General features: G+C 68.5%; 51 protein-coding genes and 2 tRNA genes (2 of these 53 only partly in view). 40 read left to right on the plus strand and 13 right to left on the minus strand.

From position 1 onward, the window contains the following. The 6 genes from msbA to BLU22_RS08345 all read left to right on the plus strand — a co-directional run. Positions 1 to 755, plus strand: the final stretch of a protein-coding gene (gene msbA, locus BLU22_RS08320) for a lipid A export permease/ATP-binding protein MsbA (RefSeq protein ID WP_090213570.1). It extends 1,048 nt beyond the left edge of the window; the window shows 755 of its 1,803 coding nt (coding positions 1,049-1,803); its start codon lies off the left edge, out of view; it ends in the stop codon at positions 753 to 755. Next, a complete protein-coding gene (locus BLU22_RS08325; protein ID WP_090216336.1) occupies positions 755 to 1,651 on the plus strand; it encodes a GNAT family N-acetyltransferase in 897 nt (298 codons plus the stop codon). The genes msbA and BLU22_RS08325 overlap by 1 nt, the downstream gene beginning before the upstream one ends. 19 nt (positions 1,652 to 1,670) lie before the next feature. Next, complete coding sequence (locus tag BLU22_RS08330) at positions 1,671 to 3,110, plus strand: PIG-L deacetylase family protein (protein ID WP_090213571.1); 1,440 nt, start codon at positions 1,671 to 1,673, stop codon at positions 3,108 to 3,110. A 103-nt stretch (positions 3,111 to 3,213) separates the two neighbouring features. After that, positions 3,214 to 4,638, plus strand: coding sequence for a bifunctional D-glycero-beta-D-manno-heptose-7-phosphate kinase/D-glycero-beta-D-manno-heptose 1-phosphate adenylyltransferase HldE (gene hldE / locus BLU22_RS08335; protein ID WP_090213572.1), 1,425 nt, complete (start codon positions 3,214 to 3,216; stop codon positions 4,636 to 4,638). A 16-nt stretch (positions 4,639 to 4,654) separates the two neighbouring features. Next, positions 4,655 to 5,152, plus strand: coding sequence for a transcription/translation regulatory transformer protein RfaH (rfaH, locus tag BLU22_RS08340; RefSeq protein WP_090213573.1), 498 nt, complete (start codon positions 4,655 to 4,657; stop codon positions 5,150 to 5,152). A 192-nt stretch (positions 5,153 to 5,344) separates the two neighbouring features. Continuing rightward, positions 5,345 to 6,280, plus strand: a complete 936-nt coding sequence (locus tag BLU22_RS08345) for a ketoacyl-ACP synthase III (protein ID WP_090213575.1) — start codon at positions 5,345 to 5,347, stop codon at positions 6,278 to 6,280. Here the strand turns inward: BLU22_RS08345 and BLU22_RS08350 are convergent. Both BLU22_RS08350 and BLU22_RS08355 read right to left on the minus strand, forming a co-directional pair. Then, complete coding sequence (locus tag BLU22_RS08350; RefSeq protein WP_231975226.1) at positions 6,268 to 7,212, minus strand: metal ABC transporter ATPase; 945 nt, start codon at positions 7,210 to 7,212, stop codon at positions 6,268 to 6,270. The genes BLU22_RS08345 and BLU22_RS08350 overlap by 13 nt on opposite strands. Before the next feature lie 92 nt (positions 7,213 to 7,304). Continuing rightward, positions 7,305 to 7,523 (minus strand): hypothetical protein, encoded by a 219-nt coding sequence (locus BLU22_RS08355; protein ID WP_231975227.1) that lies wholly within the window; start codon positions 7,521 to 7,523, stop codon positions 7,305 to 7,307. A gap of 27 nt (positions 7,524 to 7,550) precedes the next feature. On the opposite strand from BLU22_RS08355, the gene BLU22_RS08360 reads away from it, so the two are divergent. From BLU22_RS08360 to tadA, 7 genes are all read left to right on the plus strand, one after another. Beyond that, positions 7,551 to 8,084, plus strand: a complete 534-nt coding sequence (locus BLU22_RS08360; protein WP_090213577.1) for a flavin reductase family protein — start codon at positions 7,551 to 7,553, stop codon at positions 8,082 to 8,084. Between the two features lie 68 nt (positions 8,085 to 8,152). After that, entirely contained in the window at positions 8,153 to 8,566 is a 414-nt protein-coding gene (gene arfB / locus BLU22_RS08365; protein ID WP_090213579.1) for an alternative ribosome rescue aminoacyl-tRNA hydrolase ArfB, read from the plus strand. Positions 8,567 to 8,741: 175 nt separating this feature from the next. Then, on the plus strand, positions 8,742 to 10,211 hold the full coding sequence (gene guaB, locus BLU22_RS08370) for an IMP dehydrogenase (RefSeq protein ID WP_090213581.1): 1,470 nt from the start codon (positions 8,742 to 8,744) through the stop codon (positions 10,209 to 10,211). 81 nt (positions 10,212 to 10,292) lie between these two features. Further along, a complete protein-coding gene (guaA, locus tag BLU22_RS08375; protein WP_090213582.1) occupies positions 10,293 to 11,873 on the plus strand; it encodes a glutamine-hydrolyzing GMP synthase in 1,581 nt (526 codons plus the stop codon). Positions 11,874 to 12,005: 132 nt separating this feature from the next. Next, a complete protein-coding gene (locus BLU22_RS08380) occupies positions 12,006 to 13,283 on the plus strand; it encodes a DUF445 domain-containing protein (protein WP_090213584.1) in 1,278 nt (425 codons plus the stop codon). 80 nt (positions 13,284 to 13,363) lie between these two features. Beyond that, the gene (locus BLU22_RS08385; RefSeq protein WP_090213585.1) at positions 13,364 to 14,740 is read left to right on the plus strand and encodes a multicopper oxidase family protein; all 1,377 of its coding nucleotides are present in this window, start codon (positions 13,364 to 13,366) and stop codon (positions 14,738 to 14,740) included. Positions 14,741 to 14,938: 198 nt separating this feature from the next. Then, entirely contained in the window at positions 14,939 to 15,463 is a 525-nt protein-coding gene (tadA, locus tag BLU22_RS08390) for a tRNA adenosine(34) deaminase TadA (protein ID WP_090213587.1), read from the plus strand. 5 nt (positions 15,464 to 15,468) lie between these two features. Here tadA and BLU22_RS15395 read toward each other — a convergent pair whose 3' ends face one another. Next, the gene (locus tag BLU22_RS15395) at positions 15,469 to 17,166 is read right to left on the minus strand and encodes a methyl-accepting chemotaxis protein (protein ID WP_090213589.1); all 1,698 of its coding nucleotides are present in this window, start codon (positions 17,164 to 17,166) and stop codon (positions 15,469 to 15,471) included. A gap of 427 nt (positions 17,167 to 17,593) precedes the next feature. After that, positions 17,594 to 19,051: a membrane-bound lytic murein transglycosylase MltF gene (gene mltF / locus BLU22_RS08400; RefSeq protein WP_090213590.1), complete on the minus strand. Its 1,458-nt coding sequence runs from the start codon at positions 19,049 to 19,051 to the stop codon at positions 17,594 to 17,596. Between the two features lie 171 nt (positions 19,052 to 19,222). Here mltF and purL point away from each other — a divergent pair, with 171 nt between their 5' ends. Next, positions 19,223 to 23,119: a phosphoribosylformylglycinamidine synthase gene (gene purL, locus BLU22_RS08405; RefSeq protein WP_090213591.1), complete on the plus strand. Its 3,897-nt coding sequence runs from the start codon at positions 19,223 to 19,225 to the stop codon at positions 23,117 to 23,119. Positions 23,120 to 23,372: 253 nt separating this feature from the next. Beyond that, a complete protein-coding gene (locus tag BLU22_RS08410) occupies positions 23,373 to 23,684 on the plus strand; it encodes an NGG1p interacting factor NIF3 (protein ID WP_090213593.1) in 312 nt (103 codons plus the stop codon). Positions 23,685 to 23,733: 49 nt separating this feature from the next. On the opposite strand, the gene BLU22_RS08415 is transcribed toward BLU22_RS08410, so the two are convergent. Next, complete coding sequence (locus tag BLU22_RS08415; RefSeq protein WP_090213595.1) at positions 23,734 to 24,237, minus strand: L,D-transpeptidase family protein; 504 nt, start codon at positions 24,235 to 24,237, stop codon at positions 23,734 to 23,736. A gap of 202 nt (positions 24,238 to 24,439) precedes the next feature. Between BLU22_RS08415 and BLU22_RS08420 the strand changes: the two genes are divergently transcribed. From BLU22_RS08420 to purT, 4 genes are read left to right on the plus strand one after another with little or no spacing between them, the layout of a single operon-like run. Further along, the gene (locus tag BLU22_RS08420; RefSeq protein WP_090213597.1) at positions 24,440 to 25,042 is read left to right on the plus strand and encodes a CoA pyrophosphatase; all 603 of its coding nucleotides are present in this window, start codon (positions 24,440 to 24,442) and stop codon (positions 25,040 to 25,042) included. A gap of 28 nt (positions 25,043 to 25,070) precedes the next feature. After that, on the plus strand, positions 25,071 to 25,595 hold the full coding sequence (locus BLU22_RS08425; protein ID WP_090213599.1) for a gamma carbonic anhydrase family protein: 525 nt from the start codon (positions 25,071 to 25,073) through the stop codon (positions 25,593 to 25,595). Then, the gene (locus BLU22_RS08430; RefSeq protein WP_090213601.1) at positions 25,595 to 25,822 is read left to right on the plus strand and encodes a DUF1289 domain-containing protein; all 228 of its coding nucleotides are present in this window, start codon (positions 25,595 to 25,597) and stop codon (positions 25,820 to 25,822) included. The genes BLU22_RS08425 and BLU22_RS08430 overlap by 1 nt, the downstream gene beginning before the upstream one ends. Beyond that, positions 25,819 to 27,000 (plus strand): formate-dependent phosphoribosylglycinamide formyltransferase, encoded by a 1,182-nt coding sequence (gene purT / locus BLU22_RS08435; RefSeq protein WP_090213602.1) that lies wholly within the window; start codon positions 25,819 to 25,821, stop codon positions 26,998 to 27,000. Before BLU22_RS08430 ends, purT begins: the two co-directional genes overlap by 4 nt. A 50-nt stretch (positions 27,001 to 27,050) precedes the next feature. Here purT and BLU22_RS08440 read toward each other — a convergent pair whose 3' ends face one another. Continuing rightward, positions 27,051 to 28,343, minus strand: a complete 1,293-nt coding sequence (locus BLU22_RS08440; protein ID WP_090213604.1) for an HlyC/CorC family transporter — start codon at positions 28,341 to 28,343, stop codon at positions 27,051 to 27,053. 13 nt (positions 28,344 to 28,356) lie between these two features. Further along, complete coding sequence (locus tag BLU22_RS08445) at positions 28,357 to 29,157, minus strand: cytochrome C assembly family protein (RefSeq protein ID WP_090213606.1); 801 nt, start codon at positions 29,155 to 29,157, stop codon at positions 28,357 to 28,359. Between the two features lie 143 nt (positions 29,158 to 29,300). On the opposite strand from BLU22_RS08445, the gene ffh reads away from it, so the two are divergent. The 5 genes from ffh (at position 29,301) to rplS (ending at position 32,876) form a co-directional block, all read left to right on the plus strand. Then, entirely contained in the window at positions 29,301 to 30,674 is a 1,374-nt protein-coding gene (ffh, locus tag BLU22_RS08450; RefSeq protein WP_090213607.1) for a signal recognition particle protein, read from the plus strand. Between the two features lie 265 nt (positions 30,675 to 30,939). Continuing rightward, a complete protein-coding gene (gene rpsP, locus BLU22_RS08455; protein WP_090213609.1) occupies positions 30,940 to 31,185 on the plus strand; it encodes a 30S ribosomal protein S16 in 246 nt (81 codons plus the stop codon). A gap of 10 nt (positions 31,186 to 31,195) precedes the next feature. Further along, on the plus strand, positions 31,196 to 31,732 hold the full coding sequence (rimM, locus tag BLU22_RS08460) for a ribosome maturation factor RimM (RefSeq protein ID WP_090213610.1): 537 nt from the start codon (positions 31,196 to 31,198) through the stop codon (positions 31,730 to 31,732). A gap of 3 nt (positions 31,733 to 31,735) precedes the next feature. Next, positions 31,736 to 32,479 (plus strand): tRNA (guanosine(37)-N1)-methyltransferase TrmD, encoded by a 744-nt coding sequence (trmD, locus tag BLU22_RS08465; protein ID WP_090213612.1) that lies wholly within the window; start codon positions 31,736 to 31,738, stop codon positions 32,477 to 32,479. Between the two features lie 40 nt (positions 32,480 to 32,519). Beyond that, on the plus strand, positions 32,520 to 32,876 hold the full coding sequence (gene rplS, locus BLU22_RS08470; protein ID WP_090213613.1) for a 50S ribosomal protein L19: 357 nt from the start codon (positions 32,520 to 32,522) through the stop codon (positions 32,874 to 32,876). Between the two features lie 288 nt (positions 32,877 to 33,164). Here rplS and BLU22_RS08475 read toward each other — a convergent pair. Next, positions 33,165 to 33,251, minus strand: a tRNA-Leu gene (locus BLU22_RS08475). A gap of 94 nt (positions 33,252 to 33,345) precedes the next feature. Continuing rightward, positions 33,346 to 33,432, minus strand: a tRNA-Leu gene (locus tag BLU22_RS08480). A 203-nt stretch (positions 33,433 to 33,635) separates the two neighbouring features. Here BLU22_RS08480 and rnr point away from each other — a divergent pair. From rnr to BLU22_RS08545, 13 genes are all read left to right on the plus strand, one after another. Then, positions 33,636 to 36,257 (plus strand): ribonuclease R, encoded by a 2,622-nt coding sequence (gene rnr, locus BLU22_RS08485; protein WP_090213615.1) that lies wholly within the window; start codon positions 33,636 to 33,638, stop codon positions 36,255 to 36,257. Beyond that, positions 36,254 to 37,006, plus strand: a complete 753-nt coding sequence (rlmB, locus tag BLU22_RS08490; RefSeq protein WP_090213617.1) for a 23S rRNA (guanosine(2251)-2'-O)-methyltransferase RlmB — start codon at positions 36,254 to 36,256, stop codon at positions 37,004 to 37,006. Before rnr ends, rlmB begins: the two co-directional genes overlap by 4 nt. 163 nt (positions 37,007 to 37,169) lie before the next feature. Then, on the plus strand, positions 37,170 to 37,580 hold the full coding sequence (gene rpsF / locus BLU22_RS08495) for a 30S ribosomal protein S6 (RefSeq protein ID WP_090213619.1): 411 nt from the start codon (positions 37,170 to 37,172) through the stop codon (positions 37,578 to 37,580). Positions 37,581 to 37,611: 31 nt separating this feature from the next. Continuing rightward, complete coding sequence (rpsR, locus tag BLU22_RS08500; RefSeq protein ID WP_090213622.1) at positions 37,612 to 37,842, plus strand: 30S ribosomal protein S18; 231 nt, start codon at positions 37,612 to 37,614, stop codon at positions 37,840 to 37,842. Between the two features lie 34 nt (positions 37,843 to 37,876). Beyond that, the gene (locus BLU22_RS08505; RefSeq protein ID WP_090213623.1) at positions 37,877 to 38,770 is read left to right on the plus strand and encodes a YybS family protein; all 894 of its coding nucleotides are present in this window, start codon (positions 37,877 to 37,879) and stop codon (positions 38,768 to 38,770) included. Between the two features lie 20 nt (positions 38,771 to 38,790). Further along, positions 38,791 to 39,237 carry a 50S ribosomal protein L9 gene (rplI, locus tag BLU22_RS08510; RefSeq protein ID WP_090213625.1) on the plus strand — a complete coding sequence of 149 codons (447 nt, stop codon included), beginning with the start codon at positions 38,791 to 38,793 and terminating at the stop codon, positions 39,235 to 39,237. A gap of 112 nt (positions 39,238 to 39,349) precedes the next feature. Beyond that, entirely contained in the window at positions 39,350 to 40,744 is a 1,395-nt protein-coding gene (dnaB, locus tag BLU22_RS08515; protein ID WP_090213626.1) for a replicative DNA helicase, read from the plus strand. 87 nt (positions 40,745 to 40,831) lie between these two features. Continuing rightward, positions 40,832 to 41,905: an alanine racemase gene (gene alr, locus BLU22_RS08520; protein WP_090213627.1), complete on the plus strand. Its 1,074-nt coding sequence runs from the start codon at positions 40,832 to 40,834 to the stop codon at positions 41,903 to 41,905. 103 nt (positions 41,906 to 42,008) lie between these two features. After that, a complete protein-coding gene (locus BLU22_RS08525) occupies positions 42,009 to 42,593 on the plus strand; it encodes a YqiA/YcfP family alpha/beta fold hydrolase (protein WP_090213629.1) in 585 nt (194 codons plus the stop codon). Positions 42,594 to 42,647: 54 nt separating this feature from the next. Further along, complete coding sequence (gene parE / locus BLU22_RS08530) at positions 42,648 to 44,543, plus strand: DNA topoisomerase IV subunit B (protein ID WP_090213630.1); 1,896 nt, start codon at positions 42,648 to 42,650, stop codon at positions 44,541 to 44,543. Next, positions 44,540 to 45,526 (plus strand): esterase-like activity of phytase family protein, encoded by a 987-nt coding sequence (locus BLU22_RS08535; protein WP_090213631.1) that lies wholly within the window; start codon positions 44,540 to 44,542, stop codon positions 45,524 to 45,526. The genes parE and BLU22_RS08535 overlap by 4 nt, the downstream gene beginning before the upstream one ends. A 66-nt stretch (positions 45,527 to 45,592) precedes the next feature. Then, positions 45,593 to 47,824 carry a DNA topoisomerase IV subunit A gene (parC, locus tag BLU22_RS08540; RefSeq protein WP_090213632.1) on the plus strand — a complete coding sequence of 744 codons (2,232 nt, stop codon included), beginning with the start codon at positions 45,593 to 45,595 and terminating at the stop codon, positions 47,822 to 47,824. Positions 47,825 to 47,968: 144 nt separating this feature from the next. Continuing rightward, the gene (locus tag BLU22_RS08545) at positions 47,969 to 50,221 is read left to right on the plus strand and encodes a YgiQ family radical SAM protein (protein WP_090213634.1); all 2,253 of its coding nucleotides are present in this window, start codon (positions 47,969 to 47,971) and stop codon (positions 50,219 to 50,221) included. A 205-nt stretch (positions 50,222 to 50,426) separates the two neighbouring features. Here BLU22_RS08545 and BLU22_RS08550 read toward each other — a convergent pair whose 3' ends face one another. Together BLU22_RS08550 and BLU22_RS08555 are read right to left on the minus strand one after the other, a co-directional pair. After that, on the minus strand, positions 50,427 to 50,807 hold the full coding sequence (locus BLU22_RS08550; RefSeq protein ID WP_090213635.1) for a hemerythrin domain-containing protein: 381 nt from the start codon (positions 50,805 to 50,807) through the stop codon (positions 50,427 to 50,429). Between the two features lie 142 nt (positions 50,808 to 50,949). Continuing rightward, on the minus strand, positions 50,950 to 51,594 hold the full coding sequence (locus BLU22_RS08555; RefSeq protein ID WP_090213636.1) for an NAD(P)H-binding protein: 645 nt from the start codon (positions 51,592 to 51,594) through the stop codon (positions 50,950 to 50,952). Between the two features lie 150 nt (positions 51,595 to 51,744). Here BLU22_RS08555 and BLU22_RS08560 point away from each other — a divergent pair, with 150 nt between their 5' ends. Both BLU22_RS08560 and BLU22_RS08565 read left to right on the plus strand, forming a co-directional pair. Beyond that, on the plus strand, positions 51,745 to 52,107 hold the full coding sequence (locus BLU22_RS08560; protein ID WP_090213638.1) for a CidA/LrgA family protein: 363 nt from the start codon (positions 51,745 to 51,747) through the stop codon (positions 52,105 to 52,107). Continuing rightward, a complete protein-coding gene (locus BLU22_RS08565; protein ID WP_090213640.1) occupies positions 52,104 to 52,820 on the plus strand; it encodes an LrgB family protein in 717 nt (238 codons plus the stop codon). The genes BLU22_RS08560 and BLU22_RS08565 overlap by 4 nt, the downstream gene beginning before the upstream one ends. Positions 52,821 to 52,837: 17 nt before the next feature. Here BLU22_RS08565 and BLU22_RS08570 read toward each other — a convergent pair whose 3' ends face one another. Beyond that, positions 52,838 to 54,124 carry a bifunctional DedA family/phosphatase PAP2 family protein gene (locus BLU22_RS08570; RefSeq protein WP_090213641.1) on the minus strand — a complete coding sequence of 429 codons (1,287 nt, stop codon included), beginning with the start codon at positions 54,122 to 54,124 and terminating at the stop codon, positions 52,838 to 52,840. Beyond that, a complete protein-coding gene (locus BLU22_RS08575; RefSeq protein WP_090213643.1) occupies positions 54,121 to 54,840 on the minus strand; it encodes a DNA-3-methyladenine glycosylase in 720 nt (239 codons plus the stop codon). Before BLU22_RS08575 ends, BLU22_RS08570 begins: the two co-directional genes overlap by 4 nt. Positions 54,841 to 54,987: 147 nt before the next feature. On the opposite strand from BLU22_RS08575, the gene BLU22_RS08580 reads away from it, so the two are divergent. Next, a protein-coding gene (locus BLU22_RS08580; protein ID WP_090213645.1) for a glutamate-5-semialdehyde dehydrogenase crosses the window boundary here: on the plus strand, positions 54,988 to 56,064 show its 5' portion. It continues 186 nt past the right edge of the window; 1,077 of the gene's 1,263 nt are visible here — the first part of the coding sequence; the start codon lies at positions 54,988 to 54,990; its stop codon lies off the right edge, out of view.

Consider the following 56,064-nt stretch of genomic DNA (forward strand, 5'->3'; position numbering starts at 1 on the left):
TCGACGGCCGTCTGGAGGTGAAGCATCTCAGCTTCGCCTACCCGGACACCGACAAGCCGGTGCTCCACGACATCAGCTTCAGCGTCGAGCCGGGACAGATGGTCGCGCTGGTCGGCCGCTCCGGCAGCGGCAAGTCGACCCTGGCCAACCTGATTCCGCGTTTCTATCACCACGACCAGGGGCAGATCCTCCTCGACGGGGTGGAAATCGAGGACTTCAAGTTGCACAACCTGCGCCGGCACATCGCCCTGGTCACCCAGCAGGTCACCCTGTTCAACGACAGCGTGGCCAGCAACATAGCCTACGGCGATCTGGCCGGCGCGCCGCGCGAGGCCATCGAGCGGGCGGTCGCCGATGCCTATGCCAAGGAGTTCATCGACAAGCTGCCGCAGGGCCTGGATACCGAGGTCGGCGAGAACGGCGTGCTGCTTTCCGGCGGCCAGCGCCAGCGCTTGGCGATTGCTCGTGCGCTGCTCAAGGACGCGCCGCTGCTGATTCTCGACGAGGCCACCTCGGCGCTGGATACCGAGTCCGAGCGGCACATCCAGGCCGCGCTGGATCGGGTCATGCAGGGCCGCACCACCCTGGTGATCGCCCACCGCCTGTCGACCATCGAGAAGGCCGACCTGATCCTGGTGATGGACCAGGGGCGCATCGTCGAACGCGGTACCCACGCCGAGCTGCTGGGGCGCAACGGCCACTATGCGCGCCTGCACGCCATGGGCCTGGACGAAGGCCAGGAGGCCACGCTGTGATCCTCGACCGTCTGCGCTGTTTCCGCGAGCGCGGCTGGTGCGAGATCACTGCCGCCGACTATGCCGCCGCCTGGCAGCGCTTCGGCGGCAGCGTCGCCACCCATCCCGAGGTGCTGGCGCGGCTGGCCGGGCTGGCGGAGATGCCGGTGCGTTATCTGGGCTGGGAGCGTGGCGGCGAGCTGCTCGCGGCGATTCCCACCTGGGGGCGGTACATCGCGCTCAGCAAGGACGCACTCAAGCGCGCCGGCAAGCGCGGGCTGTTCGACCTGGGCAACGCTGAGCTGATCCTGCCGGCGGCCGAGGGCGCGCAGGCGCCGTTGCGCCACCGGGCGCGCTACGTTTCGGTGCTGAATGCTTCGGGTTTCGCCAGCCTGCGCGAGCAGCCGGAAGGCCTGGCGCTGGCCCGCGAGCCGGAGGAGTACGGCAAGAAGTTCCGCTACAACCAGCGCCGCGAGCAGCGCCTGCTGGAAGAGGCCGGCGGGGTGATCCGGCCGATGCTCGAGCTGTCGCCGGCCGAGCAGGCGGCGATCTACACCGAGCTGTTCGAGCGACGCTGGGGCTTCGCGGTGCCGGGCAAGGGCCATCTCGCCGAAGTGTTCGCCCTGCTGCGCGAGTTCATGACCGGTTCGCTGATCTATCTCGACGGCACGCCGGTGGCCATCCAGATCCTCTACCGGGTCGAGGCGCCGCGCTGGGTGTCGCTGGAGTACATCAACGGCGGGGTCGATCCGCAGCAGCGCGCCTTCAGCCCTGGCAGCGTGCTGAGCTTCGTCAACACCCAGGCGGCCTGGGCCGAGGCCCGCGCGCTGGGCAAGCCGCTGCGCTACTCGTTCGGCCGCGCCGACCGTGAATACAAGGACCGCTGGTGCCACCGGGTGCCGGTCTATCAGGTGTGAAGACAGGGAAGAGAAACGCATGACCGCCCGCAAGCAGCAACTGCTCAAGCGCCACCGCCGGCACAAGCGCATCGCCCTGCTGGTCGCCCTGGTCGTACTGGCACTGGCCGGCGTGCTGCTGGCCTGGTGGCTGGTGCCGCTGCTCCTGCTGCTCGGCTGGATCGCCCACGAGGCCTGGTTTGCCGACCACCTGTTCTACGCACCCGGCGACGACTATCGCTACCACTTCCCGCCCGGCACGCCGCGTCTGGCGGCGACCTTGGAGAGCGATGGTCGTCTACGCCTCGACGAGCCGCTGCCGCCCGGCGAGACGCTGATCCTCGAACTGCGCATCGAGGCCACGCTGCTCGGCCGGCTGTGCGACCCGCAGGTGTGGATCGGCGCGGATCGCCAGGACTTCGAGCGTGGCGTGGCCGGGTTGCGCTACCTCAACCTGTCCGGTCAGCGCGAGGCGCTGGAGCGCGGCGAGCTGCGCCTGCGCGGGCGCTTCTGCCGGCTGGCGGCCAGCGGTGCCCTGCTGGTGCTGGAAAACCCCGACTATGCGCAGCAGCGCCTGATGGTCGTCGCCCCGCACGCCGACGACGCCGAACTGGCCGCCTTCGGCCTGTACAGCCGGGCTGCCGAGGCGAGCATCGTCACCCTGACCCAGGGCGAGATCGAAGCCGACGGTTACCGGCGCCTGGGGCTCGACGCGACCGCCGCCGCGCGCCTCAAGGGCCGTCTGCGCAGCTGGGACAGCCTGGCCGTGCCGCTGTGGGGCGGGGTAGGGCAGCAGCGCTGCGTGCAGCTCGGCTACTACTGCCTGCAACTGCCGGCGATGGCCGCCGAGCCGGCGCAGCCGTTCGGCTCGCGCGAATCCGGCGAGACGGATATCCGCAGCGCACGGCGGCACAATCCGCTGCCCCTGCCCGGCGATGCCGACGGCCAGCCGAACTGGCACAATCTGGTCGCCGATCTGGTCGCGCTGCTCGAACACTTCCGCCCCGAGGTGCTGGTCACCCCGCACCCCGAACTGGACCCGCACGCCGACCACGTCGCCGCCACCCGCGCGCTGCACGAAGCCGTCGCCCGCAGCGCCTGGAAGCCCAGTACCCTGCTGCTCTACGCCAACCACCTGCACGACAACGATCGCTGGCCGATGGGTCCGGCCGAGGGCGGCATCGCCCTGCCGCCGGCCATCGAGGCGCTGCCCGCCGACGGGCTGTGGAGCCCGACCCTGGACGCCGCCGTCCGTCTGGACAAGGCCATGGCGTTGGCCATGCAGCACGACCTGCAGGGTCGCCTGCCGGCGAAGAAGCGCCTGCGCCGCGCTATCCAGCGGGTACTGGCCGGACGCCGCTGGCCGGCGACCGGCGAGGACGAGTTCTTCCGCAAGGCGGTGCGTCGGCATGAACTGTTCTGGGTGCGGCCGCTGTCAGGTCACGCAGCGGTCGGAGCCAAGGCGCGCGCGGGGATATAGCCCGTCCGCCGCTGGCCGTCCCGGCTCGCATGGCGGGGACGCCGTTCCGGCAGACCCCCATGTTATGATCGCCGCCGTTTTTTCTCGCGCCCCGGAGCCCTCCATGCAGCTGTCCATGCCCCGTTTCGATCAGGCCCCCGTGCTGGTGGTCGGTGATGTCATGCTCGACCGCTACTGGCACGGGGCGACCAACCGCATCTCGCCGGAGGCGCCGGTGCCGGTGGTCAAGGTCGAGCAGATCGAGGACCGCCCGGGCGGCGCCGCCAACGTTGCGCTGAACATCGCCGCCCTCGGCGCGCCGGCCTGGCTGGTCGGCGTCACCGGCCGCGACGAGGCCGCCGACAGCCTCGCCGAGCGCCTGCAGGCCGCCGGCGTCGACGCCCGTTTCCAGCGCCTGGAAAATCAGCCGACCATCGTCAAGCTGCGGGTGATGAGCCGTCACCAGCAACTGCTGCGCCTGGACTTCGAGGAGCCCTTCGCCACCGACCAGGCGGCGCTGCTCGCCGAGGTGGAAGGCCTGCTGGAGCGGGTCAAGGTGCTGATCCTCTCCGACTACGGCAAGGGCGCACTGCTGAACCACGCGGCGCTGATCGCCGCCGCCCGCGCGCGCGGCGTCCCGGTGCTGGCCGATCCCAAGGGGCGCGACTTCTCCATCTACCGCGGCGCCAGCCTGATCACCCCCAACCTTGCCGAGTTCGAAGCGGTGGTCGGCCGCTGCGCCGACGAGGCCGAGCTGGTCGCCAAGGGCCTCGAGCTACTCGCCGAACTGGAGCTGGGTGCGCTGCTGGTGACCCGCGGCGAGCACGGCATGACCCTGCTGCGTCAGGGCCATCCGGCCCTGCACCTGCCGGCCCGCGCCCGCGAGGTGTTCGACGTGACCGGCGCCGGCGACACGGTGATCTCCACCCTGGCCGGTGCGCTGGCCGCCGGCGCGGAGCTGCCGCAGGCCGTGGCCTTGGCCAACCTGGCCGCCAGCATCGTGGTCGGCAAGCTCGGTACCGCCACCGTCAGCGCCCCCGAGCTGCGCCGCGCGGTGCAGCGCGAGCAGGGAGCCGGGCGCGGGGTGATGAGCCTCGACCAGTTGCTGCCGGCCCTCGACGACGCGCGGGCCCACGGCGAGCGCATCGTCTTCACCAACGGCTGCTTCGACATCCTCCACGCCGGCCACGTCGCCTACCTGGAGCAGGCCCGCGCCCTCGGCGACCGCTTGGTGGTGGCGATCAACGACGACGCTTCGGTAACCCGCCTCAAGGGCCCGGGCCGGCCGATCAACAGCGTCGACCGGCGCATGGCGGTGCTCGCCGGCCTCGGCGCGGTGGACTGGGTGGTCAGCTTCAGCGAGGATACCCCCGAAACGCTGCTCCGCAAGGTGCGGCCGGATGTACTGGTCAAGGGCGGCGACTACGGTCTGGACGGCGTGGTCGGCGCCGACATCGTGCAGGCCTATGGCGGCGAAGTGCGGGTGCTGAGCTTCGTCGACAGCTGCTCCACCACGGCCATCGTCGAGAAGATTCGCGATACGCACTGAGGCGTGAGGAGTGGCGATGGACAGCGAGGCTGAGAGCAACTGGTATCTGGTGCAGTGCAAGCCGCGCCAGGATGCCCGTGCGCAGGAGCATCTGGAGCGCCAGGGCGTGTGTTGCTATCGCCCGCAACACAAGCGCGAGCGCTTGCTGAAGGGACAGCGCCAGGTGGTCGAAGAGTCGTTGTTTCCCGGCTACCTGTTCATCCGTATGAGCAGCCAGGACAACTGGATGCCGCTGCGTTCTACGCGGGGTGTGGCGCGCATCGTGTCTTTCGGCGGAGTGCCGTTGCCGGTGGCCGATTCGTTGATCCGGCAGTTGCAGGCACGCGAGACGAGCGTCTCTGTGGCCAGTGCCCTGAGTCCGGGTGATGCGGTGCGGCTGGAGGGCGGCGCTCTGGATGGTCTGGAAGCGATCTTTGTGTGTATGGACGGGGTGGAGCGCGTTGTGCTGCTATTGCGGCTGCTGCAGCAGGAGCGACAGGTACGGGCTCCGCTGCATATGGTGCGTAAAAGCTGAGTGCCGCCGGGTGAAGGGCTGCATGCCCGCTAGCGGTCGCGTCTGCAGGGGCGACGCGTCATAATCAAGCGGGTCCATGCCACTCCATGGACGGCATGTCGGCAAATGTGACTGCCGCATTGCCGGGGCAGTCAATTGAGGCTGTAGGGTGTCCGCTGGCCGGGCACGGTGTTCGATTTCAGGGTCAGGCACATGAATATAGGAATAAAAAGTATCGCCAGCTACATTCCGTCAGGGAGGATCAACAATATTGCCCAGGCGGCATATTTTGACCGTGACGAGGCTTTCGTACACGCCAAGATCGGCACGGCCACCCTGTCGGTCAAGGGCGCCAACGAGGAGACCTCGGATCTGGCGGCCCAGGCTGTGCAGAATCTGCTGGATAAAACGCCCGAGCTGCGTCTCGAAGACATCGATGCACTGGTAGTGGTGACCCAGAACGGCGATGGCGAGGGTCTGCCGCATACCTCGGCGATCGTCCAGCACAAGATCGGCCTGCGCAGCGACGTGGCCTGTTTCGACGTTTCCCTCGGCTGCTCCGGTTTCGTCTACGGCCTCTACGTGATCAAGGGTTTCATGGAAACCATGGGCTACCGCAATGGCCTGCTGATCACCGCTGACCCCTACTCGAAGATCATGAACCGCCAGGACCGGGTGACCACCCTGCTGTTCGGCGATGCGGCCACCGCCACCTGGATCGGCGAGGATCCGGTCTGGGCCATGGGCCCGGCGCGCTTCGGCACTGACGGCGGCGGCGCCGAGCATCTGGTGGTCAAGGACGGGCATTTCCACATGAATGGCCGTCAGGTGTTCAACTTCGCCAGCCACAAGATCGTGCCGCACATGGAGTCGGTGCTGGCCGAGGCCGGGCTGAGCCTCGACAGCGTCGATGCCTACTGCCTGCACCAGGGCAGCGGGGTGATCGTCGACGCCCTGGCCAAGAAGCTGGGCGAGAACGGCGAACGGGTGATCAAGGACCTGTTCGGCATCGGCAACACCGTTTCCTCGACCATCCCGCTGCTGATGGAGCGCTATGCCTTCAACAGCGACTGGAAGAACCTGGTGATGAGCGGCTTCGGCGTCGGCCTGTCCTGGGGTTCGGCGGTGCTGACCCGTCAGCGTCCGTAATCTTCCGTGTGGGCCGACCCCGAGGGTCGGCCTGCTGCGTTCCGGGCGTAGCGTTTGCAGCCCGTCTTCCGCCGGGCGTCCGCCCATTCGGCAAGCCTCACCCGCTCCTCCGTCACCACCCAGCCCTCCTGCGCTGCGAAACCTTCCGACAGCCATAGCCCGTCGCTCGGGCAGGCATGCAGGCGGCCGTCCTGCAGGGTGAACAGCCCATCCTCGGCCGGCTCGACCGGCAGCAGGTACAGCTCCGGACTGGCGGTGTCCAGGCGGGCCACTAGGTGCTGCTCCTCCAGCGCCTCGTCGGCATGCAGCAGGCTGACTTCCCGGCAGTCGTCGGGCAGGCTCAGGCGCATGTCGTAGACCAGCTGCAGCGAGGCGGTGGGCAGGTGCACGTAGGCCTGCGGGCGTTCCAGCAGCGGCAGGTGGCCGGCCAGCACCGGGCGCGCGGCGCCGCTCAGCGGCGTCAGGTGGAAATGGGCCTCCTCGTGATAGTCGAGCGCCGTGGCATAGGGTTGTGTCAGCCAGTGCTGGCCATAGCGCCCGCCCAGCCAGCGGTCGCCGATCCGCACCAGGCATTCCTCGGCGACTTCCTGCAGCGCCGTGTGCAGCGGCAGGTGCAGTTCGTGGGCCGGCACATAGCCGGAAATCAGCTTGAGGACGCAGTCGCCGCGATCCGCGCGGCGCTGGCGCACCAGCAGCCAGTAGTCGCGGCCCTGCCAGTCGAGGGTCAGGCGCACCGAAACCCCCAGGTTGGCCAGCTCCAGGACGAAGCGCTGGTGGTCGTCGAGCGCCAGCGGCCGGCGCCGCTCGAGCACCTGGGCGAAGTTCAGCGGCGTGCCCACCGTCTGGTAGCTCAGGCCCCGTTCGTTCGCCTCGACATGCAGCGGCAGGGTCTTGAAGGTCTCCGGGCTCTTGCGGGCGAGAATGCGGTGCATGGCGGCTCCTCGGCGGAGTGGGCGGGAAGCCACACGCTAGGCGCGATCACCGGACGATGCAAGCCGGCGCGCCCGCTCTGGCGCCGCTGTGCTCAGGGTGCCTGGTCCCGTTCTGCGCGCACCAGATAAGCCTGCTTGTGTCCGCGCGCCTCAAAGATGCGCATGGCGGCTTCCGCGTCTGCGCGGCGGGCGAAGCGCCGCATTGTCACCTCGTTGCCGTTGTCGTCTATGCGGTAGAGCAGCCAGGCGAGCGGGGCGCCGGGCGGTGTCGTGCGGCCCGGCGACGGGGCCGCTATGGTTGAGTGGTGCATCGCTGCGTTCGCCTCCGGGAGCTGCCGATGAAGACCGAACTGCCACTGGCCGAAGTCTACGCTATCCTCGAACCCGGTCCGGTGCTGCTGTTGTCCACCGCGCAGGCGGGACGGGCCAATCTGATGGCGCTGTCCTGGCACTGCATGCTGGATTTCGAGCCGCCCCTGGTCGGCTGCGTGGTCAGCGCCGCCAACTGCTCCTTCGCCGCCCTCGATGCCACCGGCGAATGCGTGCTCAACGTGCCGGAAGCCGGCCTGGCCCGGGCGCTGGTCGGCTGCGGCAATACGCACGGCGATGCCGTCGACAAGTTCGCCGCCTTCGGCCTCAGCGCGGTGCCGTCCACTCGGGTGGCGGTGCCGCGGGTGGAGGAGTGCTATGCCAATCTCGAATGCCGGGTAGCGGACCGGCAACTGGTCGGCCGCTACGACTTCTTCGTGCTCGAGGTGCTGCGCGCCTGGCACGATCCAGCGGTGATCGCGCCGCGCACCCTGCATCACCGTGGCTACGGACGTTTCATGCTGGCCGGCGAGGAAATCCTGCTGGGCTCGGCGATGCGCTGAGCGCGCCGTCTGCAGCCCTGCGGCGCAGCGGGTATCCTGCGCCACCGCCTACATCCTGCGAGCCCGCCATGCTGGAAATCTCCAATGCCGTCCATCTGCCCGATCACGAGATCGAGCTGCACGCGATCCGCGCCCAGGGCGCCGGCGGACAGAACGTCAACAAGGTGTTCAGCGCGGTGCACCTGCGCTTCGACATCCCGGCCTCCAGCCTGCCGGCGTTCTACAAGGAGCGCCTGCTGGCGCTGCGCGACAGCCGGATCAGCTCCGAGGGGGTGATCGTGATCAAGGCCCAGCAGTACCGCACCCAGGAGCAGAACCGCGCCGATGCGCTGGCGCGCCTGGTCGAGATGATCCGCAGCGTGACCCGGGTGGAGAAGGCACGGCGGCCGACTAAGCCGACGCGGGGGTCGAAGCTGCGCCGCCTGGAGGGCAAGAGCCAGCGCGGGGCGATCAAGGCCGGGCGCGGCAAGGTGGATTACTGAGCGCCCGGCGCGCGGCCCGGCCCGGTGATGAGGCGGGGCGCCGCTCGGCTGACTGGCTGGCGCCGCTCGAACGCCGGACGATCCGCCGCCGTGGACGCGGATCGGCGCGTTGAGCGCGGCGGCCGTGGCGGGTATAATGCCGCGCTTCCATTTTTCCCGTCCGGGAGCCCCCGCCATGCTGCGTATCAGCCAAGAAGCTCTGACCTTCGACGACGTTCTCCTGATCCCCGGTTATTCCGAGGTTCTGCCCAAGGATGTTTCCCTCAAGACCCGCCTGACCCGTGGCATCGAGCTGAACATTCCGCTGGTTTCCGCAGCGATGGATACCGTGACCGAGGCCCGTCTGGCCATCGCCATGGCCCAGGAAGGCGGCATCGGCATCATCCACAAGAACATGACCATCGAGCAGCAGGCTGCCGAGGTGCGCAAGGTCAAGCGCCACGAGACCGCCATCGTCCGCGATCCGGAAACCGTCACCCCGGAAACCAAGATCAGCGAGCTGCTGCGCAAGGCCGCCGAGCTGGGCTTCTCCGGCTTCCCGGTGGTGTCCGGCAACCAGCTGGTGGGTATCGTCACCGGCCGCGACCTGCGCTTCACCCCCAACACCGGCGACAGCGTCGCGGCGATCATGACGCCCAAGGACAAGCTGGTCACCGTGCTGGAAGGCACCGGCCTGGAAGAGATCAAGGCCAAGCTCTACGAGCACCGCGTCGAGAAGATGCTGGTGGTCGACAAGGACTTCCACCTGCGCGGCCTGGTGACCTTCCGTGACATCGAGAAGGCCAAGACCTACCCGCTGGCGTCCAAGGACGACCTAGGTCGCCTGCGCGTCGGCGCCGCCGTCGGCACCGGCGCCGACACCGCCGAGCGCATCGCCGCGCTGGCCGCCGCCGGCGTCGACGTGGTGGTGGTCGACACCGCCCACGGCCACTCCAAGGGCGTGATCGACCGCGTGCGCTGGGTCAAGCAGAACTTCCCCGCCGTGCAGGTGATCGGCGGCAACATCGCCACCGCCGAGGCCGCCCTGGCGCTGGTCGAGGCCGGCGCCGACGCGGTCAAGGTCGGTATCGGCCCGGGCTCGATCTGCACCACCCGCATCGTCGCCGGTGTCGGCGTGCCGCAGATCAGCGCCATCGCCAACGTCTCCGCCGCCCTGGCCGCTTCCGGCGTGCCGATGATCGCCGACGGCGGCATCCGCTTCTCCGGCGACCTGGCCAAGGCCATCGCCGCCGGCGCCAACGCGGTGATGATGGGCTCGATGTTCGCCGGCACCGAAGAGGCGCCGGGCGAGGTCGAGCTGTTCCAGGGCCGTTCCTACAAGTCTTACCGCGGCATGGGTTCGCTGGGCGCCATGGCGCAGTCCCAGGGCTCCTCGGATCGCTACTTCCAGGACTCCTCGGCCGGTGCCGAGAAGCTGGTGCCCGAAGGCATCGAAGGTCGCGTGCCGTACAAGGGCGCCCTGGCCGCCATCGTCCACCAGCTGATGGGCGGCCTGCGCGCTTCCATGGGCTACACCGGCTGCGCCACGGTCGACGAGATGCGCAGCAAGCCGCAGTTCGTGCGCATCACCGGCGCCGGCATGGCCGAGTCGCACGTGCATGACGTGCAGATCACCAAGGAAGCTCCGAACTACCGCGTAGGTTGATTCCCGAGTTTCTGAACTGGCGACATGGGGCTGTCTGATGCAGCCCCATGTCGTTTGTGCATTCCGCTACGAGAGACGGCCATGGCCCATCAAGACATTCACGCTCACCGGATCCTGATCCTCGACTTCGGCTCCCAGTACACCCAGCTGATCGCCCGCCGCGTGCGCGAGATCGGCGTGTACTGCGAGATCCACCCGTTCGACATGGACGACGAGGCGCTGCGCGCCTTCGATCCGCGCGGCATCATCCTCGCCGGCGGTCCGGAGTCGGTGCACGAGGCCAACAGCCCGCGCGCGCCGCAGGCGGTGTTCGACCTCGGCGTGCCGGTGTTCGGCATCTGCTACGGCATGCAGACCATGGCCGAGCAGCTCGGCGGCAAGGTGCAGGGCTCGGACCTGCGCGAGTTCGGCTATGCCCGCGTCGACCTGGTCGGCAAGAGCCGCCTGCTCGACGGCATCGAAGACCACATGGACGACGACGGTCTGCTCAGCCTCGACGTGTGGATGAGCCACGGCGACAAGGTCACCGACCTGCCGGCCGGCTTCCACATCGTCGCCAGCACCCCGAGCTGCCCGATCGCCGCGATGGCCGACGACAACCGCTGCTACTACGGCGTGCAGTTCCACCCGGAAGTGACCCACACCAAGCAGGGCGGGCGCATCCTGTCGCGCTTCATCCTCGACATCTGCGGCTGCGCCGCGCTGTGGACCCCGGCCAACATCGTCGAGGACGCCATCGCCCAGGTGCGCGCCCAGGTCGGCGAGCGCAAGGTGCTGCTCGGCCTGTCCGGCGGCGTCGACTCCTCGGTGGTCGCGGCGCTGTTGCACCGCGCCATCGGCGAGCAGCTGACCTGCGTGTTCGTCGACAACGGCCTGCTGCGCCTGCACGAGGGCGACCAGGTGATGGCCATGTTCGCCGAGAACATGGGCGTCAAGGTGATCCGCGCCAACGCCGAGGACAAGTTCCTCTCCCGTCTGGCCGGGGTCAGCGACCCGGAAGAGAAGCGCAAGATCATCGGTCGCAGCTTCATCGAGGTGTTCGACGAGGAGGCCAAGAAGCTCGAAGGCATCGACTTCCTCGCCCAGGGCACCATCTACCCGGACGTGATCGAGTCGGCCGGCGCCAAGACCGGCAAGGCCCACGTGATCAAGAGCCACCACAACGTCGGCGGCCTGCCCGAGGACATGCAGTTCCAGCTGGTCGAGCCGCTGCGCGAGCTGTTCAAGGACGAGGTGCGCAAAATCGGCCTCGAACTCGGCCTGCCCTACGACATGGTCTACCGCCACCCGTTCCCCGGTCCGGGCCTGGGCGTGCGCATCCTCGGCGAGGTGAAGAAGGAGTACGCCGACCTGCTGCGTCGCGCCGACCACATCTTCATCGAGGAGCTGCGCAACTTCGACTGGTACCACAAGACCAGCCAGGCCTTCGTGGTGTTCCAGCCGGTGAAATCGGTCGGCGTGGTCGGCGACGGCCGCCGCTACGCCTGGGTCGTGGCCCTGCGCGCGGTGGAAACCATCGACTTCATGACCGCGCGCTGGGCGCACCTGCCCTACGAGCTGCTGGAGAAGGTCTCCAACCGCATCATCAACGAGATCGAGGGCATCTCCCGCGTCACCTACGACGTGTCGAGCAAGCCGCCGGCGACCATCGAGTGGGAATGATCCGCTCGCCGGATTGATGCAGCGAACACAGGGGCAGCTTCGGCTGCCCCTGTGCCGTCCGGAGTATGCTGGATGCAGTCGTCCGTGCGCCGTCGCCATCGCCCGGCGGCGGCCTCTGCTGGGAGTGCCGCCATGTCGCCCGCCCGTGCGCCGCTGGCGCGAATGAAAATCCTCGCCCTGGGGTTGTTGCTGCTGGCGGCGCTGCTGTACTGTCTGGCCACCTGGATGGGCGCGGCGCATCCGGCCTGGGGCTATCTGGCGGCATTCGCCGAGGCGGCCATGGTCGGCGCGATCGCCGACTGGTTCGCCGTCACCGCCCTGTTCCGTCATCCGCTGGGGCTGCCGATTCCGCACACCGCGATCATCCCGCGCAAGAAGGCGCGGCTCGGTGGCAACCTCTCCGATTTCATCTGTACCCACTTCCTCGCCACCCCTCAGATCATGGCCAAACTCCAGCACTTCGATGCCGCCGAGCGCCTGGCCGCCTGGCTGTGCCAGCCGCACAACGCCCGCGCGCTGGCCGAGGGCGGCGGCGCCGTGGTCGACTTCCTCCTGCGCGCGCTGCGCGAGGAGGCGGTGCAGCAGTTCATCCGCCATACCCTGCTGGCGCGCCTGGCCCGGCTGGACCTGGCCTGTCTGGCCGGCGACGCCCTGGCCGCGCTGGTCCGCGACGGCCGCCATCAGGCGGCGCTCGACGAGCTGCTGCGCTGGGCCGACCGTCTGCTGCGCGACGAGGCGACCCAGCGGCGCCTGGCCACAGCGCTGTCCGCCGAGTTCGGCGGGCTGCGCGTGCGGCTGTTCGGCAAGGAGCTGGGGCTCGACGACAAGGCCGGCCGCTGGTCGGCCGAGCGCGTGGTAGCGCGGCTCTCCGTGCTGCTCGGCGAGGTGGCCGGCGATCCCCGCCACGAGCTGCGCGGACAGTTCGCCGCCTGCCTGGACGAGCTGGTGCAGCGCCTGCGCAGCGACCCGCGCTACCGCCTCAAGGGCGAGACGCTGCGCGCCGAGCTGCTCGCCCATCCGGCGCTGGCCGGCTACCTGGACGATCTCTGGCAGGCGCTGCTCGACGATCTGGGCAACGACCTCGCGCGCGGCGCCGACTCGCGCCTGCGCGGCCGTCTGGCTGGGCTGCTGCAGCGCCTCGGCAGCGAGCTGGCGGCCGACGCCGAGCTGCGCGGCTGGATCGACCGCCGCCTGCGCGAAGGCGTGCCGCCGCTGCTGGAGCGCTACCGCGAGGCCATCGGCCGCTACATCGCCGCCCGCGTCGAGGCCTGGGACGACCGCGAACTGGTCGAGCTGCTGGAGCGCCAGGTCGGCCGCGACCTGCAGTTCATCCGCATCAACGGCACCTTGGTCGGCGGCTGCGTCGGCCTGCTGCTGCATGCCCTCACCGCGCTGGCTGCGACGCTCTGACCCGCAGATCCGGCTCGCCTTGCCGTCGCGCAGATGAGAAGATCTGTCATCTTCCAACCGTGATCCAGGAGCGCGACGGGATGAGCTTCACCCGCAGACAGATCCTCGCCGGGCTGGCCGGCCTGACCGTGGTCGGCCTCGGCGCCGGCGGCGCCCGCTACTGGCTGGGCCGGCCGGGCGATACCGCCAGCCACGACTACGAACTGATCGCCGCGCCGCTGGACGTCGAACTGATGCCCGGCCACGCCACCCGCGTCTGGGCCTACGGCGGCCAGGCGCCGGGGCTGGAGCTGCGCGCCCGTCAGGGCGAGCTGCTGCGGGTGCGCTTCGTCAACCGGCTGCCCGAGCCGAGCACCATCCACTGGCACGGCATCCGCCTGCCGCTGGAGATGGACGGCGTGCCCTATGTCTCGCAGCTGCCGGTGCTGCCCGGCGAGTACTTCGACTACGTGTTCCGCGTGCCCGACGCCGGCAGCTTCTGGTATCACCCGCACACCGCCAGCGGCGCACAGCTCGGCCGCGGCCTGGTCGGCCCGCTGATCGTCGAGGAGCGCGAGCCGACGGGCTTTCGCCACGAGCGCACGCTGAGCCTGAAAAGCTGGCATGTGGACGGCGCGGGCGCCTTCACCGACTTCAGCGTGCCGCGCGAGGCGGCGCGCGGCGGCACGCCGGGGCGGCTGTCGACGGTCAACGGCGTGCATGCGCCGAGCGTCGAGCTGCCGGCCGGACAGATCGTCCGCCTGCGCATCCTCAATCTCGACAACACCCTGACCTACCGCCTCAACCTGCCCGGCGCCGAGGCGCGTATCTATGCCCTGGACGGCAACCCGGTGACTCCGCGTCCGCTGGGCCGGGACTACTGGCTGGGGCCGGGGATGCGCATCGAGCTGGCCCTGCGGGTGCCGGAGGCCGGCGCCGAGCTGGCGCTGCGCAACGGCCCGCTGCGTCTGGCGACCCTGAAGAGCGTGGCCAGCCAGGACGCGCTGGCCGGCGACTGGCCGCCGGCGCTGCCGGCCAACCCGGTGGCCGAGCCGGACCTGGCCGCCGCCGAGACCCTGCGCTTCAACTTCGAGTGGGCCGGCGTGGTGTCGGCCAACCTGGCGCAGGGCGCGGCGCACAGCTTCTGGCAGATCAACGGCCAGGCCTGGGACATCGACGACAAGAGCTGCGCCGAGCGGCCGATCGCCACCCTGCGGCAGGGGCGCAGCTATGTCTTCGAGCTGCGCAACGTCAGCCAGTACCAGCACCCGATCCACCTGCATGGCATGACCTTCAAGGTGCTCGCCTCGAACCGCCGGCGCATCGAGGCGCCCTGGTTCACCGACACCTACCTGCTGGGCAAGAACGAGACGGCGAAGATCGCCCTGGTCGCCGACAATCCGGGGATGTGGATGTTCCACTGCCATGTGGTCGACCACATGGAGACCGGGCTGATGGCGGCCATCGCGGTGGTCTGAACGGAGCGGGCGGGCAGGGCATTGGGGTAGCTCGCGCAGCGATTGCCCGCGGAGCGGCGCCGCCGTGGCCTGCGCTTATCGCCGGAAAGGCGCTGCGCGGGTTTTTTACCCGGTGGTTCCTTGAGGTGGCGCGGGCTTGACTCCGCGCCGGCTTTTCCCAAACTGGCGGGCCTTTCCTTTACCGCCAGCCGAACGCCCATGAAAAGACCCGCGATCATCGACCGCAGCCAGGACGAGCGCTTCATGCGCGAGGCGCTGGCGCTCGCCGCCGAGGGTGCCGCGCGCGGCGAGGTGCCGGTGGGCGCGGTGCTGGTGGTCGACGGCGAGATCGTCGGACGCGGCTTCAACTGCCCGATTTCCGGCCACGACCCCAGCGCCCACGCCGAGATGGTGGCGATCCGCGACGCGGCGCGACATCTTGCGAACTACCGGCTGGTCGGCAGCACCCTCTACGTGACCCTGGAGCCGTGCAGCATGTGCGCCGGGCTGATCGTCCATTCGCGGGTCGGCCGGCTGGTCTACGGCGCCAGCGAGCCCAAGGCCGGGGTGGTGCAGAGTCGCGGGCGGTTCTTCGAGCAGGACTTCCTCAACCACCGCCTGGCGGTGGAGGGCGGGGTGCTGGCCGAGGCCTGCGGGACCATCCTCAGCGACTTCTTCCGCGCCCGGCGCCGCAAGGCGACCCCGGACGCGGCGCCGCCCGCGGCGGATAGCGCGGGCGGCTGAGCGGCTCAGAAGGTTTCCCAGGCGTCGTCGTCGGCCAGCGCCCGAGGCTGCGCGGCTGGCGTCGTCCTGGCCGGGCCTTGGCTGGCGCGCGGCGCGGCGGCAGGCGCTGTGCTGGTGCGGCGGGCCGGCTGCGCCGCGGGCGGCAGGCGGAAGATCGCCACCGCATCCTCCAGACGGTGAGCCTGGTCGGCCAGGGCGCTGGAGGCCGCCGAGGCTTCCTGCACCAGCCCGGCATTCTGCTGGGTGACCTGATCCATCTGGGTCACTGCGGTGTTGACCTGGCCGATGCCCTCGCTCTGCTCCTGGGAGGCGGCGGAGATCTCGTCGACGATGTCGGCGACCCGGCGCACCGCGCCGACCACCTCGCCCATGGTCTGGCCGGCGCGCTCGACCAGTTTCGAGCCGTCGTCGACCCGGCGGGTGGATTCGTCGATCAGGGTCTTGATCTCCTGGGCCGCCTGGGCGCTGCGGCTGGCCAGGTTGCGCACCTCGCTGGCCACCACGGTGAAGCCGCGACCCTGTTCGCCGGCCCGCGCCGCTTCCACCGAGGCGTTGAGCGCGAGGATGTTGGTCTGGAAGGCGATCGAGTCGATGACGTCGATGATCCGCGCGATGCGCTGCGAGCTGTCGGTGATGCCCTGCATGGTCTCGACCACCTGATGCACCACCTCGCGGCCCTGGTCGGCGGTCGCCGAAGCATCGTTGGCCAGCGCGCTGGCCTGGCGGGCGTTGTCAGCGTTCTGCTTCACCGTGGCGGTCAGCTCCTCCATGCTCGCTGCGGTTTCTTCAAGGGAAGCGGCTTGCTGCTCGGTGCGCGAGGACAGGTCGGCGTTGCCGGCGGCGATCTCGCGGGTGCCGCCGAGGATCGCGCTGCTGCCCTCGCGCACGGTGGCGACGATGCCGCCGAGGCTCTGCTGCATGTCGCGCATGGCGGCGAGCAGCTGGCCTACCTCGTTGCGCGAGGTGACGTGGATGGTCTGCGCCAGATCGGCCTTGGCCAGGTGCTGCAGGTGATCGACGGCGACCTCCAGCGGGCGCACCACCATGGCGGTCAGTGCCTGGCGGGTCAGCAGCAGGGCGAGCAGGGCGATCAGCAGGGCGCCGCCGCCGAAGTAGGCGAAGCGGCCGATGGCCGACTGGTAGTCCTCCTGGCGCGCCAGGTAGTCGCGCTCCGAGTGGGCGTAGAAGGCGTCCAGCGCCTGGCGGGTGGCCGGGCCGTGCTGGCTGAGCAGCTCCTCCTTGAGGCTGTCGAAGGTGTAGATGTCGTGATCGCGCAGCGCCTTGAGCAGCTGCTCCTGGATCTGCAGCGCGGCGTCGAAGGTGCGCTCGAAGTCGTCGGCCAGTGCCTTGAAGGCGGCGTCTTCCAGTGGCGGCGCCTGGCGATAGGTGTCGAAGCGCTGGCGGGCCTGGCGGACCAGATCCTCGGCTTCGGCCAGCACGCCGGCCGCCTCGGCGCCACGGCCCTGGCTGTACTGTTCGGCGTAGCGCTCCATGCGCAGGAAGGCGTTGAGGCGCAGGATGTAGGCGCGGTTCATCGAGTCGACCATCTGGATGTCGACGTTCTCGATCTGCTGGATGCGCTGGCCGGCCATCCGGGTGCTGGTCAGGCCGAGGGCGGCGATGGCCAGGATCAGGACGGCGAACAGCGCCAGGGCGATGTTCAGGGTCGAGCGGATGCTGAGTCGGTTGATCAGGGCGTGCATGATGTCTCCGGGCCTTCGGGCCCGATGCTGTCGGGTGTGCGTTCGAGCGCGCGTGGCGCTACCGCGCCGCGGTATGGGGCGGGGCAGCCTGCGCGTGGCTCGCAAGGAATGTGGGTGTGGGTTGCCGGGCGGTCCGTCAGGGCACGGTCTGTGCCGGTCGGTGCGGTCCGCTCAGGCGGGGAGGGGCGTGGCGCTGTGGGACGATCTGGAAGGGGGAGGCAAGGGCATGTCGCGGCGCGGATGGGCTGTCCATGGTGTTCCGATGGGCTGGGTTGGGTGGCCGGAAACCGCTTCTTCGTTATTGTGCGCCTTTATGGGGAGGCGGCGTTCCGAATGGTCTGAGCGTCAAGCGCGCCATTTTGGCATGACTCCCGTTTCGACACTATGACGGCGCCGTTTAATTGTCGCGGGGCGGTGGCGCTGCCGATCAGAGCGGCGGGGCGTCCTTGGGCGGGGTCTTGTCGATGCCCGGGCGGTGCAGGCCGCGGTCGGCGATCTGTTCGCCTTCCAGTTGCGGCTGGGTGACCCAGGTGAGGATGTCGTAGTAGCGGCGGATGTTGTTGACGAAGTGCACCGGCTCGCCGCCGCGCGCGTAGCCGTAGCGGGTCTTGCTGTACCACTGCTTCTGCGAGAGGCGCGGCAGGATCTTTTTCACATCCCGCCACTTGTCGGGATTCAGCCCGGCCTCGCGGGTCAGCTTGCGGGCGTCTTCCAGGTGACCGCCGCCGACGTTGTAGGCGGCCAGGGCGAACCAGGTGCGGTCCGGCTCCTCGATGCTGGCCGGCAGGCCGGCATGGATCTCGGCGATGTAGCGGGCGCCGCCGTGGATGCTCTGGCGCGGGTCGAGGCGGTCGGAAACGCCCATCGCCTGGGCGGTGCGCAGGGTCAGCATCATCAGGCCGCGCACGCCGGTCTTGGAGGTGGCGTCGGGCTGCCACAACGATTCCTGGTAACCCATCGCCGCGAGCAGTCGCCAGTCGACCTTGTGCTTCTCGGCGGCCTGGCGGAAGTGCTCCTCGTAACGCGGCATGCGCTGCTGCAGGTGGCGGGCGAAGGTGGTGGTGCCGACGTAGCCGAGCACGTCGGCATGGCCGTAGTAGCGCTCCTTGAGCTGCTGGATGGTCTTGTCGCGCTGCGCTTCGGCGAGGAAGGCGTCGATCTTGTCGAGCAGGCTGCGGTCTTCGCCGGGCGGCACCGCCCACACCAGTTGCTGGGTGCCCTCCAGGTCGAAGGCCACGCGCACGTTGGGCAGGGCGAACTGGTTCATCGCCAGCTCGTTGGAGCCGACCAGGGTCAGGTCGAGCTGGCCCTCGTCGACCATGCGCAGCAGGTCGGCGACCTCGACCTCGCTCGATTCGCTGTACTGCAGTTCGGGTAGACGCCGCTTCAGCTCGGCGAGCACCTCGGCGTGGCGGCTGCCCTTGACCACGGTGATACGCTGGCCGATCAGCTGTTCGGGCTTGGTCGGACGCTGCCGGTTGCTGCGATAGACCACCTGCAGGGTAACGTCCAGGTAGCCCTGGCTGAAGCGCGCCAGGGCGCTGCGGTTTTCCGAGGCGAGCAGCCCGGCGGCGGCCAGGTGCGGGCCGTCGGGGCGACCGAGGCGCTCGAACAGCTCGTCGATGCTGTCGGCGGTCTCGATTTCCAGCGTCACGCCGAGGGACTCGGCGAAGCGCTCGGCCAGCTCGTACTCGAAACCGGTCGGGCCGTTGCGGTCCTGGTAGTAGGTGGTCGGGCTGTTGCGGGTGATCACCCGCAGTACCCCGTCTTCCTGCACCCGCTCCAGCGCAGTGGGGGCCTTGCCGCAGGCGCCGAGCAGCAGGAGCAGGGTGGCGGTCAGCAGCCAGGCGCAATGGCCCAGACGCAGTGCATTGAGGCTGTACATGGCAGGAGTATACGCAAAGCCGGGCGGCGACCATATATCGAGGCCTGCCCGGACGTCCGGCGAAAAGCGCCGTGCCCGCCGCCGCGCCGACGGCTGCGGGTGCCGGGTTGGCTGCTTTGCGCTAGAATCGCTGATCTTTCGCACTCCCTTGCCCAAGAGGCTGTTCCGACAATGCTGATCCTGCGCGGCACCCCCGCCCTTTCCGCCTTCCGTCACGGCAAACTGCTCGAACAACTGACCCAGAAGGTTCCTGCGGTCACCGGCCTGTACGCCGAGTTTGCCCATTTCGCCGAGGTGTCCAGCGCTCTGGACGGCAACGAGGAGCAGGTGCTGGCCCGTCTGCTGCAGTACGGCCCGAGCGTGCCGGTGCAGGAGCCCAGCGGGCGCCTGTTCCTGGTGGTGCCGCGCTTCGGCACCATCTCGCCGTGGTCGAGCAAGGCCACCGACATCGCCCACAACTGCGGCCTGGGCAAGATCCAGCGCCTGGAGCGCGGCATCGCCTACTACGTGGCCGGCGAGCTGAGCGCGGCCGACGCCGAGGCCGTCGCCGCCGTGCTGCACGACCGCATGACCCAGCTGGTGCTGGCGCGCATGGAAGAGGCGGGCGCGCTGTTCAGCCATGCCCAGCCCAAGCCGCTGAGCGTGGTCGACGTGCTGGGTGGCGGTCGCGCCGCGCTGGAAGCTGCCAACCTCCAGCTGGGCCTGGCCCTGGCCGAGGACGAGATCGACTACCTGGTGAAGAGCTTCAATGATCTGGGGCGCAACCCCCACGACATCGAACTGATGATGTTCGCCCAGGCCAACTCCGAGCACTGCCGGCACAAGATCTTCAACGCCAGCTGGGACATCGACGGCGAAGAGCAGGCCAAGTCGCTGTTCGGTATGATCAAGAACACCTACGAGCTGCACCGCGAAGGCGTATTGAGCGCCTACAAGGACAACGCCTCGGTGATCGAGGGCTTCACCGCCGGGCGCTTCTTCCCGCAGCCGGGCAGCCACGAGTACGCCGCCCATCAGGAGCCGGTGCACATCCTGATGAAGGTGGAGACCCACAACCACCCGACCGCCATCGCCCCGTTCCCCGGCGCCTCCACCGGCTCCGGCGGCGAGATCCGCGACGAGGGCGCCACCGGTCGCGGCTCCAAGCCCAAGGCCGGTCTGGTCGGCTTCACCGTCTCCAACCTGCAGATCCCCGGCTTCGAGCAGCCGTGGGAGAAGGCCTACGGCAAGCCCGAGCGCATCGTCAGCGCGCTGGACATCATGATCGAGGGCCCGCTGGGCGGCGCCGCGTTCAACAACGAGTTCGGCCGTCCCAACCTGACCGGCTACTTCCGCACCTTCGAGCAGAGCATCGACACCCCGCGCGGTGAAGAGGTGCGCGGCTACCACAAGCCGATCATGCTCGCCGGCGGCCTCGGCAACATCCGCGAGGAGCACGTGCAGAAGGGCGAGATCTCGGTCGGCGGCAAGCTGATCGTGCTCGGCGGCCCGGCCATGCTGATCGGCCTGGGCGGCGGCGCCGCCTCGTCGATGGCCACCGGCAGCAGCTCGGCCGACCTCGACTTCGCCTCGGTGCAGCGCGAGAACCCGGAAATGGAGCGCCGCTGCCAGGAGGTCATCGACCGCTGCTGGCAGATGGGCGACAACAACCCGATCAAGTTCATCCACGACGTCGGCGCCGGCGGCCTGTCCAACGCCTTGCCGGAGCTGATCAACGACGCTGGCCGCGGCGGCCGCTTCGAACTGCGCAAGGTGCCCAACGACGAGCCGGGCATGAGCCCGCTGGAAATCTGGTGCAACGAGTCGCAGGAGCGCTACGTGCTGTCGGTCGACGCCGCCGACCTCGACACCTTCCGCGAGATCTGCGAGCGCGAGCGCTGCCCGTTCGCAGTGGTCGGCGAGGCCACCGAGGAGCGCCAGCTGACCGTCCACGACGAGCACTTCGGCAACAACCCGGTGGACATGCCGCTGGAAGTGCTGCTCGGCAAGCCGCCGCGCATGCACCGCTCGGTGAGCCGCGAGGCCGAGCTGGGCGACGATTTCTCTACCGCCGGCCTCGAGCTGAATGATGCGGTCGAGCGCGTGCTGCGTCACCCGGCCGTTGCTTCCAAGAGCTTCCTGATCACCATCGGCGACCGCTCGATCACCGGCCTGGTGGCCCGCGACCAGTTCGTCGGCCCGTGGCAGGTGCCGGTGGCCGACTGCGCCGTCACCGCCACCGCCTTCGACGTCTACACCGGCGAAGCCATGGCGATGGGCGAGCGCACCCCGCTGGCGCTGCTCGACGCCCCGGCCTCCGGGCGCATGGCGGTCGGCGAGGCGATCACCAACCTGGCTAGCGCGCGCATCGGCAAGATTTCCGACATCAAGCTGTCCGCCAACTGGATGGCCGCCGCCGGCCACCCGGGCGAGGACGCCCGCCTGTACGACACCGTCAAGGCGGTGGGCATGGAACTGTGCCCGGCACTGGGCATCACCATCCCGGTGGGCAAGGACTCGATGTCGATGAAGACCCGCTGGCAGGACGAAGGCGAGGACAAGAGCGTCACCGCGCCGATGTCGCTGATCGTCTCCGGCTTCGCCCCGGTTCAGGACATCCGCCTGACCCTGACCCCGCAGCTGCGCCTCGACCAGGGCGACAGCGAGCTGCTGCTGATCGACCTCGGCCGTGGCCAGAACCGCCTCGGCGGCTCGATCATCGCCCAGGTCTACAGCCGGATCGGCCGCAGCGCGCCGGACGTCGACAACGCCGCCGACCTCAAGGCGTTCTTCGACACCGTGCAGGCGCTGAATGCCGACGGCAAGCTGCTGGCCTACCACGACCGCTCCGACGGCGGCCTGCTGGCCACCGTCACCGAGATGGCCTTTGCCGGCCACTGCGGTCTCGACCTCGATCTCGATGCCGTCGCCGCCAGCCGCGAGGCGCTGGCTGCCGCGCTGTTCAGCGAGGAGCTGGGCGCGGTGGTCCAGGTGCGTGCCGCCGATTCCGCCGAAGTGCTGGCGCGCTTCGCCGCCGCCGGTCTGGCGGACTGCGTGCAGGTGATCGGCCAGCCGGTGGCCGGCGGCGAGATCCGTCTGAGCTTCGCCGGCGAAACCGTCTACCGCGCCGAGCGGCGCATCCTGCAGCGCATCTGGAGCGAGACCAGCTACCGCATCCAGCGTCTGCGTGACAACGCCGAGTGCGCCGAGCAGGAATACGACCTGCTGCTCGACGAGAGCAACCCGGGCCTGTCGGCCAAGCTCAGCTTCGACGTCAACGCCGACATCGCCGCGCCCTACATCAACACCGGCGTGCGCCCGCGCATGGCGATCCTGCGCGAGCAGGGCGTCAACGGCCAGACCGAGATGGCGGCCGCTTTCCACCGCGCCGGCTTCAGCGTGGTCGATGTGCACATGAGCGACATCATCGCCGGCCGCGTCAGCCTGGAGGACTTCAAGGGCCTGGTGGCCTGCGGCGGCTTCTCCTACGGCGACGTGCTCGGCGCCGGTGGCGGCTGGGCCAAGTCGGTGCTGTTCAACGCCCGCGCCCGCGACAACTTCAGCGCCTTCTTCGAACGCCAGGACAGCTTCGCCCTCGGCGTCTGCAACGGCTGCCAGATGCTCTCCAACCTCGGCGAGCTGATCCCCGGCAGCGAGGCCTGGCCGCGCTTCGTGCGCAACCGCTCGGAGCAGTTCGAGGCGCGTGTGGCGATGGTCGAGGTGCAGGAGTCGAAGTCGATCTTCCTCGCCGGCATGGCCGGTTCGCGTCTGCCGATCGCCATCGCCCACGGCGAGGGGCATGCCGAATTCGCCAACCAGGAAGCCCTGCTGGCTGCCGACCTGTCCGGCGCCGTGGCGCTGCGCTTCGTCGACAACCACGGCCAGGTCACCGAGCGCTACCCGGCCAACCCCAACGGCTCGCCGCGCGGCATCACCGGCCTGACCACTCGCGACGGTCGCGTCACCATCATGATGCCGCACCCGGAGCGGGTGTTCCGCGCCGTGCAGAACTCCTGGCGCCCGGACGAGTGGCAGGAAGACGCCGGCTGGATGCGCATGTTCCGCAACGCGCGGGTCTGGGTCGGCTGATCCACCCGTCACCGGCCGGGCAGCGCTGCTGCACCGGCCGTTTCCCGCCAAGGGCGCCCGCGTGGCGCCCTTGGCGTTTTCGGGGGTACGGTCATGATGGCTGCCTAGCCGTGCCCGGCTTGCCGGATTTGCAGGCACCGGGCGTCCCGCGCAGGCCCATCCTCGGGCCGCTGTGGCGCGGCAGGACCAGCTTGCCCCGTCGCCCGGCCGGCCGGGCCGGTATCCCCATCCGCAGCATCAGGAGAAATCGTCCATGTACAAACTGTGCTTCTTCGTGCCCGCCAGCCATCTGCAGCCGGTCAAGGAGGCGTTGTTCGCCGCCGGCGCCGGGCGCATCGGCGACTACGACCAGTGCTGCTGGCAGGTGGAAGGCATCGGCCAGTTCCGCCCGCTGCCGGGCAGCCAGCCGTTCATCGGCGCCCAGGGGCAGGTCGAGCAGGTGGCGGAATGGAAGGTGGAGATGGTGGTGGCCGACGCGCTGCTCCAGGCGGCGCTGGCGGCGCTCAAGGCCGCCCATCCCTACGAGACGCCGGCCTACGAGGTGTGGCGGCTGGAGGCGTGCTGAGCGATCTGCGCTCCGGGTGCCGGCCGGGCTTTCCGGCCGGCCGGCGAACTCAGGGGCGGATCTCGATCAGTGTGCCGTCGCGCACCAGTTGCCAGACCTCGCGCATGTCGTCGTTCTTCATGGCGATGCAGCCCTCGGTCCAGTCGAGGGTGTGGAAGAACCACTCGGGGTACTCCTCGTCGCGCGGCGTGCCGTGGATCATGATCATGTCGCCGGCCGGCCGGCCCTGCTGCGCGGCGTACTGGCGATCGCGCTCGTTGGGGTAGGAGATGTGCATCGACAGGTTGTATTTTTCGCTGATCTTGCGCCAGTTGATCCAGTAGAAGCCTTCCGGAGTGCGCTTGTCGCCCTCGAAGCGTTTCGGACCGTTGGGCTGCTTGCCCAGCGAGACCCGGTAGCTCCTGACGATTTCGCCGCGGCTGAGCAGATGCAGCTTGCGCTCGGACTTGAGCACCAGCACCTTGTCGACCGCCTCGGCATCGAGGCTCGGGGCCGCCATGGCGTGGCTGAGGGAGGCGAACAGCAAACAGCAAATAACGAACAGCCAGCGCATTGCGGTGGATTCCAGTCGAAGGTCGGTAGTGGCGTGCATGCAACGCTCGCAGCCCGGCAGGGCGATTGGCGCGTGTCGTACGGACGGTCTGAGCGGCATTCTAGGAGAGCCGCGGCGGCGCGGCAAAGGGCCGGCAGGCTTTGGCAGGCCCGGCGCTTTCATGCCATGATGCGGAGCGCCAAGCCGATCACGAGAACCTCCCATGCTGGACGAGCTGCGTCGCCGCGTACAGGCCCACAGTCCCCTTGCCCTGCCCAGCGACCGGCCTTTCCCCGAGGCGGCGGTGCTGATGCCGATCACCCGCAGCGACGAGCCGCAGCTGGTGCTGACCCTGCGTGCCAGCGGGCTGTCCACCCACGGCGGCGAGGTGGCCTTCCCCGGCGGGCGGCGCGACCCGGAGGACGCGTCCCTGGTGTTCACCGCGCTGCGCGAGGCTCACGAGGAAGTCGGCCTGTCACCCGGCCTGGTCGAGGTGGTCGGCCCGCTCAGCACCCAGGTGTCGCGCCACGGCATCAAGGTCACGCCCTATGTCGGCTTCATTCCCGACTATGTCGAATTCAAGGCCAACGACGGCGAGATCGCCGCGGTGTTCTCGGTACCGCTGGCGTTCTTCCGCGACGACCCGCGGGAAATCACCCACCGCATCGACTACCTCGGCTACAGCTGGTACGTGCCCAGCTACCGCTACGGCGGCTTCAAGATCTGGGGGCTGACCGCGATCATGATCGTCGAACTGGTCAACCTGATCTACGACGCCGGCATCGAACTGCAGCGCCCGCCGCAGGCCTTCGACGCCTGCCGCTGACCTTCCCCGCTCCACGAGGACGACTCCGATGAAATACCGCCTGGGCGATGCCCGTGTAGAAACCCATCCCGACAGCTGGGTGGCCCCCGATGCCAGCCTGATCGGCAAGGTGCGCCTGGACGCCGGTGCCAGCGTGTGGTTCGGCGCCGTGCTGCGCGGCGACAACGAGCTGATCCACGTCGGCGAGGGCAGCAACGTGCAGGACGGCAGCGTGCTGCATACCGACATGGGCTGGCCGCTGAGCATCGGCAAGGGCGTGACCATCGGCCACAAGGTCACCCTGCACGGCTGCAGCATCGGCGATCACAGCCTGGTCGGCATCGGCGCCGTGGTGCTCAACGGCGCGAAGATCGGCCGCAACTGCCTGATCGGCGCCGGTGCGCTGATCCCCGAGGGCCGGGAAATTCCCGACGGCAGCCTGGTGATGGGGGTGCCCGGCAAGGTGGTGCGCCCGCTCAGCGAGGAGCAGATCGAGGGCCTCAAACGCAACGCCGCCCATTACGTGGACAACGCCCGCCGCTATGCCCGCGAACTGGCCGGGCAGGACGACTGATGGATGCCGGACGGGACGCGTCGGTCGCCTCGCCCTGCGTGTACGTCTGCGCCCTGGACGATGACGATATCTGCCTCGGCTGCCAGCGCAGCGGCGAGGAAATCACCCGCTGGGGCCGCATGGACAACACCGAGCGGCGCGCCGTACTGGCGCGCTGCACCGCCCGGGCTCTGGCGGCCGGACAGTTTCTGGTAAAACCCACCCCCTCTGAAGGAAGCATTCCGTGACCATGATCGGAACCCCGCTGTCGCCGAGCGCGACCCGTGTTCTTCTCTGCGGCTCTGGCGAGCTGGGCAAGGAAGTGGCCATCGAGCTGCAGCGCCTGGGCTGCGAGGTGATCGCCGTCGACCGCTACGCCAACGCCCCGGCCATGCAGGTGGCGCACCGCAGCCACGTGATCAGCATGCTCGACGGCGCCGCGTTGCGCGCGGTGATCGAGCTGGAGCAGCCGCACTACATCGTCCCCGAGATCGAGGCGATCGCCACCGACACCCTGGTCGAGCTGGAAGCCGAGGGCTTCACCGTGGTGCCCACCGCCCGCGCCGCGCAGCTGACCATGAACCGCGAGGGCATCCGCCGTCTGGCCGCCGAGGAGTTGGGCCTGCCGACCTCGCCGTACCGCTTCGCCGACTCCTTTGAGGACTACGCCGCGGCGGTCGCCGCGCTGGGCTTCCCCTGCGTGGTCAAGCCGATCATGAGTTCCTCCGGCAAGGGCCAGAGCCTGCTGCGCGGCGAGGCCGACGTGCGCAAGGCCTGGGATTACGCCCAGGAAGGCGGCCGCGCCGGCAAGGGCCGGGTGATCGTCGAGGGCTTCGTCGATTTCGACTACGAGATCACCCTGCTCACCGTACGCCATACCGGCGGCACCACCTTCTGCGCGCCGGTCGGCCACCGTCAGGAGCGGGGCGACTATCAGGAGTCCTGGCAGCCCCAGGCGATGAGTGCGCTCGCGCTGGCCGAGTCCGAGCGTATCGCGCGGGCGGTCACCGAGGCCCTCGGCGGCCGCGGCCTGTTCGGCGTCGAACTGTTCATCAAGGGCGATCAGGTGTGGTTCAGCGAGGTGTCGCCGCGCCCCCACGACACCGGTCTGGTCACGCTGATTTCCCAGGACCTCTCCGAGTTCGCCCTGCACGCGCGGGCAATCCTTGGCCTGCCGATCCCGGCGATCCGCCAGGTCGGCCCGTCCGCCTCGGCGGTGATTCTGGTCGAGGGCGAGTCGCAGAGCGTACGTTTCGGCAATCTGCAGGCGGCGCTGGCCGAAGCCGACACCGCACTGCGTCTGTTCGGCAAGCCCGAGGTCAGCGGCCAGCGGCGCATGGGCGTGGCGCTGGCCCGCGACGAGTCGGTCGAGGCGGCGCGCGCCAAGGCGCTGCGTGCGGCGCAGGCGGTTCGTGTCGAACTCTGAGATGCCAAGGCTGGGCGACAAGGCCGATCCATGGGATCGGCCTTGTCGTTTCAGGCAGTGCTGGCGTCGTCCTGCGCCTCGGCCGGCTTGCCGATCTGCCAGGCGCGCAGGCGGGTGACACGGTTGCCCTCCGCCTGGAGGATCTCCAGGCGGTAGGGGCCGATCTTCAGGCACACGCCGCTGTCGGGGATGCTCTCCAGCGCCTCGGTGACCAGGCCGTTGAGGGTCTTGGGGCCGTCGCAGGGCAGGTGCCAGCCGAGTTTGCGGTTGACGTCGCGGATGTTGGCGCTGGCATCGATCAGGTAGCGGCCGCCATCCTCGGCCTGCACTTCCTGGCCGTCGCCGGTGGGCTGGCTGGTGAACTCGCCGACGATCTCCTCGAGCAGGTCCTCCAGGGTCACCAGGCCGATTACCTCGCCGTACTCGTCGACGACGATGCCCATGCGGCGCTTTTCCTTCTGGAAGTTGATCAGCTGGGTCGACAGCGGAGTGCTTTCCGGGACGAAGTAGGGCTGCGTGCAGGTGGCCAGCAGGCTTTCCTTGGTCAGGGTGTTGTGGGTCAGTAGGCGGGCGATCTGGCGCATGTGGATCACCCCCTCGACCTGGTTGAAGTCGTGGCGGAACACCGGCAGGCGGGTGTAGGTGGTGGCGTACAGCTGGGCAACGATCTGCTCCAGGTCGTCGTCCAGGTCGATTCCGGTCACCTCGTTGCGCGGCACCATGATGTCGTTGACCGTGACCTTCTCCAGGTCGAGGATGCCCAGCAGCATGTCCTGGCGGTTGCTCGGCAGGGACTGGCCCGACTCGCGCACCACGGTGCGCAGCTCCTCGGCGGACAGGCTGTCGGAATGGCGATGCTGCGGGTCGACGCCGAGCAGGCGCAGCAGCAGGTTGCTGATCGCGCCGGTGATCCACACCACCGGGTAGAGCAGGCGCATCAGCAGCAGCAGGACGTGGCTGGCAGGAAAGGCGATCTGCTCGGGGCGCAGGGCGGCCAGGGTCTTGGGCGTGATCTCGCCGAAGATCAGCACCACGATGGTCAGCAGCACGGTGGAGATGGCGATGCCGGCCTCGCCCCAGATGTCCACGGCGATCACCGTGGCGATCGACGCGGCGAGGATGTTGACGATGTTGTTGCCGACCAGGATGGTGCCGAGCAGGCGGTCCGGGCGGCCGAGCAGCTCGCTGGCGCGGCGCGCGCCCTTGTGGCCCTCGCGGGCCATGTGCCGCAGGCGGTAGCGGTTGAGGCTGAGCATGCCGGTCTCGGAGCTGGAGAAGAACGCTGAACAGACGATCAGGAAGACCAGCAGGCCGAACAGGAAGCTTGAATGGATGTCGCCCACGGCGTCGGGTGCCTTAGATGTGCAGGATGAATTCGCGGACCAGCTTGCTGCCGAAGTAGGCCAGCATCAGCAGGAGGAAGCCGGCCAGGGTCCAGCGGATCGCCTTGCCGCCGCGCCAGCCGAGCTGGTGACGGCCCCACAGCAGCACGCCGAACACCACCCAGGCCAGGCAGGCGAGCAGGGTCTTGTGCACCAGGTGCTGGGCGAACAGGTCGTCGAGGAACAGGGCGCCGGACAGCAGCGACAGCGAGAGCAGCGACCAGCCGCCCCACAGGAAGCCGAACAGCAGGCTTTCCATGGTCTGCAGTGGCGGGAAGGTGCGGATGATGCCGGAGGGATGCTTGTGCTTGAGCTGATGGTTCTGCAGCAGCAGCAGCAGCGCCTGGAGCACGGCGATGGTCAGCAGGCCGTAGGCGAGGATCGACAGCAGGATATGGGCGAGGATGCCGGGCTCCTCGCGGATCGGCAGGGTGGTACCGGCCGGAGCGAACAGCGCCAGCAGGGCGGTCAGCGCGCCGAGCGGAAACAGCAGCACCAGCAGGTTGTGTACCGGCACGCGCAGGCTGGTCAGCAGGGTCAGGGCGATCACCGCCGCGGCCAGCAGGCTGGCGGCATTGAAGAAGTCGAGCAGCAGGGCATCGCCGTCGAGCAGCAGTCCGTGCAGGGCGATCAGGTGCATCAGCAGGGCCAGCGCGCCGAGGCCGCCAAGCAGGCGCTTGTCCGCGGTGGCGCGGCGGGAAAGCAGCAGTGCCTGGTAGAGGGCGGTGCCGGCGTACAGGCCGGCCGCAGCCAGGCTGGGCAGCAAAGGCGTCATAAGTCCTTGTGGAAGAGGCCTGAAGTCTGCCGAGTTTGGCACAGAACCGATGGTCTTCGAAAGTCTGAGGCCGGTGTCGGTAAGCGTCGCACTCGGCTATAATCCGCGACCTTGCCGCAAGCTCCATCCTCAAAGGACCGTGCATGTTCGAGAATCTGACTGACCGCCTGTCGCAGACGCTGCGCAATGTCACCGGTCGCGCCAAGCTGACCGAAGACAACATCAAGGACACCCTGCGCGAGGTGCGCATGGCCCTGCTTGAGGCCGACGTTGCCCTGCCGGTGGTCAAGGACTTCGTCAACAAGGTCAAGGAGCGCGCGGTCGGCACCGAGGTGTCGAAGAGTCTGACCCCGGGCCAGGTGTTCGTGAAGATCGTCCGTGCCGAGCTGGAAGCGCTGATGGGCGCGGCCAACGAGGACCTGGCGCTGAATGCCGCGCCCCCGGCGGTGATCCTGATGGCCGGTCTGCAAGGCGCGGGCAAGACCACCACGGTCGGCAAGCTGGCGCGCTTCCTCAAGGAGCGCAAGAAGAAGTCGGTGCTGGTGGTGTCCGCCGACGTCTATCGCCCGGCGGCGATCAAGCAGCTGGAAACCCTCGCCGGCGAAGTCGGCGTGACCTTCTTCCCCTCCGATCTGAGCCAGAAGCCGGTGGATATCGCGCGTGCGGCGATCGCCGAGGCGAAGCTCAAGTTCATCGACGTGGTGATCGTCGATACCGCCGGTCGTCTGCACATCGACGCGGAGATGATGGCGGAGATCCAGCAGGTCCACGCGGCGATCAATCCGGTCGAGACTCTGTTCGTGGTCGATGCCATGACCGGTCAGGATGCCGCCAACACCGCCAAGGCCTTCAACGACGCCCTGCCGCTGACCGGCGTGGTGCTGACCAAGGTCGACGGCGATGCGCGTGGCGGTGCCGCGCTGTCGGTGCGCGCCATCACCGGCAAGCCGATCAAGTTCCTCGGCATGGGCGAGAAGAGCGAGGCGCTCGATCCGTTCCATCCCGATCGCGTGGCCTCGCGGATTCTCGGCATGGGCGATGTGCTCAGTCTGATCGAGCAGGCCGAGCAGACCATGGATCGCGAGAAGGCCGAGAAGCTCACCAAGAAGCTGAAGAAGGGCAAGGGCTTCGATCTCGAAGACTTCCGCGATCAATTGCAGCAGATGAAGAACATGGGCGGCCTGGGCAGCCTGATGGACAAGCTGCCGATGCTCGGCGGGATGAATCTCGGTCAGATGGGCAGCGCCCAGAGTGCGGCGGAGAAGCAGTTCCGGCAGATGGAGGCGATCATCAACTCGATGACCCCTGCCGAGCGTCGCGATCCCGAGCTGATCAGTGGCTCGCGCAAGCGCCGTATCGCGCTGGGCTCCGGCACCCAGGTGCAGGATGTCGGCCGGCTGATCAAGCAGCACAAGCAGATGCAGAAGATGATGAAGAAGGTCACCGCCAAGGGCGGCATGGCGCGGATGATGCGCGGCATGAGCGGCCTTCTGCCGGGCGGCATGCCCAAGCTTTGATGAATGGATGGCGGTGACGGTCTGCGCCGTCGTCGCTGTTCGCCCGGTGCCGACACTCTTGGCGCCGGGCAGTAATGAGGAGGCTCCGGGGATTGCGATACCGTGGCAGGCAGCAGGCGGGCGATCCGATCGCTGGGCCGGTTGCCGCGCAGGCGGAAAAAGATTGGCAAATAACCGGATAATCCTTAAGATATGCGGCCTTTCGGGCCGTGGGCCCTAGTGTGCATACAGCTTTTGCAAGCACCTACTACAGGAACGAAGTTCAATGGTAACCATCCGTCTTGCTCGTGGCGGCTCCAAGAAGCGCCCTTTCTACCACCTGACCGTGACCAACAGCCGCTCTGCTCGTGACGGCCGTTTTGTCGAGCGCATCGGTTTCTTCAACCCGGTCGCTACCGGTGGTGAAGTGCGTCTGTCCGTGAACGCCGAGCGTGCCCAGTACTGGCTGAGCCAGGGCGCCCAGCCGTCCGAGCGCGCTGCCCAGTTGCTCAAGGAAGCGGCGCAAGCCTGAGTCCTTGATCATGCAGAATTCGCCGACACCCGCCGAGGATCTGGTCGTCCTTGGCAAGATAGTCTCGGTGTACGGCATACGCGGTGAGGTCAAGATCTACTCTTATACCGATCCGCTGGACAACCTGCTGGACTACCGTCACTGGACACTCAAGCGTGATGGCGAAATCCGTCAAGCCGAGCTGGTCAGTGGACGTCTGCACAACAAGGTGCTGACCGCCAAGATCAAGGGGCTCGACGATCGCGAAGAGGCCCGCGGCTATGCCGGATTCCTCATCTGTGTGCCACGCAGCCAGCTGCCGGCGCTGCAGGATGACGAGTACTACTGGTACCAGCTGCAAGGTCTGAGGGTCATCAACCAGGGCGGGCAATGGCTCGGCATGGTCGATCACCTGTTGGAAACCGGCGCCAACGACGTGCTGGTGGTGAAGCCCTGTGCGGGCAGTCTGGATGATCGCGAGCGCCTGTTGCCCTATACGAAGCAGTGCGTGCAGCGTGTCGATCTGGCTGCCGGCGAAATGCAGGTGGACTGGGATGCGGATTTCTAACCCATGCGGGTAGATGTTCTCAGCCTGTTCCCCGAGATGTTCGCCGCCATCGGCGAGTACGGCATCACCAGTCGCGCAGTCAGGCAGGGGCTCCTGCAGCTGCACTGCTGGAATCCGCGGGATTACACCGAAGATCGCCATCATACGGTGGATGATCGGCCTTTCGGTGGCGGCCCGGGGATGGTGATGAAGATCAAGCCGCTGGAGCTGGCCCTGGCATCGGCCAAGTCGGCTGCAGGCGGAGTGGCGAAGGTAATTTACCTGTCGCCGCAGGGGCGTCGTCTTGACCAGGCGGCGATCCGTGAGCTGGCGAGCGAGGAGTGTCTGATCCTCATCGCTGGGCGTTATGAAGGCATCGACGAGCGTTTCATCGAGGCGCACGTGGATGAGGAATGGTCGATCGGCGATTACGTCCTGTCCGGCGGTGAGCTGCCGGCCATGGTGCTGATCGATGCAGTCACGCGGTTGCTGCCCGGAGCGTTGGGGCATGCAGATTCCGCCGAGGAGGACTCGTTCACCGACGGCCTGCTCGATTGCCCGCACTACACTCGACCCGAGGTGTACGAGGGTAGAAGTGTTCCGGCGGTGCTGCTCAGCGGCAACCACGAACACATCCGGCGCTGGCGTTTGCAGCAGTCCCTAGGGCGTACCTGGGAACGCCGAGCCGATCTTCTGGATAGTCGCTCGCTTTCTGGAGAAGAGAAGAAGCTGCTGGACGACTATATCCGTCAGCAGAACGATAGTTAACGTATCGATGACAAACTGCGGTTTGTCTTTGGAGCGCAACATGAGCAACAAGAACCTGATCATTCAGCAGATCGAAGCTGAGCAGATGAACAAAGAGATCCCGGCCTTCGCCCCTGGCGATACCGTGATCGTGCAAGTCAAGGTGAAGGAAGGCGACCGTCAGCGTCTGCAGGCCTTCGAAGGTGTGGTGATCGGCAAGCGTAGCCGCGGCCTGAACAGCGCCTTTACCGTGCGCAAGATCTCCAACGGCGTCGGTGTGGAGCGTACTTTCCAGACCTACAGCCCGCTGGTCGACAGCATCAGCGTCAAGCGTCGCGGCGATGTGCGCAAGGCCAAGCTGTACTACCTTCGCGCGCTGTCCGGCAAGGCTGCCCGTATCAAGGAGAAGCTGGTCTAAGGACTGCTTCGGCGCGTGCGTGGTGGGATGGGTGGCTGAGTCCTCATTTTGCTGCGTGTGTCAGAAAAATCCGATGCCTTGCGGCGTCGGATTTTTTTATGCGCGCTTTTTGTATGTTGGGCGAGGTTGCTGGTGTGCGGGTCTGGCGAGGTGCGCCAGCGTGAGCGGCAGTGGTGGTGGGGGGGCTGGTCGGTGCTTCGCGTACTGCCCGGCGTGTGGTCGGGTTGCTGGATTTGGCTTTCTGGGGGCGAAAAAAAACCGGATCATAAGATCCGGTTTTTTCTGAATTGGTGCCCAGGAGAAGACTCGAACTTCCACGGTGTTGCCACCACTGATACCTGAAACCAGCGCGTCTACCAATTCCGCCACCTGGGCATGACGATCGCATGCGATCATCTGTTACTGCAACAGCATCTTGCGTTTTTACTGCAGCTCAATCGCCTGCAAGGGGTGCGATCAAGCTTTGAATTGGTGCCCAGGAGAAGACTCGAACTTCCACGGTGTTACCACCACTGATACCTGAAACCAGCGCGTCTACCAATTCCGCCACCTGGGCAAATAGTGCGATGATCGCTCATCTGCTCTATCGTCACAGCGTTCACTGCTGCTGTGGGCGCAAACTATACGGGGGGCTCGAAGGCTTGTAAACCCCTGATGTGAAAAAATTTTATTGTTCTGGCAAGGCTGCGCGAAGCGCCGCTTTCGCGCTTCAATATAGGCATGACCATGAGCAAGACAACCAAGGGTGAAAACCGACATATGGCCGATTGGCAAACCCTCGACCCCGAGGCCGCCCGCGAGGCGGAGAAGTACGACAACCCGATTCCTAGCCGCGAACTGATCCTCGCGCATTTGGCCGAGCGCGGTGCGCCGGCGTCCCGCGCCCAGCTGTTCGAAGAGCTGGGCCTGGCTGGCGAGGAGGCCGAAGAGGCGCTGCGCCGCCGGCTGCGCGCGATGGAGCGCGATGGCCAGCTGATTTACACCCGCCGGGGCGCCTATGCCCCGGTCGACAAGCTCGATCTGATCCGTGGCCGTGTCAGTGGGCACCGCGACGGTTTCGGCTTCCTGATTCCCGACGACGGCAGCGACGACCTGTTCCTCAGTCCGGCGCAGATGCGCCTGGTGTTCGATGGCGACCGCGCGCTGGCGCGGGTTTCCGGCCTGGATCGGCGCGGACGTCGCGAGGGCGCCCTGGTCGAGGTGCTGACCCGCGCCCATGAAACCCTGGTCGGGCGCTTTTTCGAGGAGAGCGGCATTGCCATGGTGGTGGCCGACAATCCGAAGATCCAGCAGCAGGTGCTGGTGCAGCCGGGCAAGCAGGGCAGGGCGCGTCACGGTCAGTTCGTCCAGGTGCGCATCGATCTGTGGCCTACCGCCTTCCGTCAGGCGCAGGGCGAGGTGGTCGAGGTGCTGGGCGACTACATGGCGCCGGGCATGGAGATCGAGGTTGCCATGCGCAGCTACGATCTGCCGCACGAGTGGCCCGAGGCGGTGCTGCGCGAAGCGAAGAAGCTCAAGCCCGAAGTGTCGGAGAAGGACAAGGAGAAGCGTCTGGATCTGCGCGAGCTGCCCTTCGTCACCATCGATGGCGAGGATGCCCGCGACTTCGACGATGCGGTGTATGCCGAAGCGATCAAGGGCGGCGGCTGGCGCCTGTTCGTGGCCATCGCCGACGTTTCCCACTATGTGAAGGTCGGTTCGGCGCTGGACGAGGAGGCTGTCAAGCGCGGCAACTCGGTGTATTTCCCCGAGCGGGTGATCCCGATGCTGCCCGAAGAGCTGTCCAACGGGCTGTGCTCGCTGAACCCGCTGGTAGATCGCCTGGCCATGGTCTGCGAGATGACGGTTTCCAAGGCTGGCAAGTTGGTCGACTACCAGTTCTACGAAGCAGTGATCCACTCCCATGCGCGCCTGACCTACACCAAGGTCAGCCAGCTGCTGGAGAAGCCCAACTCCACCGAGGCCAAGTACCAGCGCCAGCAGATGCCCCATCTGGTGCCGCACCTGCGTCAGCTGTATGCGCTGTACAAGGCGTTGCTGGCGGCCCGCCAGGAGCGTGGCGCCATCGATTTCGAAACCCAGGAGACGCGCATCGTCTTCGGCGCCGATCGCAAGATTACCGAGATCCGCCCGACCCAGCGCAACGATGCGCACCGGCTGATCGAGGAGTGCATGCTGTGCGCCAACGTCGCCACCGCGCGCTTCCTCGCCGAGCACGAGCTGCCGGCGCTGTACCGCGTCCACGATGGGCCGCCAGCGGAGAAGCTGGAGAAGCTGCGTGGCTTCCTTGGCGAGCTGGGCCTGACGCTGTATCGCGGCAAGGGCGAGCCGACGCCCAAGGACTACCTCAACCTGCTGGAGTCGGTGCGCGGTCGTCCCGACTATCACCTGATCCAGACGGTGATGCTGCGCTCGCTGAGTCAGGCCCTGTACAGTCCGGACAATGCTGGCCACTTCGGTCTCAACTACGAGAGCTATACCCACTTCACCTCGCCGATTCGTCGCTATCCGGACCTGCTGGTGCATCGGGCGATCCGCAGCGTGGTGCGCTCCAAGCGCGCCACCGAACGGGTGCGCCGCGTCGGTGCGGCAAGCTTGCCCAAGGCGCGGATCTACCCCTATGACGAGGCGCGTCTGGAGCAGCTGGGCGAGCACTGCTCGCTGACCGAGCGGCGTGCCGACGAGGCGACCCGCGATGTGGTCAACTGGCTCAAGTGCGAATACATGCGCGAGCGGGTCGGCGAGTGCTTCCCCGGCGTGGTGACGGCAGTAACCGGCTTCGGCCTGTTCGTCGAGCTGACCGACATCTATGTGGAGGGTCTGGTGCACATCACCGCGCTGCCGGGCGATTACTACCACTTCGACCCGATGCACCATCGCCTGAGCGGCGAACGTTCCGGTCGCACCTACCGACTGGGCGACAGCATCGAGGTGCTAGTGGCGCGGGTCGACCTGGACGAGCGCAAGATCGACTTCGAGCTGGCGGAGGGTTCGCCGTCGACGGTTTCGGCGCGCGAGCCGCGCGGTGCGCGCCAGGATTCCGTCAAGGCGCCGCGCAAGCGTTCGACAGGCGTGTCGGGCGGCGGTCGCGGCGGGCGAGCCGGTCGCGTGCAGGCGCTGCCCGAGGTGGCGCCGGAGCTGCTGGAGCAGGCCGATATCCTGCTCGGCAACAGCGATGTGCCGAAAAGTCGTGCGCTCAAGCGCAAGCTGCTCGATGAGTCGGCAGCTCAGGGCAAGGGTTCCGGCAAGGCGAAGGTCGATGCCAAAGGGGGCGGCAAGTCCAAACCGGCCGGCAAGGGCGGTAAGCCCCGCTCCCGCAATAAGGCCGCCGCTCCGCAGGGTGGCGAGTCGGCCGTTCGTACACGCAAGGTCAAGCAATGAGTCAGTGGGAAAAGATTTACGGCGTTCACGCCGTCGAGGCGCTGCTGCGCCATCACCCCAAGCGGGTCAAGCAGTTGTGGCTGGCCGAGGGGCGTCAGGATCCCCGCGTGCAGGCGCTGGTGCAACTGGCCGGCGAGGCGCGGGTGCCGGTCGGTCAGCGCGAGCGGCGCGAACTGGACGAGTGGGCCGAGGGCGTCCATCAGGGGGTGGTCGCTGAGGTCAGCCCCAGTCAGGTATGGGGCGAGAACTTCCTTGACGAGCTGCTGGCGCGCAACGAATCGGTACCGCTGCTGCTGGTGCTCGACGGGGTGACCGATCCGCACAATCTCGGCGCCTGCCTGCGCACCGCCGATGCTGCCGGAGTGCAGGCGGTGATCGTGCCCAAGGACAAGTCGGCGACCCTCAACGCCACGGTGCGCAAGGTCGCCTGCGGCGCTGCCGAAGTGGTGCCGCTGGTGGCGGTGACCAACCTGGCGCGCACGCTGGAGAAGCTGCAGCGGCAGGGGTTGTGGATCGTCGGTACCGCCGGCGAGGCGACCCAGGAGATCTTTGATCTCGACCTGCGCGGGCCGAGCGTGCTGGTGATGGGCGCCGAGGGCAAGGGCATGCGCCGGCTGACCCGCGAGCATTGCGACTATCTGGCCAAGCTGCCGATGGGCGGCAGCGTCAGCAGCCTGAACGTCTCGGTGGCCGCGGGGGTCTGTCTGTTCGAGGCGGTGCGTCAGCGCCGGCCATCCACCGGCGCCTGAATTGCGCCCCGCATTGCTTGCGGGGCGGCACGGCCGTCCGTACAATGCCACCCCTTGTCGTTCTGGCAGGCGTGTCCGCGCCCGCAGCCGGCAAGCACATACGAAACATTCACTCCTTGCCTGACCGCCCTGGCGGCAGGCTGCATAACCGTAAGGAGCATTTATGCGTCATTACGAAATCGTCTTCCTGGTTCACCCGGATCAGAGTGAGCAGGTTGGCGGTATGGTCGAGCGTTACACCAAGACCATCGAAGAAGACGGCGGCAAGGTCCACCGTCTGGAAGACTGGGGTCGTCGTCAGCTGGCCTACGCCATCGACAACGTCCACAAGGCTCACTACGTGCTGATGAACGTCGAGTGCAGCGGCGCTGCCCTGGCCGAGCTGGAAGACAACTTCCGCTACAACGACGCCGTGATCCGCAACCTGGTCATCCGTCGCGACGAAGCCGTGACCGAGCAGTCCGAGATGCTCAAGGCCGAAGAAAGCCGCAACGAGCGCCGCGAGCGTCGTGACCGCAGCGACAGCGTCGAAGGCGCCGCTGAAGGCAGCGACGGCGACAGCGCCGACGAGTAATCTTCGTAACCAGTTTTGAGGAGCCACTTTCATGGCACGTTTCTTCCGTCGTCGCAAGTTCTGCCGTTTCACCGCTGAAGGTGTTCTGGAGATCGATTACAAGGATCTCAACACCCTGAAGGCCTATGTCTCCGAAACCGGCAAGATCGTTCCGAGCCGTATCACCGGCACCAAAGCCAAGTATCAGCGTCAGCTGGCGACCGCTATCAAGCGCGCCCGCTACCTGGCCCTGCTGCCCTACACCGACAGCCACGGCCGTTAAGGTCCGGCAGTCGACAGGCTAACGGACTAGACGCATGCGGGCACTGGCCGATTTCGTCATGCGCGGGCGCAAGCAGGCCACCCTCGTGGTGGTGCTGGGTACCGCCCTGCCGCTGGCTTTCTGGATCGGTGCTGCCGCCGCAGCGCTCGTGCTGCTGCGGCGCGGCCTCAGCGATGCCTTGGGTATTGCGGTCTGGGCCCTGCTGCCGGCTCTGCTCTGGTGGTACTACGGCGAGCCCAGGCCGCTGCTGGTGCTGCTGGGAACCCTGAGTCTGGCTGCCGTGCTGCGCAACACTGCCTCCTGGAGGCCTGTGCTGCTGCTCAGTCTGCCGCTGGGCGTACTGTTCGGTGTGATCATCGGCGGTGTGTTCGGCGAGTCGGTGCAGCGCACCAGCCAGGAGTTGCAGGAGCTGATGCCGCAGATGCTGGGTGAGGTCTACCAGCAGATGCCGGACAGCGAGCGTGCGCGCATCGGCGAGCTGGTAGCGCCGGTACTGACCGGACTGATGGCTGCGCTGCTGCAGCTGCTGTGCCTGCTCGGTCTGTTGCTGGGGCGCTACTGGCAGTCGCTGCTGTACAACCCGGGTGGCTTTGCCCGTGAGTTCCAGGCTCTGCGCCTGCCGGCTCCGCTGGCCATCGCCCTGCTGCTGGGAGTCTTCCTGCTGCCGGGCCTGGGGAGTCAGCTGGCGATGCTGACGCCGCTGTGCAGCATCCCGCTGGGATTTGCCGGCATGGCCCTGCTGCACGGGCTGGTGGCACAGAAACGCATGGCGGGGTTCTGGCTGGTCGGGTTCTACATCGCGCTGGTGTTCTTCATGCAGGTGATGTTCCCGCTGCTGGTCGTGTTGGCCGTTGTCGACAGTCTGTTTGATTTTCGTGGGCGTTCCGCGCGCAATGGCGCCAGCGGCCCCACGGACGGTGAAGGTTAAAAGTCAAGAGGTTCTAGAGCATGGAAATCATCCTGCTGGAAAAAATCACCAACCTGGGCAACCTGGGTGACAAGGTGAGTGTCAAGAGCGGCTATGCCCGCAACTTCCTGCTGCCGCAGGGCAAGGCCACCCGCGCCACCGCCGAGAACGTCGCTGCGTTCGAAGCGCGCCGCGCCGAGCTGGAGAAGCTGGCTGCCGAGAAGAAGGCTTACGCCGAATCCCGCGCTGCCGAGCTGGCCGAGCTGGAAGTCACCATCACCGCCACTGCTGGCGATGAAGGCAAGCTGTTCGGTTCCATCGGTACCCACGACATCGCCGACGCCCTGACCGCCTCCGGCGTGGAAGTGGCCAAGAGCGAAGTCCGCCTGCCCAACGGTACCATCCGTCAGGTCGGCGAATACGACGTGGCCGTGCACCTGCACACCGACGTCGAAGCCACCGTTCGCGTGGTGGTGGTGGCTGCCTAAGCGGGCATCCATCCGGGCTCATGTCTGTGGCATGGGTTAACATCGGGCACGCTCTGCCATCGGCAGGCGTGCCCTTTGTCTTTCTGCAGTACGCAACACACGGTAGCCAAGCATGAACGAGATCGGCGTCCCCGAGCAGTACGATCTGGAGACCGCGGCCCTCAAGGTGCCGCCGCACTCCATCGAAGCCGAGCAGGCCGTGATCGGCGGCCTGATGCTCGACAACAACGCCTGGGAGCGGGTGCTGGACCTGGTGTCCGACGCCGACTTCTATCGCCATGACCACCGGCTGATCTTCCGCGCGATCTACAAGCTGGCCGAGCGCAACCAGCCGTTCGACGTGGTCACCCTCTCCGAGCAACTGGACAAGGAAGGTCAGCTGGCCCAGGTCGGCGGCCTGGCCTATCTGGGCGAACTGGCCAAGAACACCCCGTCGGTGGCCAACATCAAGGCCTACGCGCAGATCATTCGCGAGCGCGCCACCCTGCGCAAACTGATCGGCATCAGCAACGAGATCGGCGACAGCGCCTACAACCCGCAGGGCCGCGGCGCCGAGGAGATCCTCGACGAAGCCGAGCGCAAGATCTTCCAGATCGCCGAGTCGCGGCCCAAGAGCGGCGGCCCGGTGGGCCTCAACGAACTGCTGACCAAGGCCATCGACCGCATCGACACCCTGTTCAACAGTCACGAGGCGATCACCGGCATTTCCACCGGCTTCACCGACCTGGACGAGAAGACCAGCGGCCTGCAGCCGGGCGACCTGATCATCGTCGCCGGCCGTCCGTCGATGGGCAAGACCACCTTCGCCATGAACCTGGTGGAGAACGCCGTGCTGCGCAGCGACAAGGCGGTGATGGTGTACTCGCTGGAGATGCCCGGCGAATCGCTGGTGATGCGTATGCTGTCCTCACTGGGGCGCATCGACCAGACCAAGGTGCGCTCCGGGCGTCTCGACGACGACGACTGGCCGCGGCTTACCTCGGCGGTCAACCTGCTCAACGAGCGCAAGCTGTTCATCGACGACACCGCCGGCATCACCCCCTCGGAAATGCGTGCGCGCACCCGCCGCCTGGTGCGCGAGCACGGCGAACTGGCGCTGATCATGGTCGACTACCTGCAGCTGATGCAGGTCGGCGGCAGCGGCGGCGAGAACCGCACCAACGAGATCTCCGAGATCTCACGCTCGCTGAAGGGCCTGGCCAAGGAATTCAACTGCCCGGTGATCGCCCTGTCGCAGCTCAACCGCTCGCTGGAGCAGCGGCCCAACAAGCGGCCGATCAACTCCGACCTGCGCGAGTCGGGCGCCATCGAGCAGGACGCCGACGTGATCATGTTCGTCTACCGCGACGAGGTGTATCACCCGGAGACCGAGCACAAGGGCGTCGCCGAGATCATCATCGGCAAGCAGCGGAACGGCCCGATCGGTACCGTGCGCCTGGCCTTCCTCGGCAAGTACACGCGCTTCGAGAACCTCGCTCCGGGCATGTACGGCTTCGAAGACGAGTAAGCCCTGCCGGCGAGGCTCTGGCGCACGGCATTCGCCGGATATCGGGAGTAAGATGGCGGCCCCGTTTGCCGTTCTGCGAGTCTTCCGATGCGTCCTCTCCTCGCCACCGTCGATCTCTCCGCGATCCGTCACAACCATGCGCTGGTTCGCGCCCGGGCCGCCGGCCAGCCGAGCTTCGCGGTGGTCAAGGCCAATGCCTACGGGCACGGGGTGCGCGAGGTGGTCTGTGCTCTGGAGGAGGCCGACGGTTTCGCCGTCGCCTGTCTGGAGGAGGCCGGCGAGGTGCGCGGTCTCAACGCGCGTGCGCGGATCCTGGTGCTGCAGGGCTGCCTGTCCGCCGACGAGTATCCGCTGGCGGCGCAACTGGACCTGGATGTGGTGGTGCAGAGCGCCGAGCAGGCCGAGGCCCTGCTGGCCACGCGGCTGCGCCAGCCCCTGCGGGTCTGGCTGAAGCTGGACAGCGGCATGCACCGCCTGGGCTTCGCCGCCGCCGAGCTGCGCCGCTGGCATGCGCGGCTGAGCGGCGCGGCGCAGGTCGGCGAGCTCAACCTGATCAGCCATTTCGCCTGCGCCGACCTGCCCGGCCATCCGCTCACCGCGCAGCAGATCGGGGCGTTCCGCAGCCTCGACGACGTGCCCTTCGCCCAGCGCTCGCTGGCCAATTCGGCGGCGATCCTCGCGCTGCCCGAGGCGCGACTGGGCTGGTTGCGGCCGGGGATCATGCTCTACGGCGCCAGCCCGTTCGCCGACGGCGCTGCGGCCGCGCTGGGCGTGCGGCCGGCGATGAGCCTGTCCGGCGCGCTGATCGCGGTGCGCGAGGTGGCGGCCGGGGACAGCGTCGGTTACGGCGCCGGCTGGGTGGCGCCGCGGCCGACGCGTATCGGCACCCTCAGTTGCGGCTATGCCGACGGCTATCCGCGCAGCGCTCCGCCGGGGACGCCGCTGCTGATCGACGGCCAGCGCGTGCCGCTGGTCGGTCGGGTGTCCATGGACATGCTCACCGTCGACCTGTCGGCGGTGCCGCAGGCCCGGGTCGGCACGCCCGTGGAACTGTGGGGCGCCGGCCTGCCGGTCGACGAGGTGGCCGCCGCCTGCGGCACCATCGGTTACGAGCTGCTCAGCCAACTGGCCGCCCGGGTGCCGCGCCGCCACCGCTACTGAGAGGCCGCCCTCCGCGGTGCGCCGGCAGACAGGGGATGCAACTTGCCGACGCCTGGCGGATAATGCGCGCTATGTATATCCATACAGCCAAAAGACCCCGCCGATGACGCCGCCGCCGACCCTGATCTACATCCACGGTTTCAACAGCTCGCCCGCTTCGCACAAGGCGCGCGAGCTGCTCGCCGCTGCGACGCGGCTGGGGCTGGCCGGGCAGCTGCGGGTGCCGGCGCTGCACCACGATCCGCGCCGCGCCATCGACCAACTGCAGGCGCTGCTCGCCGAGGCGGCGTGCCCGGTGCTGGTCGGCAGTTCCCTCGGCGGCTACTATGCGACCTTTCTCGCCGAGCGCCACGGCCTCAAGGCCCTGCTGATCAACCCGGCGGTGCGCGTACAGCGCTACTTCGAGCGCTATCTCGGCGCGCAGCGCAACTTCTACAGCGGCGAGTGCTGGGAGCTGACCGCCGAGCACGTCGCCGCGCTGGCGGCGCTGGAAGTGCCGCCGCCTCGTGACCTCGCGCGCTTCGTGGTGTGGCTGCAGACCGGCGACGAGACCCTCGACTACCGCGATGCCGCCGACTACTACCGGCACTGCACGGTGCAGATTGAGGACGGCGGCGACCACGGCTACCAGGGCTTCGCCGCGCGCATTCCGGAGCTGCTGGCCTTTGCCGGCCTGACCCACGCCTGAATTCCGGCCCGCGGCGCGCCGCGGGCGACCCTTTCGCCAGACAGACATCCAGCCATGGCCAATACCTCCTATACCGCCGAAGCCATCGAGGTCCTCTCCGGCCTCGACCCGGTGCGCAAGCGCCCGGGCATGTACACCGACACCAGCCGCCCCAACCACCTGGCCCAGGAAGTCATCGACAACAGCGTCGACGAGGCGCTGGCCGGGCACGCCCGCAGCCTGCAGGTGATCCTGCATGGCGACAACTCGCTGCAGGTGATCGACGACGGTCGCGGCATGCCGGTGGACATCCACCCGGAGGAGGGCGTCAGCGGCGTCGAGCTGATCCTCACCAAGCTGCACGCCGGCGGCAAGTTCTCCAACAAGAACTACCAGTTCTCCGGCGGCCTGCACGGCGTCGGCATCTCGGTGGTCAACGCCCTGTCGACCCGCGTCGAGGTGCGCGTGCGCCGCGACGGTAACGAGTACGCCATGGCCTTCGAGCACGGCTTCAAGGTCAGCGAGCTGGAAGTGGTCGGCACGGTCGGCAAGCGCAACACCGGCACCAGCGTGCAGTTCTGGCCCGATGCCCGCTACTTCGACGCCGCGAAGTTCTCCATCGCCCGTCTCAAGCACGTGCTCAAGGCCAAGGCGGTGCTCTGCCCGGGCCTGGCGGTGTCCTTCGAGGACAAGGCCGGCGGCGAGAAGGTCGAGTGGCACTACGAGGACGGCCTGCGTTCCTACCTCAGCGATGCGGTCAGCGACTTCGCCCGCCTGCCGGAGACGCCGTTCGTCGGCAGCCTGGCCGGCAACAAGGAGGCGGTCGACTGGGCGCTGCTGTGGCTGCCCGAGGGCGGCGAGAGCGTGCAGGAAAGCTACGTCAACCTGATCCCCACCGCTCAGGGCGGCACCCACGTCAACGGCCTGCGCCAGGGCCTGCTGGACGCCATGCGCGAGTTCTGCGAGTTCAGAAGCCTGTTGCCGCGCGGCGTCAAGCTGGCGCCGGAGGACGTCTGGGAGCGCATCGCCTTCGTGCTGTCGATGAAGATGCAGGAGCCGCAGTTTTCTGGACAGACCAAGGAGCGGCTGTCCTCGCGCGAGGCGGCGGCCTTCGTCTCCGGGGTGGTCAAGGACGCCTTCAGCCTGTGGCTCAACGAGCATCCCGAACTGGGCCTGGCACTGGCCGAGCTGGCGATCAGCAACGCCGGGCGGCGCCTCAAGGCCAGCAAGAAGGTCGAGCGCAAGCGCGTCACCCAGGGGCCGGCGCTGCCCGGCAAGCTGGCCGACTGCGCCGGCGCCGACAGCAGCCGCTCCGAGCTGTTCCTGGTCGAGGGCGACTCGGCCGGCGGCAGCGCCAAGCAGGCGCGCGACAAGGAGTTCCAGGCGATCATGCCGCTGCGCGGCAAGATCCTGAACACCTGGGAGGTGGACGGCGGCGAGGTGCTGGCCAGCCAGGAGGTCCACGACATCGCCGTGGCCATCGGCATCGACCCGGGCGCGACCGACCTGTCGCAGCTGCGCTACGGCAAGATCTGCATCCTCGCCGACGCCGACTCCGATGGCCTGCACATTGCCACCCTGCTGTGCGCGCTGTTCGTCCGCCACTTCCGCGCCCTGGTCGAGGCCGGCCACGTCTATGTGGCGATGCCGCCGCTGTACCGCATCGACCTGGGCAAGGAGGTCTGGTACGCGCTGGACGAGGCCGAGCGCGACGGCATTCTTGACCGCCTGGTCGCCGAGAAGCGCCGCGGCAAGCCGCAGGTCACCCGCTTCAAGGGCCTCGGCGAGATGAACCCGCCGCAGCTGCGCGAAACCACCATGGACCCCAACACCCGCCGGCTGGTGCAGCTGACCCTCGACGACCTGCAGGGCACCCACGAGATGATGGACATGCTGCTGGCCAAGAAGCGCGCCGGCGACCGCAAGAGCTGGCTGGAGAGCAAGGGCAACCTCGCCGAGGTGCTGGCGTGAGGCGACTGTGCGGCCTGCTGCTGGCGCTGCTCGGCGCCGTCCTGCCGCCGGCCGTCGCCGCGCCGCCGGCCGAGCTGCGCCTGCAGGCCGCGCTACCGGTCGAAGGCATGGCGGGTGGCAACCTGTCGGGGCTGGCGCGCTGCGCGGACGGGCGCTTCTGGGCGGTTTCCGACCGCGAGGACACGCGCCTCTACCGTCTGGAGCCGGGCCCTCGGGCCTGGCAGGCCGCCGGCGAAGTGCTGCGCGCGCCGCCGGCGCCGCCCAGCGGGCTGCCCTGGGCGCTGCGTAGCGGCAGCCGCCTGCTCACGCCGCTGCGCGGCGGTGCGCTGGACTTCGAGGGCCTGGCCTGCGATGCCGCCGGCGCCCGTTACCTGCTCAGCGAGAGCCAGCTGGCGGTGCTGCGCGTGCCGCCGGTCGGCGCGCCGCAGTGGCTGGCGTTACCACCCGGCTGGGTCGCCGCGGCGCGCGAGCGCGGCCTGTTGCGGCGCTTCAATGCGCTGCTCGAAGGGCTGGCGCTGACGCCCGACGGCAGCCGCCTGTGGCTGGCCGCCGAGCGCGAGGGCCGCGGACTGATCGCGCTGCGCCGCACGGGCGAGGGCTGGCAGTGCGCCGCCGGCTGCGTGCTGCTGGCCGAGCAGGCCAAGGGCCGCCATCCGCTGGCCAGCGCGGAGCAGCGCCATGCGCTGGATTTCGCCGCGCTGAGCTGGCACGCCGGCAAGCTGTACAGCCTGGAGCGCCTCGAACACAGGCTCTGCCGGCGCGATGCGGACAGCGGCGCGGTGGAGCGCTGCTGGTCGTTCGCCGCCGCCGCGCTGGCCCCGGAGCGGCGTTATGCCAGCCGCTACGGCCTGGCCGAGGCGCTGTGGCTGGACGAGCAGGGCGCCTGGATCGGGCTGGACAACGGCGGCAAGGCCAACGCCGCCGGCGAACGCCGCCCGCTGATCCTGCAGTTCGCCGCGCCCGCAGGCGGCTGGAACGGCTGATCCCCTTATCCGGCGCGCCGGCCTGCGGCGGGCGCGCCCCGAAACGAAGCATTGCTGAGGACGCAGATGAGCGAATCCCTCGATCTGAGCATGGACGGCGTCGAACGCCGCTCCCTGGCCGAGTTCACCGAACAGGCCTATCTCAACTATTCCATGTACGTGATCATGGACCGCGCGCTGCCGCACATCGGCGACGGCCTCAAGCCGGTGCAGCGGCGCATCGTCTATGCGATGAGCGAGCTGGGCCTGGGCGCCGACGCCAAGCACAAGAAGTCGGCGCGCACCGTCGGCGACGTGCTGGGCAAGTACCACCCGCACGGCGACAGCGCCTGCTACGAGGCGATGGTGCTGATGGCCCAGCCGTTCAGCTACCGCTATCCGCTGGTCGACGGCCAGGGCAACTGGGGCGCCCCGGACGATCCCAAGTCGTTCGCCGCGATGCGCTACACCGAGGCGCGCCTGTCGCGCTACTCCGAGGTGCTGCTCGCCGAACTGGGCCAGGGCACCGCCGACTGGGTGCCCAACTTCGACGGCACCCTCGACGAGCCGGCGATGCTGCCGGCGCGGCTGCCCAACCTGCTGCTCAACGGCACCACCGGCATCGCCGTGGGCATGGCCACCGACGTGCCGCCGCACAACCTGCGCGAGGTGGCCAACGCCTGCGTGGTGCTGCTCGACGACCCGGAGGCGTCGGTCGAGCGGCTCTGCGAGCTGCTGCCGGGGCCGGACTACCCGACCGAGGCGGAGATCATCACCCCGCGCGCCGACCTGCTGAAGATCTACCAGACCGGCCGCGGTTCGGTGCGCATGCGCGCGGTGTACCGCGTCGAGGACGGCGACATCGTGGTCACCGCGCTGCCGCACCAGGTCTCCGGAGCCAAGGTGCTGGAGCAGATCGCCGCGCAGATGCAGGCCAAGAAGCTGCCGATGGTCGCCGACCTGCGCGACGAGTCGGACCACGAGAACCCCTGCCGCATCGTCATCGTGCCGCGCTCCAGCCGCATCGACGCCGAAGAGCTGATGACCCACCTGTTCGCCACCACCGACCTGGAGTCCAGCTACCGGGTCAACACCAACGTCATCGGCCTGGACGGCAAGCCGCAGGTGAAGAACCTGCGCCAACTGCTCGGCGAGTGGCTAGCGTTCCGCCTGCAGACGGTGCGCCGCCGCCTGCAGTTCCGCCTCGACAAGGTGGAGAAGCGCCTGCACTTGCTCGAAGGGCTGCTGGTCGCCTTCCTCAACCTCGACGAGGTGATCCGCATCATCCGCGAGGAGGACCAGCCCCGGTCGCTGCTGATGGAGCGCTTCGCCCTCAGCGAGGTGCAGGCCGACTACATCCTCGACACCCGCCTGCGCCAGCTGGCGCGCCTGGAGGAAATGAAGATCCGCGGCGAGCAGGACGATCTGGCCAAGGAGCGCAGCAAGCTGCAGGGGCTGCTCGGCAGCGAAGCCAGGCTGAAGAAGCTGGTGCGCAAGGAACTGCTCGACGACGCCGAGACCTACGGCGATGCGCGCCGCTCGCCGCTGGTCGAACGCAGCGAGGCCCGCGCCCTGTCGGAAACCGAGCTGCTGCCCAGCGAGCCGGTCACCGTGGTGCTCTCCGAGAAGGGCTGGGTGCGCTGTGCCAAGGGCCACGACATCGACGCCGCCGGGCTGTCCTACAAGGCCGGCGACGCCTACAAGGCCGCCGCCGCCGGACGCTCCAACCAGCAGGCGGTGTTCCTCGACTCCACCGGGCGCAGCTACTCGCTGCCGGCCCACTCGCTGCCCTCGGCGCGCGGCCAGGGCGAGCCGCTGACCGGCCGGCTGAGCCCGCCGGCCGGCGCCAGCTTCGAGTGCGTGCTGCTGCCCGAGGATCAGGCCCTCTACGTGCTGGCCTCGGACGCCGGCTACGGCTTCGTGGTCAAGGGCGAGGACCTGCAGGCCAAGAACAAGGCCGGCAAGGCGCTGCTGAGCCTGCCGGAGAAGGCTGCGGTGATGGCGCCGCGGCCGCTGCGCGATCCGGCCAGCGACCGCCTCGCCGCGGTGACCAGCGAGGGGCGCCTGCTGCTGTTCCCGGTCGGCGATCTGCCGCAGCTGGCCAAGGGCAAGGGCAACAAGATCATCGGCATCGCCGGCGAGGAGCGTCTGGTCGACCTGGCGGTGCTACCGCAGGGCGCCACCCTGGTGCTGCAGGCCGGCAAGCGCACCCTGTCGCTGCGCGCCGAGGACCTGGCCCACTACAGCGGCAAGCGCAGCCAGCGCGGCAGCCTGCTGCCGCGCGGCTTCCAGCGCGTCGACGCGCTGCTGGTGGAATGACCGGCGAGCGGCGGGTAGCGGCGGGCGCGCCGTCCGCCGGCCCGCCGCTAGGGGACAATCCCGACCTTGCGGGTCGGGCTTGTTCACTTTTTGTGCTATCCTCCGCGCCCGCGTAAATCCCTCCGAGAGTTCCTGGTCATCGCCATGCACGCCGCCAAGCCGCTGTTCGACTATCCCAAGTACTGGGCCGAATGTTTCGGGCCTGCGCCCTTCCTGCCGATGAGCCGGGAAGAGATGGACCTGCTCGGCTGGGATTCCTGCGACGTGATCATCGTCACCGGCGATGCCTACGTCGATCACCCCTCGTTCGGCATGGCGATCATCGGCCGCCTGCTCGAAGCCCAGGGCTTCCGCGTCGGCATCATCAGCCAGCCGGACTGGCAGTCGAAAGACGACTTCATGAAGCTCGGCGAGCCGAACCTGTTCTTCGGCGTGGCGGCGGGCAACATGGATTCGATGATCAACCGCTACACCGCCGACCGCAAGGCGCGCTCGGACGACGCCTACACCGCCGGCGGCATGGCCGGCAAGCGTCCGGACCGCGCCAGCATGGTCTACAGCCAGCGCTGCCGCGAAGCCTACAAGGGCGTGCCGATCGTGCTCGGCGGCATCGAGGCGTCGCTGCGGCGCATCGCCCACTACGACTACTGGCAGGACAAGGTGCGCCACTCGATCCTGATGGACGCCAAGGCCGACATCCTGCTCTACGGCAACGCCGAGCGCGCCATCGTCGAGGTCGCCCAGCGGCTGTCCGCCGGCGAGCCGATCCAGGCGATCACCGACGTGCGCGGCACCGCCTTCGTGCGTCGCGACACTCCCGAGGGCTGGTTCGAGATCGACTCCACGCGCATCGACCGCCCCGGGCGCATCGACAAGATCATCAACCCCTACGTCAACACCCAGGATCTCGACGCCTGTGCCATCGAGCAGGCCAAGGGCGCGCCGGACGATCCCAACGAGGCCCGGCCGGTCGAGCTGCTGCCGCACCCCAGGCTGACCCGCGAGCGCACGGTGATCCGTCTGCCGTCGTTCGAGAAGGTCAAGAGCGATGCGGTGCTCTACGCCCACGCCAACCGCGTGCTGCACCTGGAGACCAACCCCGGCAACGCCCGCGCGCTGGTGCAGCGCCACGGCGAGCAGGACGTCTGGCTGAACGCGCCGCCGATCCCGCTGACCACCGAGGAGATGGACTACGTCTTCGGCCTGCCCTACGCCCGTGTGCCGCATCCGGCCTACAACGGCGAGAAGATCCCGGCCTACGAGATGATCCGTTTCTCGGTGAACATCATGCGCGGCTGCTTCGGCGGCTGCACCTTCTGCTCGATCACCGAGCACGAGGGGCGGATCATCCAGAACCGTTCCGAGGAGTCGATCCTGCGCGAGATCGAGGAGATCCGCGACAAGGTACCGGGCTTCACCGGGGTGATCTCCGATCTCGGCGGCCCCACCGCCAACATGTACCGCATCGCCTGCAAGAGCCCGGAGATCGAGGCCGCCTGCCGCAAGCCGTCCTGCGTCTATCCGGGGATCTGCGACAACCTCAACACCGACCACTCGGCGCTGATCCAGCTGTACCGCGACGCCCGCGCCCTGCCCGGGGTGAAGAAGATCCTGATCGCCTCCGGCCTGCGCTACGACCTTGCCGTTGAGTCGCCGGAGTACGTCCGCGAGCTGGTCACCCACCACGTCGGCGGCTACCTGAAGATCGCCCCGGAGCACACCGAGCGCGGCCCGCTGGACAAGATGATGAAGCCGGGGATCGGCACCTACGACCGCTTCAAGAAGATGTTCGAGAAGTTCTCCAAGGAGGCGGGCAAGGAGCAGTACCTGATCCCCTACTTCATCGCCGCGCACCCGGGCACCCGCGACGAGGACATGATGAACCTCGCCCTGTGGCTCAAGCGCAACGGTTTCCGCGCCGACCAGGTGCAGGCCTTCTACCCGTCGCCGATGGCCACCGCCACCGCCATGTACCACTCCGGGCGCAACCCGCTGCGCAAGGTCACCTACAAGAGCGAGAGCGTCACCATCGTCAAGGGCGAGCGCCAGCGCCGCCTGCACAAGGCCTTCCTGCGCTACCACGACCCGAAGAACTGGCCGCTGCTGCGCGAGGCGCTTAAGGCCATGGGGCGCAGCGACCTGATCGGCCCCGGCAAGCACCAGCTGATCCCGGCCACCCAGCCGGCGGGCGACGGCACCTACCAGAGCGCGCGGCGCAAGAACTCCACCCCGGCCGGCAGCAAGAAGCTCGGCAAGCCGCTGCTCACCCAGCACAACGGACTGCCGCCGCGCGCCAGCGACGGCGCCAAGCCGTGGAGCAAGGGCGAGGAGGGCAAGGCGCAGGCCTTCGCCAAGGGCCGCAAGAAACCCGCCGGCAAACGCCCCGGCGCGCGCTGAGCGGCGGCTCGCGCAGGCGACGGGCGTGGAGCGTGCGGGGACGTTACGGTGCGCTGCCCGGTTCGCCGGCGGGGCGCCATGCCGTGTGCTGCGACTGCCTGGGAGCCTGTCTTCTGCGGGAAGTGTGCGATGAAAAACGCCGTTGCCCTGTCGGGACAACGGCGTGGCAATGATGACGGGCGGCATGGCGCCCGGCGAACCCGGCTCAGTGCAGCAGGCGATCCTCGGCCCGGCAGTGCTCGTTCTGCCAGGCCTGCAGGCAGTGCAGCAGCTGCACGCCCACCGGCTCGCCCAGCTCGTGGCGGCGCAGCAGGTTGAGGATTTCCAGGCACAGCCCGTTGTGGGCGTCGATGTGGGCGGCGTCCAGCGCCAGGCCCAGTTCGCGGAAGGCTTCCTCCTCGCTGACCAGCGACTGCAGCAGGCCGCTGAGCAGGCGCTCTAGGCACAGCCCCACGGCGCTGCGTGCGTCGCGGCGGTGCAGGCTGCCGCTGAGGTGTTCGGTCAGGGTGCCGAGCCAGCGGCGTTGCGCTTCGATCACGGCGATGCCGTGCAGGTCTTGGGCGTTCCAGGGGGTGAAGTGGGTCATTTCGTGCTCCTTGCCGGGCATCCATCGGGCGAGCCCTGAGTCGCTCACCCTCCATGCGCCATGCAGCGTAACCTGCTGGTGTGACAGGACGGCGATCCGTGCTGTCGATGCGTTACCTTTCCACTCGCCGCGGGGGGCGGCGTCAGCGACCGAGGCGGCGCAGCTCGTCGGACTCGACGATGCGGATGCCGCGGCGCTCCTCCAGCGCCAGGCGCCAGAGCGCGCGGGCCAGGGTGCAGACGGAAATGGCGCGCCATTTTCCAAGCAACAGGCGTGCCAGCGGTGCGGCCAGCTGTTCGATCAGGCGCTGCTCGCGGCGCGGGCCGAGCAGCAGGGAGGGGCGGGCGATGGTCAGTTGCGGCCAGTCCTGGGCCTTGAGGGCTTCCTCCATCTCGCCCTTGATGCGGCTGTAGAGCACCCGCGAGCGCGGGTCGGCGCCGAGCGCGCTGACCACGATGAAATGCCGGGCGCCCAGCTCGCGGGCGCGCTGGGCGCAGGCGATCACCAGGTCGCGGTCGATGGCGCGGAAGGCGCCTTCCGAGCCGGCCTGGCGCAGGGTGGTGCCCAGGCAGCAGAACGCGATGTCGATCGGCCCCTGCAGTTGGGCGAGCACCTCCTGCAGGTTGCCTCGCGGATTGTCCAGATGGGGGTGCTCGGCCAGCGGGCGCCGGCTGGGGGCGAGCACGCGCTGCACGGTGGGCTCGTTGAGCACGCGGTCGAGCAAGTGCTCGCCGCTCAGGCCGCTGGCGCCGATGATGAGGATGTTGTGGGGATTGTGATGAGGCATGGCCGCTCGATTCTTTGTTATTTTCGCCAGCCCTGAGGCCGTTGCTGCAACGGCTCTAGATCAACATGTGCAGGATGGCCGGGTCAAGCCTGCCAAGGTGCAATCGAGGCGCCCCGCCGGTGGGGTGGCCGCTGCTGCGGAGAACGCGTGATGTTGTTGCGAGGAATTACCTGGCTGGTGCTGTTCCAGCTGCTGGGCACCGGGTTGAACGTGCTGCTGTTGCCGATGCTGCCGGGGCCGATCATCGGCCTGGTGCTGCTGTTCGCCTTCCTGGTGTGGAACGGCGAGGTGCCGGCGCCGGTCAGCGAGGCGGGCGGCGCGCTGCTGCGCTACCTGCCGCTGCTGCTGGTGCCGCCGGCGGTGGGGGTGATGGCCTATGCCGAGGCGATCGCCGCCGACTTCTGGGCGCTGAGCGCCACCCTGGTGCTGTCGCTGCTGCTGTCGCTGGCCTTCGCCGGCTGGCTGATGCAGAAACTGATCGATCGCCAGCAGCGCAAGGAGCCCAAGCCATGAGCACGCAACTGGCCGTCGCCGCCCAGGCGATCCTCGACCATCCGCTGTTCGGCTTCGGCATCACCCTGGGCGCCTACCAGCTGGCCCTGGCGTTGTTCGAGCGCACCCGCTGGGTCTTCCTGCAGCCGGTGCTGCTGTCGATGACCCTGGTGGTCGGCGTGCTGCTGCTGTGCGGCATCGACTACGCCGAGTACCGGCAGAGCGTGAGCATGCTCAGCGTGTTCCTCGGCCCGGCCACCGTGGCCCTGGCGGTGCCCTTGTTCCTCAACCTCAAGCGCATCCGCCAGCTGCTCTGGCCGATCCTGATCACCCTCGGCGTGGCCGGCAGCCTGGCCACCGCGCTGGGTATTGGCCTGGGCTGGCTGCTGGGCGCCGACCATGTGATGCAGATGACCCTGTTGCCCAAGTCGGTGACCTCGCCGATCGCCATGCTGGTGGCCGAGCAGCTCGGCGGCATCGCCGCGCTGGCCGCGGTGTTCGTGCTGATCACCGGGGTGATCGGGGCGATCTGCGGGCCGGCGCTGCTCGGCCTGATCGGCGTGCGCAGCCCGGCGGCGCGCGGCCTGGCGCTGGGTCTGACTGCCCATGCGGTGGGCACCGCCCAGGCGCTGCAGGAGAGCGAGGAAACCGGCGCCTTCGCGGCGCTGGCGATGAGCCTGATGGGTGTGGCCTCGGCCATTGGCGTGCCGCTGGTGATGCTGCTGGTGTTGTAGCGTCGCGCCGCCCCAGGTCAGCCGGGCGGCGGCAGCAGGACGAACAGCAGCCCGAGGGCGGGCAGCAGCGCGCGCCACAGCCGGGCTCCGGGGGCCGGGAGCGGGCTGTCGCGCTGCAGCAGCCCGAGGCTGGCGGCACACAGGCTGCCGGCCAGCAGTGCGCCGGCCAGCACGTCGGTCGGCCAGTGCGCGCCGAGATACAGTCGCGAGACGGCGATCGCCGCGGCCGGCAGGCTGGCAAGCAGCAGCCAGGCCAGGCGGATGCGCGCCGTGGCGCCGCGCCCGGCCAGCACGCCGAGCACCAGGCAGAAGGCGAAGGCCGCCGAGCTGTGCCCGCTGGGCAGGCTGAAGCTGTCCAGCGGCTGCAGGAGAAGTTCCGGGCGAGGGCGGGCGAACAGCAGCTTGAGTCCCCGGTTGGCCAGTGCGGTGCCGGCCAGGGTCAGGCCGGCGAACAGCAGGGCGCGCCACTGGCGCAGCAGCGCCAGCAGGGCGACCAGCAGCAGGCCGGCGCCCAGTTGCACGGCGAAGTCGCCGAGCCGGGTCAGACGCGCCATCCACTGGTCCAGCGCCGGCGTGCGTCCGCGTTGCGTCAGCTCCAGCAGCGCCCGGTCGAAGGCGGCGAAATGCTCCCAGCCGGCGAACAGGGCGAGCAGCAGCGTTGCGCTCAGCGCCGCGGCCAGCGGTGCCGCCGTGCGCCGCTCGCGCAGGCTGGCCTGGCCGGTCAGGGCGAGCAGCGCGAGCAGGCCGCCGGCCAGCACCCCGGCCTGCCACCAGAAGCCCGCTGGCAGTGGCAGGCGCAGGGCGGCGCCGGCCGCCCAGCCGGGCAGCAGGTAGGCCACCGCCCAGCCGGCCGCCGCCACCAGGCTGACAGCGGCGAAGCGCGGCAGCGGCATGTCGAGTATGCCGGCGACGGTCGGCAGCATCGGCCGCAGCGGGCCGATGAAGCGGCCGAGCAGCAGGCTGATCACCCCGTAGCGCTGGAAGTAGAACTCGGCCTGGGCCAGCCATTCCGGATGGCGACGCAGCAGCGGCAGGCGGCGGATGTCCTGATGGCAGCGGCGGCCGATGGTGTAGGACAGCGCATCGCCGAGCAGGGCGCCGGCATAACCGAACAGCAGGGTCTGCCACAACGACAGCGCGCCGCTGCCGGCCAGGGCGGCGACGGCGAACAGCAGCACGGTGCCCGGCACCACGATGCCAACGATGGTCAGACACTCGCTGCAGGCGATCAGCAGGATGGCCAGGCCCAGCCACTCGGGATGGGCGCCCAGCCAGGCGGTCAGGGCGTCGAACCAGGCACTCATGGAGCGTGCGCTCCGGCGTCGAGCAGCCGGTAGTCCGCGCCTTCGCGCTGACCGCGGCGCAGCGGGTTGCGGGTGCAGTGGCGGGCCTGTTCGGCGTCGACGAAGCGGTAGGGCAGGTGCTCGTCGCGTCCGGCGGGGATGCCCAGGCGGGTGGTCTCGACGATCTGCCGGGGCGTGTGGCCGACGTCCTCGACGAACAGCCGCTGCCAGTCGAAGCGCTGCGCGTCCCAGGCCGGCACCTTCAGGCCCAGGGCGCGGCACAGCAGGGTCTGCCCGGCGCAGAGACGCTGCGGCGTTCGCGCTTGCCCGCGGCGGTCGGGATTGTTGGCCTGCATGCGCGCCAGCGAATCCGCACCGCTGACCGCGTCCAGCCAGGGCAGGGCGGACTTGATCAGCACCGCGTTGCCGGCGCCGTGGGCGCTGAAGTTCAGCGAGTCGCCGCCGCGCGCGTAGTACATGTAGATATGCCCGCCGTCCATGAACAGCGCGCGGCGCTTGTGGGTGTAGCCGAGCGAGGCGTGGCTGCCCTTCTCGTCGAGGTAGTAGGCCTCGGTCTCGATGATCCGCGCGCTCAGCCACAGACCGTCGACGCGGTGGCGGATCACCTTGCCGAGCAGCTCGCGCGCCAGCAGGCAGGCGTCGCGGTCGAAGAAGGCGTCGCCCAGCGGGCGGGCGCCGGGCCAGGGCAGGGCGCGGTGGGGCAGGGAGTTGCTCATGGGCGGGCGGCGGGCGGTGGATCGGGGGCCCATCATAGCAATGCCCGGCAATCATCGGGCGCCGCCGTCCGCCCGTTGCCGCTGGGCGCAGGGCGCCTGCGCCGCTATACTCATGCCCTTTTTTCCCGCCGCCGGAAAGCCGAGACCATGACCGAGTCCGTACTCGATTACATGACCCGCCTGGGTCGCGCCGCGCGCGAGGCTTCGCGGGTCACCGCCCGCGCCAGCACCGCGCAGAAGAACAACGCCCTGCTGGCCGCCGCCCGCGCCCTCGACGCCGCGCGCGCCGAACTGATCCGCGCCAATGCGCTGGATCTGGACAACGGCCGCGCCAACGGCCTCGACGAGGCGATGCTCGACCGCTTGGCGCTGACTCCGGCGCGCATCGACGAGATGATCGAGGGCCTGCGCCAGGTCGCCACCCTGCCCGATCCGATCGGCACCATCCGCGACATGCGCTACCTGCCCTCGGGCATCCAGGTCGGCAAGATGCGCGTGCCGCTGGGGGTGATCGGTATCATCTACGAGTCGCGCCCCAATGTGACCATCGACGCCGCCAGCCTGTGCCTGAAGTCCGGCAACGCCACCATCCTGCGCGGCGGCTCCGAGGCGATCCATTCCAATCGCGCCATCGCCGCCTGCATCCAGCAGGGCCTGGCCGAGGCCGGCCTGCCGGCGGCCTGCGTGCAGGTGGTGGAAACCACCGACCGCGCCGCGGTCGGCGCGCTGATCGCCATGCCCGAGTTCGTCGACGTGATCGTGCCGCGCGGCGGCAAGAGCCTGATCGAGCGCATCAGCCGCGACGCGCGGGTGCCGGTGATCAAGCATCTGGACGGCATCTGCCACGTCTACATCGACGCCGCCGCCGACCTGGACAAGGCGATCCGCGTCGCCGACAACGCCAAGACCCAGCGCTTCGCGCCGTGCAACACCATGGAAACGCTGCTGGTCCACGCGGCCATCGCCGCCCGCGTGCTGCCGCCGCTGGCCGCGATCTACCGCGCCAAGGGCGTCGAGCTGCGCGGCTGCGCGGCGACCCGGGCGATCCTGCCCGAGGCGCTGGCGGCGACCGAAGAGGACTGGCTCACCGAGTACAACGCGCCGATCCTGTCGATCCGCGTGGTCGACTCGCTGGAGCAGGCCATCGACCACATCAACCGCTACGGCTCGCACCACACCGACGCGATCATCACCGAGAACTTCACCGATGCGCGGCGCTTCCTC

Origin of the sequence: Pseudomonas guangdongensis (genome assembly GCF_900105885.1) — a bacterium.
Taxonomy (GTDB): Bacteria; Pseudomonadota; Gammaproteobacteria; order Pseudomonadales; family Pseudomonadaceae; genus Geopseudomonas; species Geopseudomonas guangdongensis.

Bases quoted from the DNA above. Each gene is read 5' to 3' on its own strand.
- BLU22_RS08385 (WP_090213585.1), top strand. From the start codon at position 13,364: ATGAGCTTCACCCGCAGACAGATCCTCGCCGGGCTGGCCGGCCTGACC.
- parE (WP_090213630.1), top strand. From the start codon at position 42,648: ATGGCCAATACCTCCTATACCGCCGAAGCCATCGAGGTCCTCTCCGGC.
- BLU22_RS08505 (WP_090213623.1), top strand. From the start codon at position 37,877: ATGCGGGCACTGGCCGATTTCGTCATGCGCGGGCGCAAGCAGGCCACC.
- dnaB (WP_090213626.1), top strand. From the start codon at position 39,350: ATGAACGAGATCGGCGTCCCCGAGCAGTACGATCTGGAGACCGCGGCC.
- BLU22_RS08560 (WP_090213638.1), top strand. From the start codon at position 51,745: ATGTTGTTGCGAGGAATTACCTGGCTGGTGCTGTTCCAGCTGCTGGGC.
- BLU22_RS08575 (WP_090213643.1), bottom strand. From the start codon at position 54,840: ATGAGCAACTCCCTGCCCCACCGCGCCCTGCCCTGGCCCGGCGCCCGC.
- trmD (WP_090213612.1), top strand. From the start codon at position 31,736: ATGCGGGTAGATGTTCTCAGCCTGTTCCCCGAGATGTTCGCCGCCATC.
- guaA (WP_090213582.1), top strand. From the start codon at position 10,293: ATGGCCCATCAAGACATTCACGCTCACCGGATCCTGATCCTCGACTTC.
- BLU22_RS08380 (WP_090213584.1), top strand. From the start codon at position 12,006: ATGTCGCCCGCCCGTGCGCCGCTGGCGCGAATGAAAATCCTCGCCCTG.
- BLU22_RS08360 (WP_090213577.1), top strand. From the start codon at position 7,551: ATGAAGACCGAACTGCCACTGGCCGAAGTCTACGCTATCCTCGAACCC.
- arfB (WP_090213579.1), top strand. From the start codon at position 8,153: ATGCTGGAAATCTCCAATGCCGTCCATCTGCCCGATCACGAGATCGAG.
- guaB (WP_090213581.1), top strand. From the start codon at position 8,742: ATGCTGCGTATCAGCCAAGAAGCTCTGACCTTCGACGACGTTCTCCTG.
- rpsF (WP_090213619.1), top strand. From the start codon at position 37,170: ATGCGTCATTACGAAATCGTCTTCCTGGTTCACCCGGATCAGAGTGAG.
- BLU22_RS08345 (WP_090213575.1), top strand. From the start codon at position 5,345: ATGAATATAGGAATAAAAAGTATCGCCAGCTACATTCCGTCAGGGAGG.
- parC (WP_090213632.1), top strand. From the start codon at position 45,593: ATGAGCGAATCCCTCGATCTGAGCATGGACGGCGTCGAACGCCGCTCC.
- rimM (WP_090213610.1), top strand. From the start codon at position 31,196: ATGCAGAATTCGCCGACACCCGCCGAGGATCTGGTCGTCCTTGGCAAG.
- rfaH (WP_090213573.1), top strand. From the start codon at position 4,655: ATGGACAGCGAGGCTGAGAGCAACTGGTATCTGGTGCAGTGCAAGCCG.
- ffh (WP_090213607.1), top strand. From the start codon at position 29,301: ATGTTCGAGAATCTGACTGACCGCCTGTCGCAGACGCTGCGCAATGTC.
- BLU22_RS08550 (WP_090213635.1), bottom strand. From the start codon at position 50,807: ATGACCCACTTCACCCCCTGGAACGCCCAAGACCTGCACGGCATCGCC.
- alr (WP_090213627.1), top strand. From the start codon at position 40,832: ATGCGTCCTCTCCTCGCCACCGTCGATCTCTCCGCGATCCGTCACAAC.
- BLU22_RS08430 (WP_090213601.1), top strand. From the start codon at position 25,595: ATGGATGCCGGACGGGACGCGTCGGTCGCCTCGCCCTGCGTGTACGTC.
- BLU22_RS15395 (WP_090213589.1), bottom strand. From the start codon at position 17,166: ATGCACGCCCTGATCAACCGACTCAGCATCCGCTCGACCCTGAACATC.
- BLU22_RS08445 (WP_090213606.1), bottom strand. From the start codon at position 29,157: ATGACGCCTTTGCTGCCCAGCCTGGCTGCGGCCGGCCTGTACGCCGGC.
- tadA (WP_090213587.1), top strand. From the start codon at position 14,939: ATGAAAAGACCCGCGATCATCGACCGCAGCCAGGACGAGCGCTTCATG.
- BLU22_RS08425 (WP_090213599.1), top strand. From the start codon at position 25,071: ATGAAATACCGCCTGGGCGATGCCCGTGTAGAAACCCATCCCGACAGC.
- BLU22_RS08570 (WP_090213641.1), bottom strand. From the start codon at position 54,124: ATGAGTGCCTGGTTCGACGCCCTGACCGCCTGGCTGGGCGCCCATCCC.
- BLU22_RS08545 (WP_090213634.1), top strand. From the start codon at position 47,969: ATGCACGCCGCCAAGCCGCTGTTCGACTATCCCAAGTACTGGGCCGAA.
- purL (WP_090213591.1), top strand. From the start codon at position 19,223: ATGCTGATCCTGCGCGGCACCCCCGCCCTTTCCGCCTTCCGTCACGGC.
- rpsP (WP_090213609.1), top strand. From the start codon at position 30,940: ATGGTAACCATCCGTCTTGCTCGTGGCGGCTCCAAGAAGCGCCCTTTC.
- hldE (WP_090213572.1), top strand. From the start codon at position 3,214: ATGCAGCTGTCCATGCCCCGTTTCGATCAGGCCCCCGTGCTGGTGGTC.
- BLU22_RS08420 (WP_090213597.1), top strand. From the start codon at position 24,440: ATGCTGGACGAGCTGCGTCGCCGCGTACAGGCCCACAGTCCCCTTGCC.
- BLU22_RS08555 (WP_090213636.1), bottom strand. From the start codon at position 51,594: ATGCCTCATCACAATCCCCACAACATCCTCATCATCGGCGCCAGCGGC.
- BLU22_RS08355 (WP_231975227.1), bottom strand. From the start codon at position 7,523: ATGCACCACTCAACCATAGCGGCCCCGTCGCCGGGCCGCACGACACCG.
- BLU22_RS08415 (WP_090213595.1), bottom strand. From the start codon at position 24,237: ATGCGCTGGCTGTTCGTTATTTGCTGTTTGCTGTTCGCCTCCCTCAGC.
- rnr (WP_090213615.1), top strand. From the start codon at position 33,636: ATGGCCGATTGGCAAACCCTCGACCCCGAGGCCGCCCGCGAGGCGGAG.
- BLU22_RS08350 (WP_231975226.1), bottom strand. From the start codon at position 7,212: ATGCACCGCATTCTCGCCCGCAAGAGCCCGGAGACCTTCAAGACCCTG.
- BLU22_RS08525 (WP_090213629.1), top strand. From the start codon at position 42,009: ATGACGCCGCCGCCGACCCTGATCTACATCCACGGTTTCAACAGCTCG.
- rlmB (WP_090213617.1), top strand. From the start codon at position 36,254: ATGAGTCAGTGGGAAAAGATTTACGGCGTTCACGCCGTCGAGGCGCTG.
- rplI (WP_090213625.1), top strand. From the start codon at position 38,791: ATGGAAATCATCCTGCTGGAAAAAATCACCAACCTGGGCAACCTGGGT.
- BLU22_RS08410 (WP_090213593.1), top strand. From the start codon at position 23,373: ATGTACAAACTGTGCTTCTTCGTGCCCGCCAGCCATCTGCAGCCGGTC.
- mltF (WP_090213590.1), bottom strand. From the start codon at position 19,051: ATGTACAGCCTCAATGCACTGCGTCTGGGCCATTGCGCCTGGCTGCTG.
- BLU22_RS08330 (WP_090213571.1), top strand. From the start codon at position 1,671: ATGACCGCCCGCAAGCAGCAACTGCTCAAGCGCCACCGCCGGCACAAG.
- BLU22_RS08565 (WP_090213640.1), top strand. From the start codon at position 52,104: ATGAGCACGCAACTGGCCGTCGCCGCCCAGGCGATCCTCGACCATCCG.
- rplS (WP_090213613.1), top strand. From the start codon at position 32,520: ATGAGCAACAAGAACCTGATCATTCAGCAGATCGAAGCTGAGCAGATG.
- rpsR (WP_090213622.1), top strand. From the start codon at position 37,612: ATGGCACGTTTCTTCCGTCGTCGCAAGTTCTGCCGTTTCACCGCTGAA.